49 protein-coding genes (1 of these 49 cut by a window edge) are annotated in these 57,671 nt (G+C 57.8%); 15 read left to right on the forward strand and 34 right to left on the reverse strand.

Annotated features, from left to right (window positions below):
- From ACXADZ_RS11940 to ACXADZ_RS11950, 3 genes are all read right to left on the reverse strand, one after another.
- Positions 1-441: the 5' portion of a gamma-glutamyl-gamma-aminobutyrate hydrolase family protein gene (locus ACXADZ_RS11940; RefSeq protein ID WP_171184935.1), read on the reverse strand. The gene continues 336 nt to the left of window position 1, outside the view; the window shows 441 of its 777 coding nt (coding positions 1-441); its start codon is at positions 439-441; the stop codon falls past the left edge of the window.
- 219 nt (positions 442-660) lie between these two features.
- A complete protein-coding gene (locus tag ACXADZ_RS11945; protein ID WP_475196593.1) occupies positions 661-1,086 on the reverse strand; it encodes a GlcG/HbpS family heme-binding protein in 426 nt (141 codons plus the stop codon).
- Between the two features lie 78 nt (positions 1,087-1,164).
- Positions 1,165-3,300, reverse strand: a complete 2,136-nt coding sequence (locus ACXADZ_RS11950; RefSeq protein ID WP_475196596.1) for a malate synthase G — start codon at positions 3,298-3,300, stop codon at positions 1,165-1,167.
- A gap of 209 nt (positions 3,301-3,509) precedes the next feature.
- Here ACXADZ_RS11950 and pepN point away from each other — a divergent pair, with 209 nt between their 5' ends.
- The 7 genes from pepN to ACXADZ_RS11985 all read left to right on the forward strand — a co-directional run bounded on the left by pepN (position 3,510) and on the right by ACXADZ_RS11985 (position 12,779).
- The gene (pepN, locus tag ACXADZ_RS11955; RefSeq protein WP_475196599.1) at positions 3,510-6,062 is read left to right on the forward strand and encodes an aminopeptidase N; all 2,553 of its coding nucleotides are present in this window, start codon (positions 3,510-3,512) and stop codon (positions 6,060-6,062) included.
- The gene (locus ACXADZ_RS11960; RefSeq protein ID WP_475196602.1) at positions 6,059-6,487 is read left to right on the forward strand and encodes a hypothetical protein; all 429 of its coding nucleotides are present in this window, start codon (positions 6,059-6,061) and stop codon (positions 6,485-6,487) included. Before pepN ends, ACXADZ_RS11960 begins: the two co-directional genes overlap by 4 nt.
- 129 nt (positions 6,488-6,616) lie before the next feature.
- Positions 6,617-7,876, forward strand: a complete 1,260-nt coding sequence (locus ACXADZ_RS11965) for a hypothetical protein (protein ID WP_475196604.1) — start codon at positions 6,617-6,619, stop codon at positions 7,874-7,876.
- Between the two features lie 81 nt (positions 7,877-7,957).
- A complete protein-coding gene (gene gatB / locus ACXADZ_RS11970) occupies positions 7,958-9,469 on the forward strand; it encodes an Asp-tRNA(Asn)/Glu-tRNA(Gln) amidotransferase subunit GatB (protein ID WP_475196606.1) in 1,512 nt (503 codons plus the stop codon).
- A gap of 147 nt (positions 9,470-9,616) precedes the next feature.
- The gene (gene pepT / locus ACXADZ_RS11975) at positions 9,617-10,873 is read left to right on the forward strand and encodes a peptidase T (protein ID WP_475196609.1); all 1,257 of its coding nucleotides are present in this window, start codon (positions 9,617-9,619) and stop codon (positions 10,871-10,873) included.
- Positions 10,874-10,953: 80 nt separating this feature from the next.
- The gene (locus tag ACXADZ_RS11980; protein WP_475196611.1) at positions 10,954-11,373 is read left to right on the forward strand and encodes a DUF4177 domain-containing protein; all 420 of its coding nucleotides are present in this window, start codon (positions 10,954-10,956) and stop codon (positions 11,371-11,373) included.
- Positions 11,374-11,702: 329 nt separating this feature from the next.
- Positions 11,703-12,779: a PLP-dependent cysteine synthase family protein gene (locus tag ACXADZ_RS11985; protein WP_475196612.1), complete on the forward strand. Its 1,077-nt coding sequence runs from the start codon at positions 11,703-11,705 to the stop codon at positions 12,777-12,779.
- Between the two features lie 11 nt (positions 12,780-12,790).
- On the opposite strand, the gene ACXADZ_RS11990 is transcribed toward ACXADZ_RS11985, so the two are convergent.
- Complete coding sequence (locus ACXADZ_RS11990) at positions 12,791-13,045, reverse strand: BolA family protein (protein ID WP_171184953.1); 255 nt, start codon at positions 13,043-13,045, stop codon at positions 12,791-12,793.
- A 108-nt stretch (positions 13,046-13,153) separates the two neighbouring features.
- Here ACXADZ_RS11990 and ACXADZ_RS11995 point away from each other — a divergent pair, with 108 nt between their 5' ends.
- Together ACXADZ_RS11995 and ACXADZ_RS12000 are read left to right on the forward strand one after the other, a co-directional pair.
- Positions 13,154-13,780, forward strand: a complete 627-nt coding sequence (locus ACXADZ_RS11995; RefSeq protein ID WP_171092268.1) for a J domain-containing protein — start codon at positions 13,154-13,156, stop codon at positions 13,778-13,780.
- A 151-nt stretch (positions 13,781-13,931) separates the two neighbouring features.
- Entirely contained in the window at positions 13,932-14,480 is a 549-nt protein-coding gene (locus ACXADZ_RS12000; RefSeq protein WP_475196619.1) for an NYN domain-containing protein, read from the forward strand.
- Between the two features lie 231 nt (positions 14,481-14,711).
- On the opposite strand, the gene ACXADZ_RS12005 is transcribed toward ACXADZ_RS12000, so the two are convergent.
- Positions 14,712-16,538, reverse strand: a complete 1,827-nt coding sequence (locus tag ACXADZ_RS12005) for a Hint domain-containing protein (RefSeq protein ID WP_475196622.1) — start codon at positions 16,536-16,538, stop codon at positions 14,712-14,714.
- A gap of 398 nt (positions 16,539-16,936) precedes the next feature.
- On the opposite strand from ACXADZ_RS12005, the gene cobS reads away from it, so the two are divergent.
- From cobS to ACXADZ_RS12030, 5 genes are all read left to right on the forward strand, one after another.
- Positions 16,937-17,923, forward strand: coding sequence for a cobaltochelatase subunit CobS (cobS, locus tag ACXADZ_RS12010; protein WP_171092274.1), 987 nt, complete (start codon positions 16,937-16,939; stop codon positions 17,921-17,923).
- Between the two features lie 123 nt (positions 17,924-18,046).
- Complete coding sequence (gene cobT, locus ACXADZ_RS12015) at positions 18,047-19,924, forward strand: cobaltochelatase subunit CobT (RefSeq protein WP_171092276.1); 1,878 nt, start codon at positions 18,047-18,049, stop codon at positions 19,922-19,924.
- A 136-nt stretch (positions 19,925-20,060) separates the two neighbouring features.
- Positions 20,061-21,851 (forward strand): aminopeptidase P family protein, encoded by a 1,791-nt coding sequence (locus ACXADZ_RS12020; protein WP_475196626.1) that lies wholly within the window; start codon positions 20,061-20,063, stop codon positions 21,849-21,851.
- Positions 21,852-21,914: 63 nt separating this feature from the next.
- A complete protein-coding gene (locus tag ACXADZ_RS12025; protein ID WP_171092280.1) occupies positions 21,915-22,256 on the forward strand; it encodes a DUF427 domain-containing protein in 342 nt (113 codons plus the stop codon).
- 176 nt (positions 22,257-22,432) lie between these two features.
- Entirely contained in the window at positions 22,433-23,800 is a 1,368-nt protein-coding gene (locus tag ACXADZ_RS12030; RefSeq protein ID WP_171184962.1) for a DUF3179 domain-containing protein, read from the forward strand.
- Positions 23,801-23,803: 3 nt separating this feature from the next.
- On the opposite strand, the gene ACXADZ_RS12035 is transcribed toward ACXADZ_RS12030, so the two are convergent.
- The 19 genes from ACXADZ_RS12035 to ACXADZ_RS12125 form a co-directional block, all read right to left on the reverse strand.
- Positions 23,804-25,489: a chloride channel protein gene (locus tag ACXADZ_RS12035; RefSeq protein ID WP_475196631.1), complete on the reverse strand. Its 1,686-nt coding sequence runs from the start codon at positions 25,487-25,489 to the stop codon at positions 23,804-23,806.
- A 100-nt stretch (positions 25,490-25,589) separates the two neighbouring features.
- Positions 25,590-27,239 carry a DNA repair protein RecN gene (gene recN / locus ACXADZ_RS12040; protein WP_475196632.1) on the reverse strand — a complete coding sequence of 550 codons (1,650 nt, stop codon included), beginning with the start codon at positions 27,237-27,239 and terminating at the stop codon, positions 25,590-25,592.
- Positions 27,240-27,275: 36 nt separating this feature from the next.
- Positions 27,276-28,139, reverse strand: a complete 864-nt coding sequence (locus ACXADZ_RS12045) for an outer membrane protein assembly factor BamD (RefSeq protein WP_171092288.1) — start codon at positions 28,137-28,139, stop codon at positions 27,276-27,278.
- A gap of 126 nt (positions 28,140-28,265) precedes the next feature.
- A complete protein-coding gene (lpxC, locus tag ACXADZ_RS12050) occupies positions 28,266-29,186 on the reverse strand; it encodes a UDP-3-O-acyl-N-acetylglucosamine deacetylase (RefSeq protein WP_171092291.1) in 921 nt (306 codons plus the stop codon).
- A gap of 213 nt (positions 29,187-29,399) precedes the next feature.
- On the reverse strand, positions 29,400-31,004 hold the full coding sequence (gene ftsZ, locus ACXADZ_RS12055; RefSeq protein ID WP_475196635.1) for a cell division protein FtsZ: 1,605 nt from the start codon (positions 31,002-31,004) through the stop codon (positions 29,400-29,402).
- Positions 31,005-31,350: 346 nt separating this feature from the next.
- Positions 31,351-31,770: a hypothetical protein gene (locus ACXADZ_RS12060; protein ID WP_171092295.1), complete on the reverse strand. Its 420-nt coding sequence runs from the start codon at positions 31,768-31,770 to the stop codon at positions 31,351-31,353.
- Complete coding sequence (gene ftsA, locus ACXADZ_RS12065; RefSeq protein ID WP_171092297.1) at positions 31,757-33,091, reverse strand: cell division protein FtsA; 1,335 nt, start codon at positions 33,089-33,091, stop codon at positions 31,757-31,759. Before ftsA ends, ACXADZ_RS12060 begins: the two co-directional genes overlap by 14 nt.
- 8 nt (positions 33,092-33,099) lie before the next feature.
- Positions 33,100-34,107, reverse strand: coding sequence for a cell division protein FtsQ/DivIB (locus ACXADZ_RS12070; protein ID WP_475196637.1), 1,008 nt, complete (start codon positions 34,105-34,107; stop codon positions 33,100-33,102).
- Positions 34,095-35,012, reverse strand: a complete 918-nt coding sequence (locus tag ACXADZ_RS12075) for a D-alanine--D-alanine ligase (RefSeq protein ID WP_171092301.1) — start codon at positions 35,010-35,012, stop codon at positions 34,095-34,097. Before ACXADZ_RS12075 ends, ACXADZ_RS12070 begins: the two co-directional genes overlap by 13 nt.
- Before the next feature lie 109 nt (positions 35,013-35,121).
- Complete coding sequence (gene murB, locus ACXADZ_RS12080; protein ID WP_475196641.1) at positions 35,122-36,048, reverse strand: UDP-N-acetylmuramate dehydrogenase; 927 nt, start codon at positions 36,046-36,048, stop codon at positions 35,122-35,124.
- Positions 36,045-36,338, reverse strand: a complete 294-nt coding sequence (locus tag ACXADZ_RS12085; protein WP_475196643.1) for a hypothetical protein — start codon at positions 36,336-36,338, stop codon at positions 36,045-36,047. Before ACXADZ_RS12085 ends, murB begins: the two co-directional genes overlap by 4 nt.
- 21 nt (positions 36,339-36,359) lie before the next feature.
- Positions 36,360-36,626: a DUF2484 family protein gene (locus tag ACXADZ_RS12090; protein ID WP_475196645.1), complete on the reverse strand. Its 267-nt coding sequence runs from the start codon at positions 36,624-36,626 to the stop codon at positions 36,360-36,362.
- The gene (locus ACXADZ_RS12095) at positions 36,623-36,871 is read right to left on the reverse strand and encodes a DUF2484 family protein (protein ID WP_171092309.1); all 249 of its coding nucleotides are present in this window, start codon (positions 36,869-36,871) and stop codon (positions 36,623-36,625) included. The genes ACXADZ_RS12090 and ACXADZ_RS12095 overlap by 4 nt, the downstream gene beginning before the upstream one ends.
- A 75-nt stretch (positions 36,872-36,946) precedes the next feature.
- Positions 36,947-38,356, reverse strand: a complete 1,410-nt coding sequence (murC, locus tag ACXADZ_RS12100; RefSeq protein WP_475196650.1) for a UDP-N-acetylmuramate--L-alanine ligase — start codon at positions 38,354-38,356, stop codon at positions 36,947-36,949.
- Positions 38,353-39,450, reverse strand: coding sequence for a UDP-N-acetylglucosamine--N-acetylmuramyl-(pentapeptide) pyrophosphoryl-undecaprenol N-acetylglucosamine transferase (locus tag ACXADZ_RS12105; RefSeq protein ID WP_475196652.1), 1,098 nt, complete (start codon positions 39,448-39,450; stop codon positions 38,353-38,355). Before ACXADZ_RS12105 ends, murC begins: the two co-directional genes overlap by 4 nt.
- Positions 39,450-40,613 (reverse strand): putative lipid II flippase FtsW, encoded by a 1,164-nt coding sequence (ftsW, locus tag ACXADZ_RS12110; RefSeq protein ID WP_171092315.1) that lies wholly within the window; start codon positions 40,611-40,613, stop codon positions 39,450-39,452. Before ftsW ends, ACXADZ_RS12105 begins: the two co-directional genes overlap by 1 nt.
- A gap of 136 nt (positions 40,614-40,749) precedes the next feature.
- Positions 40,750-42,327, reverse strand: coding sequence for a S8 family serine peptidase (locus ACXADZ_RS12115; RefSeq protein ID WP_475196654.1), 1,578 nt, complete (start codon positions 42,325-42,327; stop codon positions 40,750-40,752).
- Positions 42,328-42,345: 18 nt separating this feature from the next.
- Positions 42,346-43,482 (reverse strand): phosphatase PAP2 family protein, encoded by a 1,137-nt coding sequence (locus ACXADZ_RS12120; protein ID WP_475196656.1) that lies wholly within the window; start codon positions 43,480-43,482, stop codon positions 42,346-42,348.
- A 21-nt stretch (positions 43,483-43,503) separates the two neighbouring features.
- Complete coding sequence (locus ACXADZ_RS12125; RefSeq protein WP_475196658.1) at positions 43,504-45,327, reverse strand: adenylate/guanylate cyclase domain-containing protein; 1,824 nt, start codon at positions 45,325-45,327, stop codon at positions 43,504-43,506.
- 832 nt (positions 45,328-46,159) lie between these two features.
- Between ACXADZ_RS12125 and ACXADZ_RS12130 the strand changes: the two genes are divergently transcribed.
- Positions 46,160-47,341, forward strand: a complete 1,182-nt coding sequence (locus ACXADZ_RS12130; protein WP_475196661.1) for a BaiN/RdsA family NAD(P)/FAD-dependent oxidoreductase — start codon at positions 46,160-46,162, stop codon at positions 47,339-47,341.
- On the opposite strand, the gene ACXADZ_RS12135 is transcribed toward ACXADZ_RS12130, so the two are convergent.
- The 10 genes from ACXADZ_RS12135 to mraZ all read right to left on the reverse strand — a co-directional run bounded on the left by ACXADZ_RS12135 (position 47,338) and on the right by mraZ (position 57,429).
- Positions 47,338-47,712: a glycine zipper family protein gene (locus ACXADZ_RS12135; protein ID WP_171092324.1), complete on the reverse strand. Its 375-nt coding sequence runs from the start codon at positions 47,710-47,712 to the stop codon at positions 47,338-47,340. The two genes, ACXADZ_RS12130 and ACXADZ_RS12135, sit on opposite strands and share 4 nt — an antisense overlap.
- Positions 47,713-47,811: 99 nt before the next feature.
- Positions 47,812-49,209 carry a UDP-N-acetylmuramoyl-L-alanine--D-glutamate ligase gene (gene murD, locus ACXADZ_RS12140; protein ID WP_475196663.1) on the reverse strand — a complete coding sequence of 466 codons (1,398 nt, stop codon included), beginning with the start codon at positions 49,207-49,209 and terminating at the stop codon, positions 47,812-47,814.
- Positions 49,206-49,751 carry an AAA family ATPase gene (locus ACXADZ_RS12145; RefSeq protein ID WP_475196664.1) on the reverse strand — a complete coding sequence of 182 codons (546 nt, stop codon included), beginning with the start codon at positions 49,749-49,751 and terminating at the stop codon, positions 49,206-49,208. Before ACXADZ_RS12145 ends, murD begins: the two co-directional genes overlap by 4 nt.
- Positions 49,748-50,830, reverse strand: coding sequence for a phospho-N-acetylmuramoyl-pentapeptide-transferase (gene mraY / locus ACXADZ_RS12150; protein ID WP_171092330.1), 1,083 nt, complete (start codon positions 50,828-50,830; stop codon positions 49,748-49,750). Before mraY ends, ACXADZ_RS12145 begins: the two co-directional genes overlap by 4 nt.
- A gap of 36 nt (positions 50,831-50,866) precedes the next feature.
- Positions 50,867-52,261: a UDP-N-acetylmuramoyl-tripeptide--D-alanyl-D-alanine ligase gene (locus ACXADZ_RS12155; protein WP_475196668.1), complete on the reverse strand. Its 1,395-nt coding sequence runs from the start codon at positions 52,259-52,261 to the stop codon at positions 50,867-50,869.
- Positions 52,258-53,757: a UDP-N-acetylmuramoyl-L-alanyl-D-glutamate--2,6-diaminopimelate ligase gene (locus ACXADZ_RS12160; RefSeq protein ID WP_475196670.1), complete on the reverse strand. Its 1,500-nt coding sequence runs from the start codon at positions 53,755-53,757 to the stop codon at positions 52,258-52,260. The genes ACXADZ_RS12155 and ACXADZ_RS12160 overlap by 4 nt, the downstream gene beginning before the upstream one ends.
- A gap of 22 nt (positions 53,758-53,779) precedes the next feature.
- Positions 53,780-55,567 (reverse strand): peptidoglycan D,D-transpeptidase FtsI family protein, encoded by a 1,788-nt coding sequence (locus ACXADZ_RS12165; RefSeq protein WP_475196673.1) that lies wholly within the window; start codon positions 55,565-55,567, stop codon positions 53,780-53,782.
- Positions 55,564-55,932: a cell division protein FtsL gene (gene ftsL / locus ACXADZ_RS12170; protein WP_171092339.1), complete on the reverse strand. Its 369-nt coding sequence runs from the start codon at positions 55,930-55,932 to the stop codon at positions 55,564-55,566. Before ftsL ends, ACXADZ_RS12165 begins: the two co-directional genes overlap by 4 nt.
- On the reverse strand, positions 55,929-56,921 hold the full coding sequence (gene rsmH, locus ACXADZ_RS12175) for a 16S rRNA (cytosine(1402)-N(4))-methyltransferase RsmH (protein ID WP_475196674.1): 993 nt from the start codon (positions 56,919-56,921) through the stop codon (positions 55,929-55,931). The genes ftsL and rsmH overlap by 4 nt, the downstream gene beginning before the upstream one ends.
- A gap of 4 nt (positions 56,922-56,925) precedes the next feature.
- Entirely contained in the window at positions 56,926-57,429 is a 504-nt protein-coding gene (gene mraZ, locus ACXADZ_RS12180) for a division/cell wall cluster transcriptional repressor MraZ (protein WP_475196678.1), read from the reverse strand.
- Between the last annotated feature and the right edge of the window lie 242 nt (positions 57,430-57,671).

A 57,671-nucleotide genomic window follows, 5' to 3' on the forward strand; every position in this document is an offset into this window, starting at 1 on the left:
CGTACCGTCGGGCGGCATCCGATGATTCATCCGGCCCGGTAGATCGCGAATTTCGGGATACAGTGTTCCACCCATCGCCACGTTGACCTCCTGAAACCCGCGGCAAATGCCCATAAAGGGCTGCCCACGTTCCACACAGGCCCGAACCAGTGGCAGGGTGATGGCGTCGCGTGCCCGGTCGAACTCTCCATGCGCTTCGGTTTCGGGTTCGCCGTATTCTTCTGGATGAACATTAGGGCGTCCGCCGGTCAGCAGAAAGCCGTCGCATACCGACAGCAACTCATCAACCGTCACATAGCGCGGGTCCGCAGGGATCAGCAGCGGCAGACATCCCGACACATTGGCAACCGCGTCCGAGTTCATCGTCCCACCCGCATGTGTCGGGTATTGGTCATTCATGAGATACGAGTTGCCGATGATACCGACGACAGGACGAGACATTCCGCTTTCCTTGTTGTTCCATTGCTTAACATGGAAGCTAGCGGCAGCCTCTCAGACGTGCAAGAATACACGCCCTGCATGACAGCGCAGGGACGTGTTCAGGGGTGCACAATACAATCCCTCAAAAGACATTTTGTATGGAATTATTTCCCGAGAAAATCTATCAACCGGGAAATAATTCCAAAGTTTTGGCATTGGCAGGACAAACCAAGCGGAGACTTAAATCTCACCAATCAAACCGGCAGCCTCAATTCCAGCCGTTGCGGCAATCGCATCATTGTCCGAAGTGTCACCTGTTACTCCGACAGCCCCGATGACAGCGCCTTTTCGGTCGCGTAACAGAACACCACCTGGAACCGGCACAACCTGCCCGCCATAGACGCCATTCACTGCGGCCATGAAATAGGCCTGCGCCTCGGCGCGTTGCATCTGCGCGGTCCCGGCCATGCCCAACATGACCGAGCCGTAGGCCTTGCCATGCGCAATCGCGAAACGACCCGGGGCGGCACCGTCTTCACGTTCGAAGGCGATAACATGACCGCCCGCGTCCAGAACCACAGCGGACAGAGGCTTCAACTCCATCTCGCGCCCCTTCTCGAGAGCCTTACGAATGATGGTGCGCGCCTTGCGCAAAGAAATAGCCATCCCTGATCCCTTTCATTTGGATAAAATCTTCTTTGGAAAACAAGGGGTAGACATACCCCTTGCCCCGACCCGAACCGCTTACGCCTGGCTTGCCTTCAACTCCAGACGACGGGCGTGCAGAACCGGCTCGGTATAGCCCGAAGGCTGCACCCGCCCCTTGAACACCAGATCGCAGGCTGCCTGAAAGGCGATGCCGTCAAAGCTTGGCGCCATAGGCGTATAGCTGGGGTCGCTGTCGTTCTGACGATCCACAACAGCCGCCATTTTCTGCATCGCGGCCATGACCTGCGCTTCGTCCACGACGCCATGGTGCAGCCAATTGGCCAGGGCCTGAGACGAAATCCGGCAGGTTGCGCGGTCTTCCATGAGGCCGATGTCGTTGATGTCCGGCACCTTTGAGCAACCCACGCCCTGATCGACCCAGCGCACGACATAACCCAGAATGCCCTGCGCGTTGTTTTCCACCTCGCGGGTGATTTCATCGTCGCTCAAATTCCGACCTCCCAGCAGCGGAATGGTCAGCAGGTCATCTAGCTTACCGCGCGCGCCTCCGGCGGCCAGTTCATCCTGTCGGGCCAGCACATCAACCTTGTGATAATGCGTCGCGTGCAGTGTCGCGGCGGTCGGCGACGGCACCCAGGCGCAGGTTGCGCCAGACATCGGGTGGCCGATCTTGGCGTCCAGCATGTCGCCCATGCGATCCGGCATCGCCCACATGCCCTTGCCGATCTGCGCCTTGCCTTTCAGGCCGCAGGCCAGACCGATGTCGACATTGCGGTCCTCGTAGGACGCGATCCAAGGCGTGTTCTTGATATCGCCTTTTGGCAGCATCGGACCGGCTTCCATCGAGGTATGAATCTCATCCCCGGTCCGGTCCAAAAACCCGGTATTGATAAAGGCAACTCGTGACTTCGCTGCCCGAATGCACTCCTTCAGGTTGGCCGAGGTGCGCCTTTCCTCGTCCATAATGCCCAGCTTTACGGTATTGCGGGGCAAGCCAAGAATATCTTCGACCATGTCAAAAATTTCGACCGAGAACGCAACTTCCTCGGGCCCGTGCATCTTGGGCTTTACGACGTAGACCGAACCTTCGACCGAGTTACCGCCTTCGCGCTTCATATCGTGCATGGCGATCAACGTAGTGCAGAGGGCATCCATCAGCCCTTCACCAATCTCGCGCCCTTCGGCATCCAGCACAGCCGGGTTGGTCATCAGGTGACCTACGTTACGTACCAACATCAGCGACCGGCCTTTCAGCGTGGCCTGATCGCCCGACGGCGTGGTGAAACTCAGGTCGTCCGCAAGCTTACGGGTAAAGGTTGTGCCGCCCTTCGTGACTTCTTCGGTCAGGTCACCCTTCATCAGACCCAGCCAGTTGCCGTATGCGACAACTTTGTCGGCGGCATCAACACAAGCCACCGAGTCCTCGCAATCCATAATCGTCGACAGCGCTGACTCGAGCCGGACGTCCGCGATGCCAGCAGGATCGGTTGCGCCAATGGTACTGGAAGGATCGATCATGATCTGGATGTGCAGGCCATTGTTCTTCAGCAGCACGAATTCCGGTTTGTCCGCCGCACCACCAAACCCGGCAAATTGCGCGGGGTCGCCCAGCGCAGGAACCAATCCTCGGTCCTTCACTGTAAGGCTGGAAACGTCCGCCCAAGACCCGGACGCCAGTGGTACAACGTCGTCCAGAAAGGCTTTGGCCCATGCGATCACACGCGCCCCACGCGCGGCATCATAGCCACCGCCCGCTGGCAAATCACCCATAGCGTCAGTTCCATAAAGCGCGTCGTAAAGACTGCCCCAACGGGCATTGGCAGCATTCAAGGCAAAACGGGCATTGGTGATCGGCACAACAAGTTGGGGACCGGGGGTAAGGGCAATCTCGGGATCCACGTTTGCCGTCTCGATCTGAAACCCATCCCCTTCCGGGACCAGATAACCGATCTCTTTCAGGAAAGTCTGGTATTCGGCAGGATCAATCTCCTGCCCCTTGCGGGCCATATGCCAGCCGTCGATACGGCTTTGAATTTCAGACCGTTTCGCAAGAAGGTCGCGATTCTTCGGCCCCAACTCGTTCACCAATCGCGCCAGGCCCGCCCAAAACTGCTGCGCAGACACACCGGTTCCCGGCAGTGCTTGCGTCTCGATAAATTCTGCCAAAATCGGATCGATCTGCAGCCCGTTCAGGGTGTGTCTGCCAGTCATGTTCCCGCTCTCCCGCGATTGTGTGCCACTGTATGCTCAGGTGCATTTAGGGGGAAAGTTTCCGATAGGCAACTTTTGTCGAGGGATTAGCAGTATTCGGTCCTTCAAAAAGCTGCCTTAAAATCAGCAAGCGAATGACGCAGGCCAGTTGCAGCCCCTGTACGAAGCCCCTAACGTCGCGCCAAACCAGTACGGATACGAGGCCCAAGATGCGCGACGCTGCCCCCACAACAATTTACCTGAAGGACTACACGCCGTTCGGTTATTTGGTGGATAGCGTGCACCTGACCTTCGACCTTGCCGACCACGCCACCCGGGTCACATCGCGTGTCGCCTTTCGCCCGAATCCTGATGCCACGGACCGGACATTCTTTCTGCATGGGGAAGACCTGACGCTGATCCGCGCTGCAATCGACGGTGCCGAGATCGCGCCGGATGTAACCGAAAAGGGCCTGACCGCTGCCGTACCGGATGCGCCCTTCATCTGGGAGGCCGAGGTCGAGATCGACCCCGGCAATAACACCGAGCTGGAAGGGCTTTACATGTCAAACGGAATGTACTGCACGCAATGCGAGGCAGAGGGGTTTCGCAAGATCACCTACTACCCCGACCGCCCGGACGTGATGTCCACCTTCACCGCGCGCATCAATGGCGACCTTCCCGTACTGCTGTCCAACGGCAACCCGTCGGGCAAGGGCGACGGCTGGGCCGAATGGACCGACCCATGGCCAAAACCGGCCTATCTGTTTGCACTGGTTGCAGGCGACCTAATCGCCCATCACAACCAATTCACCACCAAGTCGGGCCGCGACGTGGAATTGAACCTGTGGGTTCGTCCCGGCGATGAAGGCAAATGCGCCTTTGGCATGGAAGCCTTGAAAAAGTCGATGAAATGGGACGAAGACGTCTATGGCCGCGAATACGATCTCGATGTGTTCAACATCGTCGCCGTGGACGATTTCAACATGGGAGCGATGGAAAACAAGGGTCTGAACATCTTCAACTCCTCGGCTGTTCTGGCAAGCCCCGAAACCTCGACCGATGCGAATTTCGAACGCATCGAAGCGATCATCGCACATGAGTATTTCCACAATTGGACCGGCAACCGCATCACCTGCCGCGACTGGTTTCAGCTGTGTCTGAAAGAAGGACTGACGGTATTCCGCGATGCGCAGTTCACATCCGACATGCGCTCGGCCCCTGTGAAACGCATTCACGACGCCATAGACCTGCGCGCGCGCCAGTTCCCCGAAGACAACGGCCCCCTGTCACACCCGGTACGGCCCGAGAGCTTTCAGGAGATCAACAACTTCTACACCGCGACCGTCTATGAGAAAGGTGCTGAAGTAATCGGAATGTTGAAACGTTTGGTCGGGGATGACGCCTATGCCAAAGCGCTGGACCTGTATTTTGAGCGCCACGACGGCCAGGCCTGTACCATCGAGGATTGGATCAAGGTTTTTGAAGACACCACAGGCCGCGACCTGACCCAATTCAAACGCTGGTACAGCCAATCGGGCACGCCACGCGTCACCGTTTCGGAAGACTGGGCGGACGGCATTTATACCCTGACGTTGAAACAGCGCACTGAGCCGACGCCGGGGCAAAATGAAAAGCAACCTCAAGTGATCCCGGTTGCCGTGGGCCTGTTAGGTGCAAATGGGGATGAGGTCCGCCCGACCGAAGTGTTGGAACTGACCGAAGCTGAGCAAAGCTTTCAATTCACCGGGCTGGCCGCGAAACCCACACCGTCGATCCTGCGTGATTTCTCAGCGCCGGTTATTCTTGAGCATGACGTCAGCAACACCGAGCGGGCGTTTCTGCTAGCCCACGACACCGACCCCTTCAACCGTTGGCAGGCTGGGCGGTCTCTGGCGCAGGACACTTTGCTGCGAATGATCCTGGATGATGCCGCGCCGGATGCCGATTACCTTGATGGGTTGCTGGCCGTGTTGCGTGACGGAGAATTGGACCCGGCCTACCGGGCCCTAATGCTTGGGCTGCCGACGCAATCCGAGCTGGCGGCAACCTTGTACGAGCGCGGCCAGACCCCTGATCCGATGGTGATCTGGTCCGCGGTAGAGACACTGCGGCAGGCCACGGCCCAGCACGTACAGGATCTGTTGCCCCGGCTGCACAGCGAAGCCTTGGTGGATGGCCCCTATGCGCCGGACGCTGCGCAATCCGGCAAGCGCGCCCTTGGTAGCGCCGCGCTGGCGCTGACCACCCGACTGGACGGCGGGGCAATGGCGGCTGAGGCGTATGACAACGCTGATAACATGACCCTGCAATTGACTGCCCTGTCTTGTCTGTTGCGCGCGCGCAAAGGAGAAACAGAACTCGCTGCGTTCTACGACCAGTGGCAGCATGACCGACTGGTTATGGATAAATGGTTTGGCCTGCAGGTGACAATGGCCGCACCCGAGGCGACACCCGGCGTGGCACAATCTCTGACACAACATGCCGACTTCAACTGGAAGAACCCCAACCGGTTCCGCGCCGTCATGGGCGCGCTGGCGATGAATCATGCCGGGTTCCATCAGCCTGACGGGGCTGGCTATGCCCTGCTGGCTGATTGGCTGATCCGACTGGATCCAGTGAATCCGCAAACCACTGCACGCATGTGTTCGGCATTTCAAACGTGGAAACGGTATGATGCCGACCGTCAGGACCTGATGCGTGCGCAGCTTTCTCGCATTGCTGGAACCCCGAACTTGTCGCGTGACACCAGTGAAATGGTATCGCGTATCCTTGGCGCATGACTGAATTCACATTCGCCCGCCAGAACCGAAACACGCGAACATTGGTCATTCTGGCTGCGGTCTATTCCGGTTTGATGGCTCTGGTCGTCCTGTTCGATGCCGCCTGGTGGATCGTATGGCTGCTGGCATTGGGCACCCTACCAGCTGTGTGGGACGTGATCCAGAATACGCGCGCCGGCGTGCAGATCGATGCGGCCGCCATACGCTGGTTTACCGGCAAGCGCCAGGCAGAGGTCCTGCTGCAGGACATTGATTTTTTCCGGTTTGACACGCGGTGGGACTTGTCGGTACGCGTTTCCATCGTTCTGCATTCGGGCAAACGAATCCGTTTACCCGATGAGTCGCTTCCGCGGCATCGAGACCTTGAACCGGTCCTGACACAGGCCGGGTTCCGTGTTGAGCGCCATCATTTTACTGTTTTCTGAAACACTGAGCCTCTGACCGGTAAATTGGACACAAAAACCGAAAACTGCTAAGCATTTAACTTGATCTGAGCCCAATATCTCGCCAGATTTGAAAGACGTTAAGTGTTTTTACAGTTTTTGAGTTTCGCCATGTTTCGGTCGTTTCGGGCAATGTTTGCCCAACCCTCAGCCTCATCCGCTCCTGCCGCACCAGAATTGTGCGCGACGAAGTCTGCGTTGGCGGCTGCCTTGCCTGAACAAGGACAGCTCAACATTCCTGTTGTGCAAACGGGCAATGAAAACCTGATTGGGCATTCCACAATCGAACATGGCCGCTATTTGGCCAGGCAGGATCGTTGGGCCGATCTGTCCAAGGAAATGCGAACCGCAGATCAGGATCGCGCTGCCGTGTCGGACGGGATGCCAATTGCCGATCTTCTGGCGTTTGGGGCAAGATCGGATGTGGTTCTGGCTGCGGAACACGCACTGACGGACGGCAAAGCCATTTCGGATTACGACCTGTTGGGAGGCATATCTGAGCTTGAAGGCGAAATGGCGAACAATCCTGATGACCCAATGATCGCCGCCGTTGTCGCCCTTGCCCATATCGATCTGGCTTGGGCGTGGCGCGGTACGGCGTCGGACACGGCGCTGCCGCCCTTGCACCGTTCTCGCTGTGCTGCACATTTTGACCGGGCCGCGTCGATCTTGCCCAAATGCCGGACTGATGCCCCGGACAGCCCGCTGATTGCTGCGGCAGGCTGTGCGCTTTTGGCCGGTCAACGCCGCGCCAACGCGCGGGTGTCTGATGAATACGAGCGCCTGATCACGCTTGATCCACGCAACCAACGGCACATGCGCGCCATGGGCAGCCATCTGTTGCCCCGGTGGTTCGGAAGCTACGAAGAGCTGGAATTGCAAGCGATGCGTACAGCGGCTCGGACCCAAGATGTCTGGGGTGCTGGCGGCTACACTTGGGTTCAGTTCGACGCCATTGCGTTGGATGAAGAAGCCTGTGCGCGGGTCGATACCGAGTATTTCCTGGACGGTTTACGCGACATCGTGCGACTGCGGCCCGATCAGCAAATGATCAACATGCTGTCGGCCTATTGTGCAATCACCATCCAGAACGGACGAGGCCAGAACGAACAAGCCGACCAGTTCCGCGCACAAATGCGCGATACAGCGAACTGGCTGATCCGCGACCACCTGACCGAGTTGCACCCATTGATCTGGGCCCACGCGACAGCAGGCTTCAACAACTCGGTGCGCATCAACTCGCCCGAGCGGTTTGCCGCACGGGGCCAGCGGGATGCCTTGCGGGCGATCTCGGATCTGTTCCGGGACGAATTGCGTAGCGGTATGGATGTGACCTTCACACCAACGGGCCTACAGTTTTCCCAGAACTGAACACGTCAGGATTCCCCCTTGCCCCTAGGCCCTGCCGGGCCTAATACGCAGGCTTAGACTTCTGCGGAAATGAGGCGCGCCATGCTCGATCTGACATACGAAATGCCCAAACCCAAGACCATTGCCGGGGCCAAGCACGACTGGGAACTGGTGATCGGGATGGAGGTGCACGCTCAGGTCTCGTCCAATGCCAAGCTGTTCTCGGGTGCGTCGACCCAATTCGGGGCCGAGCCGAACTCGAACGTGGCTTTCGTGGACGCGGCGATGCCGGGGATGCTGCCGGTGATCAACGAATACTGCGTTGAGCAAGCTGTGCGCACAGGGCTGGGCCTGAAAGCGGATATAAACCTGAAATCGGCGTTCGACCGTAAGAACTATTTCTACCCTGACCTGCCGCAGGGCTACCAGATTTCGCAGCTGTACCACCCTATCGTGGGCGAAGGCGAAGTGCTGGTTGAGATGGGTGACGGCACCGCACGCATGGTTCGCATCGAACGCATCCACATGGAGCAGGACGCGGGTAAATCGATCCACGACATGGACCCGCATATGTCCTTCGTCGACCTGAACCGGACCGGCGTCTGCCTGATGGAGATCGTCAGCCGCCCCGATATTCGCGGGCCGGAAGAGGCTGCCGCCTATATCTCCAAGCTGCGCCAGATCATGCGTTATCTGGGCACCTGCGACGGCAACATGCAGAACGGCAACCTTCGGGCGGACGTCAACGTCTCGATCTGTTTGCCGGGTGCGTATGAGAAGTATCAGGAAACGCAGGATTTCTCACATTTGGGCACGCGCTGTGAGATCAAGAACATGAACTCGATGCGGTTCATCCAGCAGGCGATTGAAGTCGAAGCCCGCCGCCAGATCGCCATCGTCGAAGGGGGTGGTGAGGTCGAACAGGAAACCCGCCTGTATGACCCGGACAAGGGTGAGACCCGCTCGATGCGGTCCAAGGAAGAGGCGCATGATTATCGTTACTTCCCCGACCCTGATCTGCTGCCGCTGGAAATCGAGCAAGCGTGGGTCGATAACATCGCCGCGAAGCTGCCTGAACTGCCCGACGAGAAAAAAGCACGTTTTATCAGCGCATTTGGCCTGACCGACTATGACGCATCGGTTCTGACCGCCGAGGTGGAATTTGCCGCGTATTTCGAAGACGTCGCCAAGGGTCGCAACGGCAAACTGGCTGCGAACTGGGTGATCAACGAACTGTTCGGCCGTCTTAAAAAAGAAGACCACGACATCACCGACTCGCCGGTTTCCCCGGCACAGTTGGGTGGGATCATCGATCTGATCTCGTCGGATGCCATTTCGGGCAAGATCGCAAAGGATCTGTTCGAGATCGTCTACACCGAAGGCGGCGACCCGGCGCAGATCGTTGAAGACCGTGGCATGAAGCAGGTGACTGATACCGGCGCCATCGAAGCTGCTCTGGATGAAATCATCGCTGCCAACCCGGCACAGGTTGAAAAGGCCAAAGTGAACCCGAAACTGGCGGGTTGGTTCGTGGGCCAGGTCATGAAGGCGACCGGAGGCAAGGCGAACCCGAAGGCCGTGAACGAATTGGTCAGCAAAAAGCTGGGCTCGTAACCCGATTGATGTGTACAGGTCTGCCAACGGCTACGGTTGGACTTGTATACATCGTATTCTCACGAAATCTTAAGACTTGGGGTCAAGCCATCGGCTTGACTTCCCCCTGTTCGCGTCCTTTCTTCGCCTCCAGAAAGGTGAGGTATCATGCAGAACAGATTTGATCAGGAACTCGAAGACCGGCTGGTGCGGTATGCGGCCATCGACAGTCAGAGCGACGAGACTTCCCCCACAGTCCCCAGCACGCAAATCCAGTTCGACATGCTGAACCTGTTGCGCGACGAGCTGGCCCAGATCGGCGCGCAGGATATCGAGGTCACAGGCGACAGCGTGGTGGTTGCGACCATTCCCGGAACCGCTCCGGGGCCGACAGTGGGCTTTTTGGCGCATGTGGATACCGCCCCTCAGTTCAATGCTACTGGCGTCAAGCCACGGGTGATCAAGAGATACAATGGCGGTGATATCTCATTCCCAGACGATCCTGATCTGGTTCTATCACCGGAAGAAAACCCCTATCTGGCCGAGAAAATTGGCCATGACCTGATCACCGCTTCAGGCACAACCCTGCTGGGTGCGGATGACAAGGCGGGCGTGTCGATCCTGATGACCATGGCGCGGCACCTGATCGAAAACCCGGATATTCCGCACGGACCGATCCGCATCGGGTTTACCCCGGATGAAGAGATCGGGCGCGGTGTAACCGAACAGCTACCCAAGGATCTAGGCGCGGATTTCGCCTATACGCTGGACGGTCAGGAAGTCGGTGAAATCGAGTACGAGAGCTTTTCAGCCGACCGTGCGGTGATCAAGATCGAAGGCGTTTCGATCCATCCCGGTTTGGCGAAAGACAAAATGGTGAACGCAGCACATCTGGCGTCCAAGATCGTTCAGACGCTGCCTCAGGCCACCATGACCCCGGAAACCACAGATGGGCGCGAGGGATTCATCCATGTCACCGACATGAATGGCGGCTCGTCCGAGATGGAGATCAAACTGATCCTGCGTGATTTCGAAATGGACGCACTGGAAGCCCAGCGCAACATCGTGCGTCAGGTGTGTGCCGCCGTACAGGCCACCGAACCGCGCGCGACCATCACCTGCGAGATCAGCCATCAGTATCGCAACATGCGCTATTGGCTGGAAAACGACATGACGCCGGTCGATCTGGCCCGGGATGCCTGCCGCGAGTTGGGGATCGAACCTCTGTCCGTCCCGATCCGTGGCGGCACCGACGGGTCGCGCCTGACCGAGTTCGGCACCCCTTGCCCCAACCTGTTCACTGGGATGCAATGCATTCACGGACCGATGGAATGGATCTCAGTACAGGACATGGCACTGGCGACTGAGCTGTGCCTTTCGGTTGTGACCAAGTCGGCACAGGCAGGCGGCAATCATCAGGGCTGAATTCCGCTGGTTGGGCAACGGCTCTTTCCCTCGGGGATCAGCGTGTTAGTTTGGCGCGAACAGGTGTTTAGGAACAGTTGATGCAGCGCTACGAATACAAGGTGATCCCCGCCCCACAAAAAGGTGTCAAAGCCAAAGGGGTGAAAACACCCGAGGGCCGCTTTGCGGTCTCGGTTGAACAGGTCCTGAACCAGATGGGTCAGGACGGTTGGGAATACCAACGCGCCGAGCTGCTACCCAGCGAGGAACGCGCGGGCCTGACCGGATCGACAACGAACTGGCGCAACGTGCTGGTGTTTCGGCGCGTGGTGGAAGAAAAAGTTGACGCATCCGAAATCGGCACAGCACCCGATATGGACAGCACCCCTTTGGCCCAGCCGGTTCCGGGACCTGATGAGGTGCAAGCGCCGAAACCGATTGCGGCCGAGACAGACGAACCGCCGTTGTCGTTGAAACGGTCTGATGAAGTATCCGAGGCCGATGACGCTTCAAAATCTTAGTCTATGTCGAAGGGTTGGGTATCTGAGTCAGGGCACTAGACCACCTGCTGTTTTGAGTTAAATCCAACATCCTTAGTCATTTGCCACGCTTTCAACACAGGTTGCCCGGCGGAACCCGCGTTCAGGCTTGTCCCGTGCGGGTTCCAGCGCACTCCGGTTGCAAATGACCGGAACAGACGCCTGTCTATGCGTGATCTCGTCCGAAAAAGAACAAAAGCGTCAAAAGACTGGCGGCGACTTGAACACAAGCGTTACACGCCATTTGAAAAAGGGATACGCACCCCGCAAATCTGTGGCATGCTAACACGGCAACCGGGAGGGACATCAAAATGGCTATTCGGCAGACGCAAGGGCGGGCACGCCTTTATGACAGCATTCTGGACACCGTGGGCGACACTCCTTGCATCCGGGTCAATCGGATCGCGCCAGATCATGTGACCGTCTATGTGAAGTTCGAAGCGTTCAATCCCGCCGGTTCGGTCAAGGACAGGCTGGCGCTGAATATCATCGAAGCGGCGGAACGGGATGGGCGGTTGAAACCCGGTCAGACCGTTGTCGAGGCGACATCTGGCAATACCGGGATAGGACTGGCCATGGTTTGCGCCGCAAAGGGCTATCCGCTGGTTGTCACGATGGCTGAAAGTTTCTCGGTCGAGCGGCGCAAGTTGATGCGGTTTTTGGGGGCCAAGGTCGTTCTGACCCCCAAGGCGCAAAAAGGGTTTGGCATGTACACCAAGGCCAAGGAACTGGCCGAGGAAAACGGGTGGTTTCTGGCCAGCCAGTTCGAAACTTCTGCCAATGCCGATATTCACGAAAACACGACCGCGCGGGAGGTTCTTGCCGATTTCGAAGGTCAGCGGCTGGACTACTGGGTGACCGGATACGGGACCGGTGGAACGGTTTCAGGTGTCTCGCGCGCCTTGCGGAAGGAACGGCCGGAGACAAAGATCATCCTGACCGAACCAGCCAATGCAGCCATCGTGTCATCGGGGTACACCAACACCCGCAACGGGGATCATCAGCCGACCGAGAGCCACCCGAATTTCGAACCGCACCCGATTCAGGGGTGGACGCCGGACTTTATTCCATGGGTCCTGCAGGAAGCCATAGACAATAAGTATTACGACGAACTGATCCCCGTACCCGGACCCGAAGGGATCGCGTGGTCGCGCCGACTTGCCTCGGAAGAAGGTATTTTCACCGGAATCTCGGGCGGGTCGACCTTTGCCGTCGCGATGAAGATGGCCGAATCCGCACCGGAAGGATCCGTTTTTCTGGTCATGCTGCCGGACACTGGCGAGCGTTATTTGTCGACCCCTTTGTTCGAAGGTATCGAGGACGACATGACAGAAGAAGAATATGCAATATCAGCTTCAACACCTTCGGCGCAGATGAGCGCAGACTGACGTCCTAGCGTTCAGGTATCGATATCCAAGGCCAGCGCATGAATGCGGGGCACGATATCGCCCAAAGCTTTGTGAACCGCGCGATGGCGGGCGACACGAGATTGCCCTTCAAAAGCGGCGGCGCGAATGCGGACGTTGAAGTGGCTTTCACCACCTTCCTGAAAACCCGCGTGGCCGCGGTGGCTTTCGCTGTCGTCGATCACCTCAAGCTCGCGCGGGTCAAAGGCAGCTTGCAGGCAGGTTCGGATCTCGTCGGTCACGCTCATTTTTTCGCTCAGCGGCAAAAATTTTACCGCCCCCCTCTTCTACTTTCGGCTGCTTAGATTAAACTGCTGCCTCCGAGTCGAAAAGATGCGTTCGTGAGGATTGAGAGCATGACGAAGTCAGACCCCTTCGGATTTGATATGTCCGTTTCCAGCGCCAAGAAAAAGAACCCGCGCGGGCGCCGGGGCATGTCAGGCGCGTCCGAGACGTCGGTCCGGATCTGTGATCATGAGGGCTGCAACGAGCCGGGCAAGTTCCGCGCCCCCAAGGCACCGGATGTGCTGGATGATTTCTTCTGGTTCTGCCAGCAGCATGTGCGCGAATACAATCAGAAATGGAACTTCTTCGACGGCACCACAGAGGCCGAGTTAAACGCGCAGCGGTCGAAAGACAAAGTGTGGGAACGCGAAACAAAACCGATGGGCGACCCCGAGGCGCGCGCCTGGGCCCGCTTGGGCATTGAGGACCCGCATCAGGTTCTGGGTGCCAACAGCACGCAAAACAAAGGCCGCACCTCGGGTGGTGGTGGCCGTCGCCTGCCCCCCACCGAACGCCGCGCCATCGAGATTCTGGAAGCCAATGACAGCTGGTCCAAGGCCGAAGTGCGCAAGGCCTACAAGAAACTGATTAAGGTTTTGCACCCGGACATGAATGGCGGTGATCGCAGCCAGGAAGAGCAGCTACAAGAGGTCGTCTGGGCCTGGGATCAGATCAAGGACAGCCGGAATTTTAAGTAAACCCGCACCCAGCGCTTTATGCCCGAAGCTTATGATTGGTAAAGAACACAGTCGAAAATGATTGTGCGCAAGCTTACTGGAAACCCGTTCCCATTCCCGCAATAGTGGCGGAGTTTGAACAGGAAACCTCCAAGGAGCGACCTCAGTGCGTATGCCATTTCTTCTGCTCCTCCTCTCACTGGGTGGCTTCTTTGCTGCCCCGTTATTGCCAGCCGAATACAACGGCGTGCAGGTGCTGAGCTTGCTGTGCATAGCTGTCAGCCTGATCTGGGGCCTGCGCGCCTGGCGCAAATGGCGTGTAGCCAATACTTGGGTCATTGTGGACGGATCCAACGTGATCCATTGGAAAAACGGCGACCCGGACCTCGGCACCTTGCAACTGGTCCTTGCAGCCCTGAAACGGGCCGGTTTCAGACCCGGCGTCGTTTTCGATGCGAATGTTGGCTACAAGATCGACGGCAAGTTCATGAATGATCAGGCGCTGAGCCGGGCTTTGAACCTTCGGACAAAGCAGGTCATGGTTGCCCCCAAGGGCACGCCCGCGGATCCCTTGATTTTGCAGGCATCGCGGGACAGCAAGGCACGCATTGTTACAAACGACAGGTTCAAGGACTGGGTTGATGAGTTTCCGGATGTGGTGAGATCGGATCGCCTCGTGAAGGGTGGTTTTCGGAAAGGTGAGCTCTGGTTTTCGCTATAGGCCAAGAACCCCAAAGACCGTAGACGGCAGACGCCACTTTTGTGTTTTCGAAAGTTGGGGGCGCAACTCAAAAAAACTGTCTGAATTCACCAAGGTAGGGACACGTCCCTCAAAAGAAACCAATTCTGCCGGCTTATAGGAATACATCTCGCTACAACCGACAGTCCCTATCGATCCCGCAATCTTAGCCGCAGGTTTTTTTGTGATCAGGTTTTACAAGCAAAGCCCGTTTCACCGCCCAAAATCAAGAACACGGCCCTCGAAAGCACGCAGAATAGGTCGGACGGTGGACATTTCGGTAGCTTCGTTCGGCATGTCGGGAAAAAGTTCCATCAATTCTTGTTCCACCGGGTGGGCAGGTATCTCCCTTCGAGACAAATCCAAGAAATAGCTTTCCGTCCAGATACCGCACGAAGAAACAATTTCATGCCGGTCGAACAAAATATGATAGTAATCTACAGTGTCCCAGTTTGTTTCCCTGTAGATCGTGTCCCCGTTACACAGGAATTTTGCGGCGACAAGGCATTCTTCCAGTCCAAACAGAAGTTCAGCGCGCCACCCGCTCAGCAAAACACGATGCTCGGGAGAAACGCGAAGCACTTCTTCGTTACCAAGCGCGTCCTTCGAAATCACTATGGGCGCATATTTCCCTTTCGCCGCAACGGAAACCCGACCGATCCAGCGGATAGCTTGAAATCCGTTATCTAGTGTTTCTATCCAATCACCTACGGCCAAGTCTTCGACCCGTATTTGCCCTTGCTTCGATTTGATACGTGTCCCTTCTACAAAACATGGAATGATCGGAGGTGTCAGAACCGTTCCGACATTGAAGTTTTCATTGTTGAATGGCGTGTTGTTGTCCTGCGACCCATCGCCATTGGTATCCAGATCCGGCCGCGAGCGATCAATCACTGGATTCAGTGGGTTACCATTCGAATCAATAAACTTTTCATCCAATGAAAACGCGAGCGTTCCTTTAATGTCGGAACCCGGAGGCTCTAGCGCATTTGGAAGTTCCACGTCATCTGCTGTTGTAAAAAACGAGTCCCCTTGTTCTTTGGTCCCGCTATCAGCCCCTCCGGTCTCCTTTACCTTCGAACCGGGGTTCACAATCAGGTCATAGGATACTCCGTCGCGAATGACTGTAATTCTTGTGAAGATGACTTGGTCGTAGTCAAATTCACCATCCAAAGCACCCGATTGTATATCGCTGCTCACGATATCTATTTCGATCACATCCGTTGGAAGGAAGGTAAACGACGATTGCAGCCTTGTGCTGCTTCCGGTGTCGTCTATCGCATCAACAAAGGCCACCTGATCGCCAGTAAAATAAAGCGTTGTAACGTCCTGAGCTGCAGAGATGGGCGTGGGTAAGCCTGAGAACCCGCCGGTGTCATACGTAAATCCACCCCCCGGGTTTTGATTGCCACCACCGTCGAGTGTATCCCAGTTGTTAGGATCTCCAACGAGACCAACAAGTTGATCGCGTAAAACTTCCGGAGACTCAGTGTAGGTGTTGTTGTTTAAAGCCGTCGTTGGATTGAAGATCATAAAGTCTTCATCTCCGCCGATCGTGATCGCCCCGTTAGAGGCGTCTAGCCCCGTTCCACTTAAGTTTGGCCCGCCGGGGGCGCCCGCATCTTCATTTGAAATGACAGAAATGAAACCGTTTGGGTCCGGATCAATCGTCGTTCCGTTATAGGAACCTTGAACCGCCCAGAACTGTTCATCACTACGGGAAAGCGCTCCTCCTCCGCGAAGGTAGCTAACAGACCCAATGGGTGCACCGCCGGGTGAGGTGCCTTGTACAATGTCGGCGTCAGGACCACCCTGACCGCGTGGCGTCATGTCAATTGTAACAACTTGGCCGGGCGGAATGTCAGACGTCACGGTCCATTCAATAACTTGCTCGCCGGGGACAAACGCAGTCCCGTTCCATTCTGTGTCCGTGAAGTAAATGACTTCGCCGGCGGATATCGTGGTCGAAGTGATAAACGCAACGTCATTGTTGTCAGCGTCCCAACCAACAAAAACGATATCTCCAGCGTTTAACGCCAAAGTGCGCCTCCAGAAAACATATACACATCTTAATTACACAATAATATCCTAGCGGGCTTGAAGTCCTGTTCAAGTTTATCCTTGGAAGTGTTGCTTTTCGGTGATTTCAAGATGCGAAGCCCGCTAGTTCACGGCCAAGCTTAGTCCTCAGCGAAACAAGCCAGATCACTCAGTAACATAAAGCAAATCACATACACCAGAACGTATCGACCCCTACGAATTTTTGCGCCTGTTTCACTAGTGCTGTTTTGTCTGATGAGTACCAATAGAGCCAGTTTGAAAGAAAAACCTGCTCACCGATCCTAGCGCACCTCTTTCCCTTGCCCTTGCCCGCAATATGTTGCACCACACACGGGTTCAGACCCGGCAAGGCGGGCCAAAGGATAAGGACAAGACGAATGGCTGACGGATCGATCGACGTAAACGCAAAACCAACCGAAGATATCTCGGTCCGCGACGTATTCGGCATTGATACGGAAATGAAGGTCAAAGGCTTTGCCGAGGCCACTGACCGTGTGCCGGCCATCGACCCGACCTATAAATTCGATCCTGAAACCACGCTGGCCATTCTGGCGGGTTTTGCCCACAACCGTCGTGTGATGATCCAGGGCTATCACGGTACGGGTAAGTCGACTCACATTGAACAGGTTGCGGCGCGACTGAACTGGCCTGCGGTACGCGTGAACTTGGACAGCCATATCAGCCGGATCGACCTGATCGGTAAGGACGCGATCAAGCTGCGCGATGGCAAGCAGGTCACTGAGTTCCACGAAGGCATCCTGCCCTGGGCGCTGCGTAACCCGGTCGCCATCGTGTTCGACGAATATGACGCGGGCCGCGCGGACGTGATGTTCGTAATCCAGCGTGTTCTTGAGCATGACGGCAAACTGACCCTGCTGGACCAGAACGAGATCATCACACCGAACCCGAACTTCCGCCTGTTTGCCACCGCCAACACGGTTGGTCTGGGCGACACCACGGGTCTGTACCACGGCACGCAGCAGATCAACCAGGCACAGATGGACCGCTGGTCTTTGGTCTCGACCCTGAACTACCTCAGCCACGATGCCGAAACGATGATCGTGCTGTCGAAAGCGCCACATTACAACACCGCCGACGGCCGCAAGACCGTCAGTCAGATGGTCACTGTGGCCGACCTGACCCGGACTGCCTTCATGAATGGCGATTTGTCGACCGTCATGAGCCCCCGTACGGTGATCAACTGGGCTCAGAACGCCGAGATTTTCCGCGATGTCGGGTATGCTTTCCGCCTCTCTTTCCTGAACAAATGTGACGAGTTGGAGCGTCAGACCGTTGCCGAGTTCTATCAACGCTGCTTCGACGAAGAGCTGCCGGAAAGCGCGGCGAGTGTGAGCTTAGGGTAATACGCCGAATTGCGCCCGTTTGCGGGCGCAAAGCCTCCGGCGGAGGTATTTTTAGCCAGATGAAGGCGGATCCTGTTTCCCTGTTGATGGAAATCGGGGCTGCAATGTGAAAGGCTTGGGGACATGGCACAGAAGAACGACAACCCTGCTGATCCGTTCAAGAAGGCTCTGGCCGAGGCAACCAAGGTCATGGCCGATGACCCTGAGTTGTCGGTAACCTATACGGTTGATCCTTCGGGCATGTCAGGCGAGTCGATGCGTTTGCCTCAGGTTTCGCGCAGGATGACGCGCGAAGAGGTGCTTCTGGCGCGCGGTACTGCCGATGCTCTGGCCTTGCAACGCAAATACCACGACGATGCCACTCATGCACGCTATGCCCCTCCGGGGGATATGGCGCGGGACCTCTATGAAGCTATGGAGACCGCTCGCTGCGAAGCGATGGGCGCGCGGGATATGCCCGGCACTGCCAGCAATATTGACGTCAAGATCGGGCATGAGGCGATCCGGCGTGGCTATGACCAATGCAAACAGCCTGCCGATGCACCTCTGGCCGTGGCAGCAGGCTATCTGATCCGGCATCTGGCCACCGGGCGCGATTTGCCGCCTGCGGCCGAGAACATCATGAACCTGTGGCGCGGCTTCATCGAGGAACAGGCCGGAGGCACGCTGGAGAATCTGGACGAAATTCTCTCGGATCAGGCCGAGTTTGCCAAATTTGCCCGTCAGGTGATCAAGGATCTGGGGTATGGCGATCAGCTTGGGGATGACCCCGATGAGCTGGACGATGAGCAGGAAGATCAGGCCGAGGAAGACGCCGAGGAACAGCCCGACCCAGACAGCACCGGTCAGGATGATCAGGACGAGCAGGACGCAGACGCCACCCCTGAACAAAGCCAGGAAGAGCAACAGGATCAATCTCAGGCACAGGTCTCGATGGATGAGATGGCTGAGGATGAGCTGGGTGACGAGGCGGAGATGCCTGAAGGTGAGGCCCCGATGGAGCCACCTGCCCCGCCGCCAGCATCCGAGGCTGACCCGGATTACAAAGTCTATCTTGATACCCATGACGAAGAAATCGCCGCCGAGGACCTGGCGGAACCTGCCGAGCTGGAACGGCTGCGTGCCTATCTGGATCAGCAGCTGGAGCCGTTGAAGGGGGCCGTGAGCCGCCTGGCCAACAAGCTACAGCGTCGACTGCAGGCACAACAGAACCGCAGTTGGGAGTTCGACCGTGAAGAAGGTATTCTGGATGCCGGTCGTCTGGCGCGTGTGGTGGCAAATCCAACCACACCATTGAGCTTCAAGGTCGAGAAGGATACCGAATTCCGCGATACAGTGGTCACACTGCTACTGGACAATTCCGGCTCGATGCGGGGACGTCCGATTTCGATCGCGGCCATCTGTGCGGATGTTCTGGCGCGGACGCTGGAACGCTGCAATGTGAAGGTCGAGATTCTGGGTTTTACCACGCGGGCGTGGAAAGGTGGTCAGGCGCGCGAGGCTTGGCTGAACGATGGCCGCCCGCAGCAGCCGGGGCGTCTGAACGATCTGCGCCATATCATTTATAAGGGTGCCGATGCGCCCTGGCGTCGAGCGCGCCCCAATCTGGGCCTGATGATGAAAGAGGGGCTTCTGAAGGAAAACATCGACGGTGAGGCCTTGGAATGGGCGCATCGTAGGATGCTGGCGCGGCGCGAGGCGCGCAAGATCCTTATGGTCATTTCGGATGGTGCTCCGGTCGATGATTCCACGCTGAGCGTGAATCCGGCCAACTATCTGGAAAAACACCTTCGCGATGTGATCGCCATGGTCGAAAAGCGCAAGATGGTGGAACTGTTGGCCATCGGGATCGGCCACGACGTAACCCGGTATTATGACCGTGCCGTGACCATCACCGATGTGGAACAGCTGGCAGGTGCAATGACCGAACAGTTGGCGGCTTTGTTCGACAGTGATCCGCGCGCACGGGCCCGGGTGATGGGGATGCGAAAGGCCAGCTAAGGCTGGCCTTGCCTCCGGCGGGAGTATTTTTGAAAAGTTGAAGTCTGGGATCGGCTTTTGTTCGGATCATACTGATCTGGACATTTGGTCCACTGCGCCTCAGGGTCTGCCGGTACCACAGTGAATGAGGCCCTTCATGTTCCAATCCTTTCAAGTGACTGCCCGCCCGGAACAAGGCCCACCAAGGTTGACCGCGCTGCGAGCGGAAATGGCGCAAGCGGGTTTGGATGGGTTTCTGATACCACGCGCGGACGCCCATCAAGGGGAATATGTGGCCCCACGTGATGAACGTTTGGCCTGGTTGACTGGTTTTACAGGCTCGGCCGGGTTTTGCGCCGCCTTGCCTGATGTCGCCGGGGTCTTCATTGACGGGCGCTATCGTACGCAGGTTAAGGCACAGGTTGCCGATGACTTCACGCCAGTGCCCTGGCCCGAGGTCAGCCTGAGCGCGTGGCTGAAAGAGCAGCTGCCCAACGGGGGCAAGGTGGGGTTTGATCCTTGGCTGCACGCTGCAGGTCAGATTTCCGATTTGATACGTGACCTGGACGGTACCGGCATCGAACCCGTGAGATGTGAGAACCTTGTTGACCGGATCTGGGCGGATCAACCTGCACCACCCATGAACCCGGTCAAGGTGCATTCGATTGAATTTGCCGGGGAGTCGTCGGACAGCAAAATTACGCGTCTGGCCAAAGATTTGCAGCGGAATGGGAATAGTGCTGCGGTCCTCACCCTGCCGGATTCGATAATGTGGCTGTTGAATATTCGCGGATCTGACATTGCCTATAACCCGGTCGCACATGGTTTTGCGATTTTACATGCAGATGGCAGGGTCGACCTGTTCATGACAGCCGACAAGCTGGTCGAAGTCAGGGATCATCTGGGTTCAAATGTGACCGTGCATGACCCGCAGACTTTCCTCGACACGGTCGGCGCACTGGAGGGACCAGTTCAAGTGGACATTGGCACCCTGCCCCAGATCGTAGCGGATGTGTTGGGGACCGCGATGACTGAAGGTGGCGATCCTTGTGCCCTGCCCAAAGCCTGCAAAAACCCTGCCGAAATCGCGGGCAGCGCCGAAGCGCATTTGCGTGATGCAGTGGCCGTGATCGAGACCCTCTGCTGGCTGGACGGGCAGGTACCCGCCAGTTTGACCGAGACTAAAGTGGTCACGCGCTTGGAAGAGAACCGGCGCAAGGACAATGCGCTTCAGGATATCTCGTTCGACACCATCGCAGGGACCGGGCCAAACGGTGCGATCATGCATTATCGCGTGACCGAAGAAACCGACAGCCGCTTGGAAGACGGTCACATTCTGGTTCTGGACAGCGGCGGGCAATATCTGGACGGTACAACCGATATCACACGAACCATTGCCATCGGCGAAGTTGGCGATGAAGAGAAAACGTGTTTCACACGTGTCCTGAAAGGCATGATAGCCATGTCGATGTTGCGCTGGCCTGCAGGGCTTGCAGGTCGTGACATCGAATGCGTGGCGCGAACGCCGCTTTGGGCCGCAGGGCAAGACTTCAATCATGGGGTCGGCCACGGGGTCGGAGCTTATCTGAGTGTTCACGAAGGGCCGCAGCGCCTGTCAAGGGTAAGCCATGTGCCGTTACAACCAGGAATGATCCTGTCAAACGAGCCTGGATACTATCGTGAAGGCGCTTTTGGCATCCGCATTGAAAACCTTGTCGTAGTGGAAGAGGCCCCCGCCCTGCCCGGCAGCGACGCAGAGCGTGCAATGCTGAACTGGCAGACCCTGACTTTCGTACCGATTGACCGCAGGCTGATCCTGGTCGATATGTTGACACCCGACGAACGTGACTGGCTGAATGCCTACCACCGCGACGTTGCGGAAAAGATCCGCCCAAGGCTGGGACGTGACGCGCAACTGTGGTTGGATGCCGCAACTGCGCCGGTCTGACACCGGGCTGTTACATAGAACGGGCAGAGGAGAGGCCCGAATACGAGGAAGGAAGGAATAGGAATGACCGAGATCACGATCCAAAAAGCGCCGGGCAAATGGAGTGTCCGCTCGGGCGGTGCGATCCTGGGCGAGACAAACAACGCCCTGGAACTGCACGAAGGCGACAAGGATCCGGTGATCTACTTCCCGCGCAACGACATCGCGATGGCCTTTTTGGACCGTACCGACAAAGTAACCCATTGCCCCGGCAAGGGCGACGCAACGCATTTTTCCATCGTCAACAAATCATCCGTGACCGAAAATGCAGTCTGGAGCTATGAGAACCCAATCCCGGACGTGGCTGAGATCAAAGATCATCTGGCATTTTATCCTGTGGAATCAGTGAAGGTAGAGCAGATTTAGTCTCTGCTTAGCGATCTTTGTTGCGCATTCAAACGGGCCGGAAGGCCCGTTTTTTGTGACGATTGTAAAGATTCTGGAAGCGAAAGCGCTCTCTATTTCCTACCCTCACGCAGCTGTGGAATGCATGTGAGCGGCAATTGCGGCACACTTACCTGAGGGTATCACCGGAGGCTTCCATGTTGATTTCACGTCGCGGTTTTGCAGGGATGATCGGGGCTGGTGCGCTTGCCCCAAGCGCGCTTTGGGCACAGCAGGATCCAGTGCTTGAAGCTTTGCGTAGCACGCTGGAGGGGCGACGTACCGCGTTTGAGGCGCAGATGGCGTACCTCAAGGATCGTGGGCAGCCGGATGTTGTTCCTGGGTTGTTGACCGCGATGCGTTATGCCGACCGTCGGCGAGACGAGATCGTCGAGGTGATGGAGGCTCTGACCGGGCAGCGCTATGGCAATGACTGGTTCGAGTGGATGCTGTGGCAGGAGCGGAACCCGCAGATTACCCCTCATCCGTCGCTTATCCCGTTCAAGCGCGAGGTTCTGCTGCGGATCGACCCGAACTTCGACGTGTTCCTGCAACCCGAATACCTGCAACGCGACCTGATGAGGATCCGTTTGGAAGAAATCGCATGGGGCGGAGTGCATAAGGACGGTATTCCGTCTTTGGACAACCCAACTCTGATTTCACCTTCGAATGCCGGATATCTTAAAGGCGATGATCTGGTCTTCGGCGTAGCAATCGACGGGGACGAGCGTGCCTATCCGTTGCGGATCATGGGTTGGCACGAGATGTTCAATGACGTGATCGGCGGAGTACCCGTGGCGCTGGCCTATTGCACGCTTTGCGGGTCCGGCATTCTTTTTGAAACGCAAGTGGCGGGGCGGCGAAAACCGTTCATTTTTGGCTCGTCAGGGTTCCTTTATCGCTCGAACAAGCTGATGTTTGACCGCGAGACACATTCGCTTTGGAACCAATACACCGGCAAACCTGTTGTGGGTTCATTGGTGAATAGCGGCATCACGTTGAAACAGCGCCCGGTTGTGATCACTACGTGGGACAGTTGGAAAACCTCGCACCCAAAGACGCGCGTCTTGTCTCTGAATACCGGGCATCGGCGCAATTATGGGTCGGGTGTCGTCTATAGAGACTACTTCGCCTCAAGCGAGTTGATGTTCCCGGCTGTGGTGGATCAGTCCAGACATCGGCAGAAAGATTACATCTTTGCCGTGCGCCAGTTCGGAGCCGCGCGCGCATGGCCGCTGGATGCATTCAAGCACAAGCCGGTGATAAACGACGCCATCGCCCAAACGCCACTGGTTCTGATCGGGGACCCAAAGGAACGCAGCGTACGCGCCTATGAGCGCAAAGGTCATACATTCAAGGCCACGCAAACAGGTTTGCAGGATGGCAGAGGTCAAAGCTGGACCGTGACCGAAGACGCGTTGATCGGAACGGATGGCACACGCTTGTCTCGGGTTGCGGGCCACATCTCTTATTGGTTTGCGTGGGACAATTACCTGGGAGATGCAGCCAGCGTCTACGGTGGTTGAGGATCAGGAATGTTCCTCGGCCGCGGTGGCGGCAAGCGCCCTGTTGTAGGCCTTGAGCGCATCAATGTGGTAAAGCGCACCTACCGGTGTTTCAGTTCCATCGGCATCCAGAATAACTACCGGAATACAAGGGATGTCCGCCCGGTCGAAATAGGGCATGGCGGCTTCCAGTGTGGCGCTGGCCTGAATGCACAGGCCCTGCTCGATCAGTCCTTGCGCTTCTTCCTTGGTGATCGAACGCGGGTCACCGATTGGGCGCATCACGGCCCCGGCGCGCAGCATGGCCAACAGATATGCCTGCGGCCCGGCCGCCAGATGGACATCCCGCCGTTCCAGTTGGGTCAGGAAGAAGGACCGATCCACAAGACGCGAGGCCAGCGCAGTGGACATAGAAACCGTCACCATCACCGCAAGACCGATCTGCCAATCCCCGGTCAGTTCAAAGACAATCAGTGTGGTCGAAATAGGTGCACCCAGCACCGCGGCAGCCACAGCACCCATTCCGGCAAAGGCATAAAGCGTGTGTGTTCCGGACACGTCCGGCAACAGACCGGTGGCGATCAGTCCAAAGGCCAGCCCGGTCAGCGCGCCCACCATAAGTGAGGGAGAAAACACACCACCGCCCATTCGCCCGCCCATGGTGATGGCAACGGCAACCGTTTTGGTCACGGCAAACAGGATGGCCGTTGTCAGCACCAGATCACCCGTCAGAGCACGGATTGTGGTCTCGTATCCCACGCCGATGATATGCGGGAACCAGATCGCCATCAGCCCCAGCATCGCGCCAGAGACCGCCGGGCGCAGCCACCCCGGTATGGACAGACGGCTTTGGATATGACTGCCGATATCCTCGGCAAAGAAGATCGATCGCATCAGCAGCAGGGCAACAAAACCACAGATCAGACCGAGGATCAGGAAAGCCGGAAGTTCGACATAGAATTGCAGCGACCCCGGCGTATCCAAGGTGAATTCGGTAACATCGCCGTATTCCAGCCGGTTTATCACCGTTCCCGCGACCGAGGCGATAACGATCGGCGCAAAGGCATGAACGGCGAAGTGACGCAGCACGACCTCGAGCGCGAACAAGGCCCCCGCGATAGGCGCGTTAAAGCTGGCCGATACGGCGGCGGCAACGGCACATCCCAATAGGTCACGTCCCGTGATCCCGTCCGCATGGATGCGGTTGCTGACCCAAGTGGAAATCACTCCGGCCATATGCACTACAGGCCCTTCCCGGCCCGTTGACCCGCCCGAACTGAGCGTGATCAGAGAAGCAAAAAACGACGCGATCCCGGCCTTGACCTCAACCCGGCCGTCCGTCACGGCGGCGCCTTCGATTACATCGGCCACAGACCGTACACGCCCGTCATTGGTGAACCGGTTCAGGATGACGCCCACAAGCAGGCCGCCGACGATGGGAATGATCAGAACCATGAACCACGGCAACTTCTCGGCATGGCTGTGCAGCAGCAGGATATCATCCGAGTCGTAAAGGTAAGCCTGCAGGGAACGGATGGCTTTGCGGAAGCCAAGCGCCATGAACCCTGCCGCGATACCGATGGCCAGTGCGATGAACCAAAACTGGATCTGGCTCGGCCCCCGGCGCAGCATCACCCGCCACGCATCCTTAATCGCGGCCAGAGCCTGATTGAACTGGTTGCGCAGAACGGTGCGGGTCGATTGGGTCATTGGCCCTCGGGGATCATCTCTTAACCCTTAGTAAGCCACGGAGCGCCCATATAAAAGTGAGATAGCGACAGTGTGAGCACTGATTCACGCCACAGGCATATCAGGCTTGCAGCAGGGCCCGGGCAGCAGCGCGTGCTTCCTCGGTGATTGTATCACCTGCCACCATTCGCGCGATCTCATCCACACGGTCCGGTTCCGCCAAGGGAATTACGGTGGACAGGGTTTGTCCCTTTGTCACCTGTTTCTGCACACGCCAGTGATGCGCGGCACGGGCGGCAACCTGAGGCGAATGGGTGACAACAAGAACCTGACCGCCCTGCGCCAGTGACGCCAGCCTGCGCCCAACTGCATCAGCTGTGGCACCGCCAACGCCTCGGTCAATTTCGTCAAAGATCATCGTGCGCGCGCTGTCATCGCCAGTAAGACAGACCTTGAGCGCCAGCAAAAAACGACTGAGTTCACCGCCCGATGCAATCTTGTTCAAAGGACCGGCCGGAGCGCCGGGATTGGTCGCCACGGTGAACGCCACTGCGTCAGTACCTTCAGGGCCCGGCTCTGCCAAAGTGAGCTCGGTTTGGAACACTGCGCGTTCCATCTTGAGCGGGGCCAGTTCAGTCATGACGGCAGCATCAAGCCGCCCAGCAGCCGCCTTGCGGGCTGCGCTCAGCTCGGCAGCGGCGGAGTCATAAGCGTTCTGCGCCGCGTTCACGGCTGTACGTTTATCCGCCAGATCGGCGTCACCCGCCTCCAACCGATTCAACCGGTCGCGCAGAGTGTCGGCAAATGTTCCCAGATCATCCGGTGATACATCATGCTTTCGCGCTTGAGCACGGATGGCAAACAGGCGTTCTTCGGCCTGTTCCAGTTCTGCGGGGTTGAAGTCCAGCGCCTGAAGGCAGGCATTCACGCCGTCCTGCGCCTCGCCCAGTTCGATCATCGCCCGCCCAAGCGCGGCAATCGGTTCTTCCAATTGACCACCTGCGTTGTCTGACACGCCTTCCAACCAGCGGATCGCGTCAGACATTGCACCTTCAGCCCCATCCCCGGATAACAGCGCGAAAGCGCGGGCGACATCATCCCGGATGCGTTCGGCCCCTTGCATCATGCGGCGGCGGGCATCCAGTTCGGCATCCTCGCCCGGTTGCGGATCAAGCTGGTCCAGTTCGGCCACAGCGTGGCGCAGGAATTCTTCTTCGCTGCGGACAGCCTCCAGTGCGGCCTCGGTTTCGGCCAGGGCTTTACGCGCACGGGACATCTCGGAACAGGCCGCACGCACTTTGGCCAAATGCCCCGATACATCAGCGAAATCGTCCAGCATCGCCCGATGCCCGCGCGGGTTCAGCAACCCGCGATCGTCATGCTGGCCATGTAGTTCGATCAGGGTTTCGGACAATGCGCGCAGCACTTCGCCCGAGCACCGCCGATCATTGACCCAGGCGGTCTTACGCCCCTCAGCAGTGTTGACCCGACGCAGGATCAGTTCTTCGCCGCCCGGCAAGCCGGCTTCAGACAGAATTGCATGAGCGGGATGGTCGGTGGAGAGTTCAAACTCGGCGACGACCTCGCCCTGTGCTGCACCCTGCCGCACCAATTCGGCCCGTCCGCGCCAGCCCAACACAAACCCTAGCGAATCCAGAAGGATCGATTTGCCAGCCCCTGTTTCCCCGGTCAAAGCGTTCAAACCCGGTTGGAAGGTCAGTTCCAACCGGTCGATGATGAGCATGTCGCGGATATCTAGGGCGCGCAGCATCGGGTCTTTAGCGTCCCAAGCCAGAAGCCATGGCGATTACAACCATTCACCCTTGATGGTCTGACGATAGATCGTGCTGAGCCAGTTGTTGCCACGGCTCTTGAGATCAAGACCGCGCGACGTCAGCAACTTGTAGGCATCGTCATACCATTCCGAGGACTGATAGTTATAACCAAGGATAGCACCGGCGGTCTGCGCTTCGTCCAACAGGCCAAGGGACAAATAAGCCTCGACCAGACGATAGAGCGCTTCAGCGGTGTGAGATGTCGTCTGGAAATCTTCAACAACAACGCGGAATCGATTGATCGCTGCGATGTAGTGATCCTGACGCAGGTAATAGCGCCCGATTTCCATCTCTTTGCCTGCCAGATGGTCAAAGGCGAGGTCGAATTTCAAAACCGCCGAGGTGGCATATTCGCTGTCGGGATACACCTCGATCACGGTGCGCAGCGATTGCAGCGCCTGAAAGGTCAGGCCCTGATCGCGCCCGACCTCATCGATCTGATCATAGTAGCTGAGCGCCAGCAGGTATTGCGCGTAAGCAGCATCTTCATCCGTGGGGTAGAAGTCGATATATCGCTGCGCCGCAGCCCGGCTTTCTTCATAGTTCTTGTCCGAGTGGAACGAAAACGCCTGCATGATCAGCGCACGTTTGGCCCAATCGGAATAAGGATACAGGCGTTCAACTTCCGAGAAATACCAAGCCGCATCGTCCGAGCGATTCTGCGACAGTTCGTATTCACCACGGGTGTAGATCTGTTCCGGCGTGAACCCTTCAAGGTTCTGGCTCCGGTCAGCGCCTTTGTTGCCGAAAAGGCCGCCTCCGTTACCACACGCTGTCAAAACTGCTGTCAGAAAAATCGCGCCTGCGAGTCTGACTGCCGCTTTGCTGCCAACCATACCGCCCATCCTTGTCGTCTTACTTAATGGGGTTCGCCCCGAATTGAGCCATGGTCTAGCACAGAAAATTCCGGTGCAAAACGCCTTATGCAACATCTGGCGCAAATGTCGTCAGAGTTGATCTGATCAGGCGACTTCCGGAATTTCGTTTACAATCAGCCCCTGCCCCGGCAGACGTGCGGCCTGCTGCGGCGTACACAGCACCGGACGCACCGCACCGGGTGTTTCGAACAGGTTGCGCAGAAGGGTGTTGGTCAGAGAATGGCCCGATTTGTTACCTGTGAAGTGACCCAGAATCGGTCCACCCGCCAGATAGAGATCGCCCAGAGCATCCAGCATCTTGTGACGCACAGCTTCGTCGGCGCGGCGGAAACCGCCGGGCGTCAGCACCTCGTCGCCCTGAACAACAACGGCATTGTCCAGCGTACCGCCCAAGGCCAGCCCGTTGGCACGCATGGCTTCGACATCCGTGCGACGGCAGAATGTACGGCAATCGCTGAGTTCGCGCGCAAAGGAACCGTTGCGCATATCCAGCGTCTTGGTCTGGCTGCCGATTGCGCTGTCTTCGAAATCAATGTGGAAGTCGATGATCAAACCGTCGGCAGGAACGATACTGGCATCCGCGCCTTCGCGCGATGCAGTCACGGGCTTCAGAACCTCATAGGCCAGAACCGGGCTGGCTTGACGGCGCACGCCTTTTGCCATGATACCGCGCACGAAGTCGATCGAAGACCCGTCCATGATCGGCACTTCGGGACCATCAATCTCGATCAGCGCATTGTGTACACCACATCCGGCCAATGCGGCCATGATATGTTCGATGGTTGAGACCGAGACGCCTGAGTCATTCACCAGACGGGTGCAGAGCGGGGTACGCTCAACCGCATGGTAGATGGCGGGGATCATTGCATCGCCCAGATGAATATCCGTACGTTTGAACCAAATCCCATGCCCCGCTGCAGCAGGCTTGAGAACCATGGTTGCGGGTTGGCCGCCATGCAGTCCAACGCCTTTGAACGTGACCGGAGATTTGAGCGTATGTTGCAAAATGGGCCTCGGTGAGCAGTGTCCAGCCTGCGAGGGCTGTGTTGGACACTCAGTTAAGGAAGCCTGCGTCAAGGCTCAACTCACTCTTTGTAACCGAATGAAACATGTATGTAACAGATCGGCAAAACCCTGCTTACATATTCGTAAACTATTATTTCTAAACGATAAAGGGCCGCTAAGAAGCGGCCCTGTGAGTGGATTTTGTTACCGCGATCAGTTGGCTTGACGGCGCAGGAAGGCAGGAATTTCGATACGATCCTGCTCGGGATCGGCCTCATCCTGGACCGGCGCGGTGGCCTCGGACTGGCGCAGAACCGGTTGCTGACGTGGTGCTTGCGCCGGTGTATCCGCAGCGTGACCGGTCATCCGATCGATCAGACGATTGAAGCCAAAACGCGACCGCTCTTCAGGTTCGGGCTGCGAAACGGCCTCGGTCTGGCGCGGTGCAGCCGGACGCTGAGGCGCGGACGGAACCTTTTGTACAGCCGCCTGCAGACGCTGCAGCGCTTCGGGCGACGGTGTCCCCGCCGCATGGCTGCGAGGGGCGACAAAGCTTTCGGGCGCGGGTTCGACGTGTTCGGGTTGCGGCTCAAAGTCCGCGACGCGCGGCTGGTACGCCGGAGGCGGCAGATCATCCTCTTCCCGCTCGTCTCGCGGCTGGAACTGCGGTTGCGCAGGCTCTTCCGCTGCCTCAAACAGCGAAGGTTCACGAGGCTCTTCCATCTGAGGCGCGGCTTCTACCATTTCGGCTGCAACAGGTGCGTCTTCCTGAATGTGCTCTTCCGCCGAAACGGTGCGTGTCAGTGGCTCGGACATTGACCGACGCGCAACAGGTACATCCACAGGTTTTTCGCTGGCGTCGATACCGGTCGCAACGACCGATACACGCATGCCGCCTTCCATGGCTGTGTCCAGCGTCGACCCGACGATGATGTTTGCTTCGGGGTCCACTTCTTCGCGAATGCGGTTGGCCGCTTCGTCCAGTTCGAACAGAGTCAGGTCGTGGCTGCCGGTGATGTTGATCAACACGCCCTTCGCGCCTTTGAGGCTGATTTCGTCCAGCAGCGGGTTGGCAATGGCTTTTTCTGCCGCTTGAACCGCACGATCTTCGCCGGTTGCCTCGCCGGTTCCCATCATCGCCTTGCCCATCTCGTCCATTACGGCACGAACGTCGGCAAAATCGAGGTTGATCAAGCCCGGGCGAACCATCAGGTCCGTAACACCCTTAACGCCTTGATACAGCACGTCGTCTGCCATCGAGAACGCCTCCGTAAAGGTGGTTTTTTCGTTGGCCAGACGGAACAGGTTCTGGTTCGGAATGATAATCAGCGTGTCGACAACCTTTTGCAGTGCTTCAACGCCGTCTTCGGCCTGACGCATCCGCTTGGCGCCTTCGAATTGGAAAGGCTTAGTGACGACACCCACCGTCAGCACACCCAATTCACGGGCGGCTTGCGCGATGATCGGTGCAGCGCCGGTGCCGGTGCCGCCGCCCATACCGGCGGTGATAAAGCACATATGCGCGCCTGCCAGATGATCGACGATCTGCTCGATGCTTTCTTCGGCGGCTGCCGCGCCAACGGTTGGACGAGCCCCTGCGCCCAGACCTTCGGTGACCTTCACGCCCAACTGCACGCGTGCCGAAGACTGGCTTTGCTGCAGCGCCTGCGCGTCGGTGTTGGCGACCACAAAGTCGACGCCGTCCAGCTGTTTCTCAATCATATTATTGACGGCGTTCCCGCCTGCACCGCCAACGCCAAATACTGTAATCCGAGGCTTCAGTTCGTCGTGCCCGGGCATCGAAAGATTCAATGTCATGCTCTGTCCGCCTGTATTTATGTCCCGCCAAAGCGGTGTTTTTCTTACCTATCCTTGGTCGATTCTAGCTGGATGATGCGAAAAGGTCACGTCAAAAATCGCGTTTTGCCACAAAATATGGAGGAATTAAGGCAGTAACCGGCGGCATTTCGCAGGCACTGCCAGATATAGCGGAAACATCGGCGACCATAACAAGACACCCATCACCCCGCGAAGAAATCCCCTCCTTCACGCTCTGACAGACTACCTTCTACATTGCGGAAAACTGCTCAGGTCCTGCCGCGAGGCCTCTGACGGGCCCTGTGGATATTTTGAGGGATAAATCTGCGCGCCGCAACCGGAAACTTCAACTGGTCGGGGCATTTGGACAGTTCAGGCTGCTTTCCGTGATACTACGCACTTCCTGAATTTCTCCGTCTGCAAATGAAGCCAGCCTCACCATCAGGCGGCCTTCGTGCAAAAACGGCCACCAGCAAACCGGGATTCCGTCCGGGTCGTTGTCATAAAGAAAGCAGATCTGACCGTTTGGCGTCGTGATTTGCCCATAAACACATCCCCGGCCCTCTTCCCGCCAAACCGAGACGCGACGGTTCAGAAATTGCTCTGTCCCGACCAGATCGCCACTGCGAATCTCGTAAAACGTAAGCGTCTTGCCGACCGCAGCGTCCAGAAACGCGTCTGGCGTGATCATACTCTGCGCCGTGGCCCAGCCCGGCAACAGGGCAGCGCCCAGCGCGGCCCAGCGCAAGTGCTTACCAGTTATCACGGAACCACCGCACTGCGCGTTTGAACGGGCGCGCAGCATAGGTGTCGACCGGGATCTCGAAATCCCACCATTCATCCTGAGGATGGGCCGCAAACAGGCTGAGACCCACGGCAGAGGAAAACGCAGGGCCCGTCGCCGATTGCGGCAGGCCATGCACACGCAACGGGCGTCCCAGACGCACGCGCTGCCCCAGAATGCGGGTGGCAAGCCCGTCTAGCCCCATGATCTGGCTGCCGCCCCCTGTCAGAACGATTTGTTGGCTTGGCATATGTTCGAACCCAGCGGCGTCAAGACGCACGCGGACCTCTTCCAGAATCTCTTCGACGCGCGGGCGCATGATGCCGATAAGCTCGGCCCGGCTGACGGTGCGTCGGTCATGTTCCCAGTCGCCAGTGTCGCCACCAATATCGATCATATCCCGGTCATCGGCCCCGGTTGCGTGCACGCCACCATTAAAGGTTTTAATCCGCTCGGCCACAGCCGCAGGCACACCCAGACCCATCGAGATGTCGCTGGTTACGTGATCGCCGCCCATTCCGACGCAATCCGCGTAGATCATGTGCTTCTTCATGAAGATCGACACGCTGGTGGTGCCACCACCCATGTCGATACAGGCTGCGCCCAGCTCCTGCTCATCTTCGACCAAAGCGGAGATACCCGACACATAGGCCGAGTTGGCAATACCTGCGAGCTCAAGATCACAACGCTTGATACAACGCACGATATTCTGGATCGCCATCGCGTCCACGGTCAACATATGCATGTCGACCGCGAGGCTTTGACCCATCTGGCCGCGGGGATCGATCAGACCCGATCGGTTATCGAGCGCAAAGTTCACCGGCTGCGCATGCAACACCTCGCGCCCCTCACCGTAATCTGGCACGTCGCAGGCGTTCAGAACACGGCCGACCTCGGCCTCGGTCACAAGCTGACCATCTAGGTCGACTTGCGCATCCAACCCATAAGAGCGCGGATTGGCCCCCGAGAAGCAGGCGATCACATGATCGACGCGCATATCAGCCATCTTCTGCGCCGCTTGCAGCGCGGTACGGATGGCACGTTCGGTTTCCTGCATGGCGGTGACTTCGCCAAATTGTACACCGCGCGAGCGCGTGGTTGCCGCGCCAATGACGCGGAACCCGGTCTGGCCAGCCATCGAACCGATGGTGTTGTCTTCACTCAGCCGACCCGTGCCGTCAAAACGCAAAACAAGGCAGGCGATCTTTGAGCTACCCACATCCAGAATGGCAATCACACCGCGTTGCAATGCCTGCCGCCGCATCTGACGCATAGCGCGTTGGGACTGATAAAGATCGGTCATCATGGTCGTTACTGCCCGTTACTCACGTTCACTCTTGTATTCCACCAGTCTTCGCTGGCGGCTTTGCTCATTCGGATGGTTGGACGCTGGCCAAGGCGCATATCGACTACGGCCACATCACGTTCCAGAAGGTCCTGCACTTCGTTGACAGCCAGCACGCGTTCGAGCGCACGCACCGGGCGGGTGGTCGGCAACATGATGCGCTGGCCACGGTCCAGAACCAGATCCCAGCGCCGCTCGCCTACGCGCACCAGCCCACGCACGCGGTTGCCCAGGCTGCGCGAGGTTTGAAAGATCTCAAGCGCTTCAGCGACATGAGCGTCCGCGCCCTTGCCGGCAATCAAAGGCAGGTCTGAATGGTCCTTACGCGAAGGAGTCTCTTTGACGTGGGCTCCGGTATCATCCAACAATTCCAGCCCATCGCGGGTGCGCCAGACGATCGCTGGCTGACGCTCAACTACATCCACCTGCAGGATACCGCCCGGACGGATGCGCACGGTTGCTGATTTCACCGGGTCCAGGCCAGTTATCGTATCGCGCATGTGTTCGACATCCAGGTCCCATGAACTGATCGGGAAATCCAGAGGCACGACCTCGCGGATGTCCTCGGACAAGCTGGTGCCACCCCCATCAATGGCCATCAGATTGACCATGAACTCAGGACGTTCCTGAATCGAAGTGCGGATATCGGCCACAAAGGCCGTGACAGAATCGCGCCGCTCTGGCGAGGCGAAGTAAAGCCCAACGGCCGCAGCAACAGCACAGATCGGCAAACCGACTTTGACACCCATGCGGATGCCCGGCGTGAGCATCCAGCGCTGAAGCCTGTAGCTCAGGCGCGACGGTGCCGGATCGCTGCGGCGTGCGGTGCGGGAAAACACCCGCGCCCCGCGCAGGCGCAAAATCGGCTCTGCTTCGTGCGTTTCCGTGTCTGCCGATGCGAAATCGGCATCCGGCCCCGCAAGGGGTTTGGATCGATGGATTTCCAGTGAACGGCTGGCGGTCAACGGTCGCATGAGGCGTCCTCCACCATCCAGGCGCAAAGCTGGCCAAATGTCATACCCAGATGGGCGGCCTGTTCCGGGGCCAGCGACGTGGGCGTCATTCCGGGTTGCGTGTTGGTCTCCAGCAGAAACAGACCATCAGCGCCCATGCTGTCATCCCAGCGGAAATCGGTACGGCTGACGCCCCTGCACCCCAACGCATCATGCGCGCGCACGGCGTAATCCATGCAACGATCGAAAATGTCTTGCGGAACGTCAGCGGGCAGAACATGCCAAGATCCGCCGGGTTTGTACTTGGCGTCGTAGTCGTACCAGCCATCATCCGTCATGATCTCGGTCACGGTCAGGGGTCGGTCCCCCATCACAGTCACGGTCAGCTCGCGCCCGGCCACGTATTTCTCGACCATGACCTGATCGGGCATCGCCTCATCCAGCTGCGGCGGACCATTGGCGTTTTCGTGCACGATGTAGATACCGACGCTGGAACCCTCATTATTGGGCTTGGCCACATAGGGCGGCTCCATCACGTGGACTTCGATGACTTCGACCTTTGGCACGATCACGCTGGGCACGATCGGCAAGCCCTCGGCCTGGTACACTTCTTTGCTGCGCTGCTTATCCATCGCGAGAGCCGAGGCCAAAACGCCGGAATGGGTGTAGGGAATCCGCATCCACTCCAGCAGACCCTGCACACAACCATCTTCACCCCAGCGTCCATGCAGGGCGTTGAAAGCCACATCCGGTTTGATGTCCAAAAGGCGCGCATAAAGGTCGGGACCTGCGTCCAGTTCGACCACTTCAAAGCCTTCTCCCACAAGGGCGGCTGCGCATTCGCGCCCAGAGCTGAGAGACACCTCGCGTTCCGCCGAGGGTCCACCCATCAATACCGCCACTTTGGGGTTTGTCCTGCTCGACATTCCCAACGTGCGCCTCAATGTCCCCGGACCTTATGTGGTGGTCCGTACTGCGTTTATGCCTTTGATCCGTCGCCTGAATTAGCCTGTTATTGGTCTGACGGTTGGGGCTTTATTCTTTCAGCGGATCACCGACCCGCATGATTTCCCACTCTAGCGTGATGCCGCTTGTTTCGTAAACCTTTTTTCGCACTTCTTCGCCCAGACCTTCCAGGTCAGCGGCAGTGGCCGCGCCGGTATTGATCAGGAAATTCGAGTGTTTGGGGCTCATCTGTGCACCACCCAGCGTCGCGCCACGCATTCCGGCGTCATCGATCACTTTCCACGCCTTGAGATCATGCACGTCATCCGCCAGCCCCGTCGACGAAAACCCGGCCGGATTGCGGAAAGTTGACCCGGCGCTGCGATCTTTAGTGGGCTGGGTTTCATCACGCTTTTTCAGTTGCGCTTCCATACGGGCATGAAGCTCTGCCGGGTCGCCAGAGGGCCCTTGAAACGTCGCCGAAATCAACACGGAGCCTTCAGGCAGATCGGACTGGCGATAGCGGAAGTTCAGGTCTTCGGGGGTCAGGTCAAGCAATTCACCCCGTCGGGTGACAATAGTCGCTTTACGCAAGACATCCGCCGTGTAGCTGCCATAACAGCCCGCGTTCATCCGAACTGCCCCGCCAACAGAACCGGGTATGGTACGCAAAAAGGTCAGATCGACCCCGGCATCCGCTGCTTTACGCGCCACATGGGCGTCCAATGCCGCCGCGCCTGCGGTGACCGTGTTACCCTCGATCTCGATCCCGTTGAAACCGCGTCCCAAGCGGATCACCACAGCGCGCAAGCCACCGTCACGCACGATCAGGTTTGAACCGACACCCATTGGGAAAACCGGAACATCCGACGGAAGACCACGCAAAAACGTTTGCAGGTCCTCGACGTCGGCGGGTTGGAATAAGTAGTCTGCGGGGCCACCAACGCGCAGCCATGTCAGATCGTTCAGCGGTCGGGCCAGGGTCAGACGACCCCGAACTTCGGGCAGATTGCTCATGTGGTTGACTTTTTCGCCAGGCTGCGCCCGCCAACACCACCCACGATAGCAGCAAGCAGGAACGGCAGGACCGATCCAGTCAGCCAGATGAAGGGACCAAATGCCTGCTCCTCCTCGCCCGTGCTGACGCCCGCAAGCAAAACGATCAGCGCCAACGCAACTGCCGAGGTCAGGCTGATGAGCCAAAACAATCCTCTGACACCAATCCAGAGCCCGGCAATAAGCCCGGCAACTCCGCCAAGTATCAAAGAAATGAGTGGCAAATAGGCGAATGTGGCAATATCGACCATGTGGCCTCCTGAATATGGCCGTTACTTGTTGGCCGTCTTCATGCCCTGCATTTTCGCTTTTGTCCAACGGCTCAGGCAAATCACCGGCCAGCGCAGCATCGACATGCCCATACCCAGCACCAACAGGCCGATCCACGGACCGTGCTGATATGTGACATAACCTAGAATCGGGATTCCCACGACAATCAGGATATAAGCACGTGTCCAGTGGTTATCGTTGCTGGGAACCATCGCAAGGATATTGGCGGACAACCCCCAAAGAGCGGCCAGAGCAAGGGACCAACTCATTCCGCCACCTCTCGGCCCGTCCATTTACGCCAGAAAAAGCGGATCGGATTGCGGAACATCGAAACAAAGCCGCCAAAAGCGAGAGCAGACCAAACCCAGCCATGGTCATATCCCAACCAAACGATCAAAACCGGCGCACAAATCAAAAGGACAATCCCCGGTGGGAATTGCAGCCGCATTGGCATCATCGCCACAACAGTGGCACAGATTACCCAGAGGGCTGAAAAGATCACGGAAAAATCCATTTCCCCCTCCGAAGGATGGTGATGGCGGGTAGCAGGTCAATACATCCTATGGTTGCGCATCAACGACCCGGAATGTCAAACGGCTTGTTTTCTCATCAGTCTCTCTGGCAGACCATTGGCCCATGCACTGATGGTCCCTGCCCCCAGGCAGACGACCATGTCCCCTGGACGGGCTTGTTCCCGAACCAGACGTTCAAGATCGTTTTCGTCCAACAGCGCACGGGCATGGCGGTGGCCGTGGCGGATAAGCCCTTGCACCAGATCATCGCGGCTGGCCCCTTCAATCGGGTCCTCCCCGGCCGCAAACACTTCGGCGATGGCAACCACGTCCGCATCGTTGAAACAAGTGCAGAAATCATCAAACAAGTTGGAAAGACGTGAATAGCGGTGAGGTTGGTGGACAGCGATGACACGACCTTCGGTTGCTTGGCGCGCAGCCTTGAGGACAGCAGCGATTTCGACCGGGTGATGGCCGTAGTCATCGATGATGGTAACCCCATCGACCTCCCCGACCTTGGTGAAGCGACGATTGACGCCGCCAAAATTTGCCAGGGCCTCGCGGATCTCATTCGCTTTCATACCCAAATGGCGGGCAACCGCCACCGCAGACAGCGCGTTCGAGACGTTGTGGTCCCCAGGCATCGGCAGGGTGCAACCTTCGATCACTTTATCTTCGTATTGCAGGTGAATGTCGAAATGCGCAACGCCGCCTTTGTAGGTCAGATTCTCGGCCCGCACGTCAGCCTGTGCATTAAAGCCGTAGGTGCGTACACGGCGGTCCGTGATGCGCCCGACCAAAGCCTGCACCTCGGCATGATCCGTGCAGCAAACGGCCAGACCATAGAAAGGCAGGTTCGAGACGAATTCGTGGAACCCATCACGCAATTTGTCGAAATCCCCCCAATGCTCCATATGCTCAGGGTCGATATTGGTAACGATTGCGATGGTCGCGGGCAGACGATTGAACGAGCCGTCGGATTCATCCGCCTCAACCACCATCCATTCGCCCTGCCCCATGCGCGCATTCGAGCCATAGGCGTGGATGATGCCGCCATTGATCACGGTCGGGTCAAACTCACCCGCCACCATTAGCTCAGCCATCATCGTGGTCGTGGTGGTCTTGCCGTGCGTGCCCGCAATCGCGATGTTCGAGCGCAGGCGCATCAACTCGGCCAGCATGTCAGCACGCCGGACAACGGGCAGTCCTTGGGCGCGTGCCTCATCCAGTTCCGGGTTGCCGGGTTTGATTGCAGTCGAAACAACCACGACGGCGGCGTTTTCAAGGTTTTCAGCCCGCTGCCCGACGAAGATTTCAGCCCCCAAACCCGCCAGCCGGTCAGTGATTTTCGATGCCTTCAGGTCCGAGCCCTGCACCCGATACCCCAGATTCAAAAGCACCTCGGCGATCCCGGACATCCCGATCCCTCCGATCCCTACAAAGTGGATCGGTCCTACGTCTTGCGGCAGTTTGGTTGCAGGATTCATGCGGTCTCCTTCTGCGCCAGTTGTTCGACAAGATGCACCAAACGCTCGGTCGCGTCGGGGGCACCGGTCGAAAGGGCGGCATGGGCCATTTTCTGTGCGGCTTCGGGGTTGGTCAGAACCGTGGTGATTTGCTGCGTCAAGGCGCGAACGTCAAGCGCATTTTCAGGGATCATGATCGCACCGCCCGCCTGTACCAAGCCACGCGCATTGGCGGTTTGGTGGTCTCCGGCAGCGGCGGCAAAGGGGATCAGGATCGAGGGTCGCCCGATGACCGAGATATCGGCCACGCTGGATGCACCCGAACGCGAAATGACCAATTGGGCGTCCGACATGCGACGGGGCACGTCCGCGAAAAAGGTCTGAACTTCGGCGCGGATGCCATGATCATTGTAAAACGCTGTGACTCGTGCACTGTCCTCATCCCGGGCCTGATGTGAAACGCGGATGTGGTTGCGGATGTTTTCAGGCAAGGCGGCAATGGCCTCGGGCACCACGTCGCTGAGGATACGCGCACCTTGTGAGCCGCCCATGACCAAAATCGACATCGGATAATCGCCGGGTGGAATGTATCCCGCGGCGGCGCGGCCCAGAACGGCGGCGCGCACCGGATTGCCTGTGTGGACGCCCTGTGCCCCCTCGGGCAGATCGGTTGGCCAGACACCGCATGCAACCTGTGCAACGCGAGTGGCGAACAGCTTGTTCACACGGCCCAACACACCGTTCTGTTCATGGATCATGCGCGGGATTTTCAGCAGCGTTGCCGCGCCCAGCGCAGGGATCGACGGATACCCGCCAAACCCGACAACCACGTCGGGCTTATTACGCATCATCTGGAACGCCATGCTGGTCACGCCGCCCACGATCTTGGGGCCGACCAGCGCCTTGGCTGCTAAACCGCCGCGCGCAAAGGTGGCCGAGGACACCTCGGTAATCTCGGTCGCATCCGGGAAGGCGCCGGTATAGCGCGCACCGCGTGCATCGGTGGACAAGCGCACGCGCCAACCTTTGTGAAGCAAAGCCTCGGCCAGGGCCTGAGCGGGGAACATATGCCCCCCGGTTCCGCCAGCCGCAATTAACAGGTAAGGGTTCCCCATTATCCTCGTCCGCGCAGAATATCACCAAGCTCGCCCTGTGGACGGGTTCGGGTAAAGGCCAGCAACATGCCGATGGCAATGCCGCCCGCGATCAGCGACGACCCGCCATAGCTGACGAAAGGCAACGTCATGCCCTTGGCGGGCAACAGGCGCACGGCGACGCCCATGTTGATCATCGCCTGAACGCCGAACATACAGGCCAATCCGGTGCCTGCCAGACGTATGAACATGTCCCGTTCGCGCATCAGCCGCAGCAACGAGCGCACGACAATCAACGCATAGAGCGCGATGATGATCAGCACCAGGATCAGGCCGTATTCCTCGGCCGCGACAGCAATGATGAAATCGGTATGGGCATCAGGCAGGGACCATTTCACTTGCCCTTCCCCGACACCAACGCCGAACAACCCGCCTTCGCGAATGGCGTTGGTGGCATAGCCAAGCTGGGTGGTCGGATCGACCTCTTGATTCAAGAAGCCATCGATGCGGCGGGCAAAGTGTTCGGAGTTTGAATAGGCAAACATACCAGCCAAAACGACCGCGCCTGCCATGCCGACGAGCAAAAGCATCGGGGCCCCTGCCACGAAATACATCACGCCCCAGCCGAACAGGATCAGGCAGGCCTGACCGAAATCGGGCTGCATCACCAACATCCCGACGATCGACATGCACAGCGCGAAGGACCAGATACGCCCAGGAGGGCCATTGATCTCTTGCGAGGCCGCCAGCAACCATGCGGCCACGACAATGAAACCGGGCTTCAAGAACTCGGACGGTTGCAGAGAGGCAAAGCCCAGCGAATACCAGCGGACAGCACCTTTGCCAAAGTCGGTTCCGAAGACCGGAAGGAAGACCAGCGCTACAAATGACGCCAGAAAACCAAGAACGGCCAAGCGCCGCACCAGCGTCGGTGACATCATCGATGTCAGCAGCATCGCGATTAGCGCCAATCCGCCGAAGATGGCCTGACGCTCGACATAATGGAAAGGATCGAACCCGTTGCGCCCGGCCAGCGGCGGCGATGAGGCCAAACCCAACAACAGACCGATGGTGAAAAGGATCAACACGCAGGACATCGTCCAGCGATCAATTGTACGCCACCACTTTGGTAGAATCGGTTCTCCGCGCTGGTCCTGGACCGCGCCATACACCATCTCAGTCATGAGATACCGCCACTCTCTGCCTCGTTAACGTCCCGTTTTCGGGATCTGTTCAAGAGTCTACATGTAATTTGGTGTTTGGGCTAGTGGAATGAGGGCCAAACCAGATTTTCAGCCCCATGCTGTTTCGTTCGAATGATCAGACCAGCGCCAGCAACTTCGCAACGTCCAGAAGACCCGCTTTTCCAAAAAGCTCATCCTTGGAAGGCATGACCGGATTACCGGCGGCATCCTTTTTCCCGTTCACGTCGTCCACCTGAAGCTCATTGACTGCGGCGGGCAACCAATACCAATGCGCAACACTGTGTCGCGTGGGGCTTGCATTCAGCCCCTCGAACAGGTCCTTGATGTCCTTTCCGGACAAATTGGCCGCAGATTTTCGCTGCATCAAGGCAATCGCCCCGGCGACCAGAGCACAAGCGCCAGACGTGCCGCCAAACTCTGTGTACAGCCCAGCCGGATCGTCTCCTGCTTTTGCCCGAGCAGCGACCGGCCCCGCAAGCGTTCCTTCGACATAACCACGAGGTCCCGGCACATCGAGAGTGACAAGCCGCTGAGGTGAATAGCTAAGGTAAGGTATTTTTTCCGTGCAAGATCCCGGTTTCTTGTGCAAGTCGGGATCTACGTGAAAATCGCCAGCAGAAGCGGCTTGCCGGTCAAGGCGGATCTGGTTCCGGTTATACACCTCTCCGTCATCCGAAGGGGCTACAACGGTCAGGTCGTCGTCGGACGAATAGTTTGAATAGCCAGACCGAAATGCCTGATAACTCACGGCACCTACAGAAATGACACCGTTATCCGTGTCGGACGACAAGCTGGCGGGGTAGATCAACTTGCTTCTACCATCATTTCCCGCAGCGCAAACCACAGGGATTTTTTTGCTGACCCATGTGATGACCTTGCTCAGAAGAGCCCAGTCCGCGCTGATGCCAAGTGCATCCTGTGACGGCTCACCTAGTTTGGTTTCGTGAATCCGCGTCTTTTCGTCGTCATCCAGATCAGGATACCCCGGCCAATGGTTCGGGTCCGCAACATCCCTTGGGAAAAGGATCACTTCGACATCCTTCGAAAAGGCATAAAGGAACGCTGCAATCAGTTCTCGCGGACTGGGAGAGATTGAGGTGGTGATTGGCAGGACTTTGCTCAGCGGGTCGACACCGAAATAGGTTGCGATGTTGCCCGCGTTACCGAACTGATCAGCCGCATAGGAGGTGCCGCTGGTTAGACCTGCGCAGCTGGTCCCGTGCGCGGCATAGCGGTCATCATAGGCGTGAACATACCGTTTGACACCGCACCCTGACCGGATTTCATCGACGATCTTTTCTTCTGCCGGAGTGAGCGTGCCGATGGTCGAGCCTGCGGGCAAGCCATTCAGCCAAGAAACCTTTTCTTCCCGATGCTTGGCAGCCGCTGGGAACGAGGTCAGCAGATCGTATTTCACCCCATATGGATGGCTGGCAAGATCAATCGCATCGTCCCATAGAATTTGTCCGTCCCCTGTTGGTGCATCCAGATTCGGGTGATAGGGCGCGACCCCCATATCGATCAGAGCGATATGTGCCTTGCTGTCCGGCGGCGGGGTGAAATCCCAAGCCACATCCCCAATCACCGGGCAAATCTCACCGCTTGCCGGAGGGGTCGGTACCGTGATCGCGTTGATCGCGACCAGATGCCAAAGATAGTAGAAACGTTCATAGTTTTCCTGACCGTCGGTCATCTCAAATCCTCCCCTATCTCAACCCAGCCACTCGTCCTGGGCGGCGTCCATTAGCTCGTCCAGAACCTCGGCCATGTAGGCGACTGTCTTGCGGGCCAGTTCCCGCCCTGCCGCCGTGTCGCTGGGATAGTGCAGCCCTGCCCATTCGCGGTTTTCAGCAATGCGCTGTGCCCGATGGAAAAGGGCAATCGTACCAGGATGTTCGGGCAGGATACGCGAAAACATCTCGGCAATTGCGAAGGACTGGAAGGAATGGTTTGAAGGGTAAGCGGCGTGGTATGGCACCGCAATGTAAGGCCGGATCAACGGCTGAATAATGTTCGGGCGCGGTCGGCTGAACCGGTTCTTATAGGTCAGCCCGACCTCATTGGTCAGCTCCAAAAGGATAACCATGAGCGCTCGTGTAGCACCAAAACCACCGTCGTCTTCGATGCCAAGGGGCGACAGGTAGTCATCGATCCCGAAACTGGCCTGCGCAACGATTTCTTCACGGCGCAACGCTTGGTCAGCGTTTTTCAATGCGCCTTGCAGTTTGAGCAGATAGCGCGTCTCTTCAAGACTATCATCCGGCCCAGGAGGCGGAAGCAGATCAATGTTCTCCCAGATCTTGCCTTTGAGCTGATCTGCCAACGGAACGCCGATCTGGCATATATCGCGGATCTCACGCCACCCGAAAGCGGCCTCGCTGCCCTCAAAGGCAAAATCGCTACGGTTCCGATTTCGGTTTCGGTTGCGATTTCTGTTCCGGTTTCTGTTCCGGTTCCGATTTCTGTTCCGGTTTCGGTTGAGCGCAAAGGCCGAGCTTTGGCTGAGCGATAGTGCGGCGACCCCAAAAGCGGATCTGTTCAGAAGTTCGTCCTGAACTGCATCCATAACCTCACCGACTTCGAACAAGCGCAGAACTTCATTGTCGCTAAAGTACTTTCTAATTTCTTCAAGGTGATCAGAGGTGATCAATGTCGGATTGATCTCGCTCAGCGCCTCAATAATGATCAGAGCGTTTTTTCTTTGTGTTGCAAACAACGCGGCTTCAACTGCTGCACGCGGATCCCTCTGACCTTGGCCCAAGCTTGCGAGTTTTAACGCCTTGCAGGAAATCAACTCACCACGTCGCGCAAGCATGCCAAACGCGTTTAGCGTGTCTTTGTAGTCCATACTGTCCCCCTTCCGAAACTCTTAAACTTGTTGTGGCAACCCGATCCGTGACAGGCCGCTTTCCATCAGATGCGCGCTGAACCGGGTCGGCACCGGGAAGCGATCCTGCTGAATGCAGGCCAGTGACATGTCGGGCTCCAGGTTGATCAGCCGCTTCAAAGCCTGCTCCCCCATCTGGCGGTTGCCCGCATGTCCGTAAGCCGCCGCCAGATAGCGCATGACGGTTTTGAACTGCGGCTGAACTTCCATCACGGATTCACCAAATTCGATGGACTTCTCAAAATCGCCATTGACCAGCGATGCAACGCAGGCTGCACCGTCGAACAGATGCCGATACGGGCTGTGACGCCCAACCAATCTGGCCTGCTGCGCAGCTTCCCGCGCCATCGCGGGCCGGTCAGTATAGCAGTAGAGCATGGCAGCCGAATCCCAGCTCATGGCGCGATACGGGCTAAGCTCCAGTGCACGGTCCACCAGATCTTGCGCGACCGAAAACTCGCGGAACACGTAGGAATGCACATGGGCAACTAGACCCAGAACAGTGCCATTATTCGGGTCAGCCTCGACAGCGCGGCGGGCCAGGTCGCGCGCCTGCGCCTCAAGCGTGGCGTCCCAAGTGCCATATCGCTCGCCGACCTTGAACGTGGTCACATAGGCTAGCCAGGCCAGATAGACCGGCTTGGGGTCAAGCTCGTACGCGGCCAGGATGTCGGCTTCCAACTCGTCCAACCCCGGCCCGCTCATCGTCAAAAGATGATGCACAGCCGCGACCGCCGTCTTGGCGGCATGATGCGCAGCCGGATCACGCATATGACGCCCGTTGAGCAGAGCGGTAAGCAATGCATCAGTGGCATAGCTGATAAAGGACGTCAGGCCAGAACAGTTTTGTCCCAGAAAGTCACCCTGATCAGCCACGACGTTCTGGCTCCAGATCACTTTCCGGTCTTCAGACCTCATGGCAGTGGCGGACACTTGCAGCATGTCACCGCAACTCGCAGCCCGGCATTGCAAGAAAAGATCAGGCCCCGTCGTCAAAGGATCGGTCGGGAGCGGAATCTGTGACACCCGGTAATCCTGCACTTCAAGCGCTTCGATCTCGATCAGCGATTTTGACAATTGTTCTGCAACGATGTTGGAGACAAAAGTGGCCGTCTCGGACCCTGCCCCAACATCCGGAGACAACAGACCAACAACAAAATTCGGACGGGGGTGTGCAATCGAAGACGGCAGTGAAACACGGGCAGGCTGGCTTGTTGGTACAGGCATGGGGCCTGCTGCTGATGCCTGTTCAAGCGCACCCTCTATCGTCGCCCTCGACACCGTGAACAGTTCAAGCGAAGCGCCGATATTCTTAAGCTTGGGACGGCCGACAGAGTTAAAGAGAAAGTCGTTTCGCCCGCGCAATGCATTGCGCACAACGCTTGAAACCAGAACTTCGCCGGGCGAACCCACACTTTCGATCCGGGCCGCCGTGTTGACCGCGTCACCAATAATCTGCTGATCGACTTCAAACGTGTCACCCAGATGCACGCCGATGCGATACCCTTTGGCATACCGCTCGGGGCTTTGGGTCAGCACCTCCTGCACCCCCAATGCAGTTTCCACCGCAGCACGCGCGCTTGGGAACACGGCGCACAGGCCGTCACCCGTCAGGCCCGTCACGCAGCCGCGAAAGCTTTGGACCAGTTCACTGGCGCAATTCAGGTCGCGGCGGATGGTGGCAAGAGTTTCAATTTCAGCTTCGCGTACTTCAACTGAATAGTCGCAAGCATCCAAAAACAGAATGGCCCTGAGCTGTGCCTTAGGCAATTCGGTTGGCCTGTATAGATTCAGGTTTAATCCCATGATCGTATTTTAATCCCATGATCGTATCTCTGACTTCTTTAACTAATTGGGATGCACCGCCCCAAGAATGATCAGGCTGCATCCGATGCATGCGTGGCGCTGATCCGAAGGTTGTGCTCGTTTCGGCGCCGTCTTTTTTTTCGCAGGACCGACCCTTGGTCTGGATGGGCTTCAAAAGGCTGTTGTCGGCCTGACAGAGAATTTCGGTTTCTAAAATGTGTTAAGTTCAATCCAATGCACCTTATTGTATGTGTTTTATGAACTCTCGTCGACTTAATTTTGCCTTACACCCTCAAACCGGACTTTTTCTGACGGCTCTGAGGGGGGTGGCAGACTAGTCGAGATCGGCCAGAAAAGACGAATCTTTCCCGCAAAAGGCGTTTAATTGCCGCTCAGACACTGATGGACAGTATTGAGAACGAGCCTCAGAAACCTCAACGCTACTAATGCCTTGCACAACCAACTCCCGTCACAACCGAACAGGAAAACCCAATTGTTGTGTAGTGTTATGCTACCTTCCTGATGCAAACAAAAGGGACAGAAAACGTTCCAAACAAGCGCCTTATCGCTTCGGTAGAACTTACCAGTGTCTCAGCTATAACGAATGTAAAGTTTACCGCCCGCAATTTATTTCGAAGTGACCCAGATGCTCTCGCGGACCCGTTCCCAAGTTGCACAGCGAAGTAGGAACATTTTTGCCTGTTCAACAGCTCGAAAAGCGGCGCGCGTGGTTCTCTGAGAAACGTTTATCCTGCAACGAATTTTAATATCACCAACGGTTGGCAGGGCTTTCTCTCTTGTCATTGCACGGAATCCGCGCCAATGGCGGTGCATGAGGTTCGACACAATCATATTGGGGGCCGGAGCCGCAGGCATGATGTGCGCAGCCCACTGTGGCGGGCGCGTTTTGGTGATTGATCACGCTAAAGCACCGGGCGAAAAGATCCGTATCTCGGGCGGTGGGCGCTGTAATTTCACCAATATGTACGCAAGCCCGAGCAACTTCCTGTCGCAAAACCCGCATTTCTGCAAATCTGCGTTGGCACGTTATTCGCAGTGGGATTTTGTCGATCTGGTTGGGCGTCACAATATCGCCTGGCACGAGAAAACGCTGGGTCAGCTGTTTTGTGATGGGTCATCGAAACAGATTATACAGATGCTGCTGGACGAGATGCGCGATGTAGGAGCAGAGCTGTGGGTGCAAACGTCCCTGCGCGATCTGCGCAAGACCGAAAGCGGGTTTGCATTGGAGGTCGAACGTGACGGGCAACGGCAGCACCTGACCTGCGCGAATTTAGTGCTGGCCACCGGCGGCAAGTCGATCCCGAAAATGGGCGCGACCGGGCTTGCCTATGACATTGCCGGGCAATTCGACTTGCGCGTGACCGACACGCGCGCGGCGCTGGTCCCGTTCACCTTCTCGGATGGTCGGTTCAAGGATTTGTCCGGTGTTTCCTTGCCAGCGCGATTGTCAAACGACCGCACCAGCTTTGACGAAGCGTTGCTGTTCACGCATCGCGGCCTCAGCGGGCCGTCAGTGTTGCAGCTGTCATCCTACTGGTCCGAGGGTGAAGCGATCCGGGTAAATCTGATCCCTGATCTGCCGTTGTTCGATCTGTTGCGGACACAGCGTCAGAGCGGGGGTCGAAAGGCTTTGACGACAGAACTGGTGCGCCATCTGCCCGCCCGGTTGGTGGACTATCTGAGCAAGGTCATTCCTATGTCCGGGAACCTTGCGGATCAGTCAGATGCGAAACTGGCAGATCTGACCGCAGCCCTATCCGCCTGGCAATTGGTACCATCGGGAACCGAAGGGTATCGCACGGCCGAAGTCACGCTGGGTGGGATCGATACCGAAGATTTCTCTTCTAAAACCATGGAGGCCAAGGATGTCCCTGGCCTCTACGCGATTGGCGAAGCGGTGGATGTCACCGGCTGGTTGGGTGGCTACAACTTCCAATGGGCATGGTCGTCAGGCCATGCCGCTGGTGTTGCCATCGCCGCCAAGCATTAACCGACGACGTTATACCCGCGCCCGCGCATACAGTTGCGCACGATCACTTCCTGATTCTGAGTGTTGTTGATCGCGCTTGCACCAGCACCGATCAACGCACCGGCTGCTGCTGCACGGCCTAGATCACTGGCACTGTTGTCGATGATTGCAGTGGTTGCCGCAGCACCGGCCGCGCCGATGGCAGCGGCGCCCGCAGTGTTGCTGTCGAGCGTCGGCTGAGATCGTGCCAGCGCCTGACAATTGGCCAGATCGGACTGATAATTGGGCCCTACCGCCCCGTCGATGATCGGGACATAGTTCGCCCCGCTATTGGCGCAGGCTCCGGCCAGTGCAACGACAGGAAGGGCGAAGAAAATTTTGCGTGCAGACATATCCGCTACCTCTTTGTGAACTGAAGGTGACGCAACCTTACTTCCCACAAAGTGTCAATCTGATTGGGAAAAGTCCAGATCAACCGGCAGAGCGTCGCCTTACGTCAGTCGTTTGCGCACTTGCTCGGTAAAGTCATCGCCGCGTTGCTCGAAATTGTCATATTGATCGAAACTGGCTGCCGCCGGTGCCAGCAACACCGTGTCGCCCTCTTCTGCGTCCTCGATAGCTTGCGCCACTGCTGCCTCCATCGTGGTGCAAACCTGGGCGTCCGCTTCCAGCTGCATCGCAAAACCCGCCGCTTCGCGACCGATTACATAAGCTTTGCGCACCTGATCCGATGCCGTGTTCAGAGCTGCGACACCGCCCTCTTTCTCAAGCCCACCGCAAATCCAACGGATGTTTTTGAACGCGCTCAGCGCCTTCAACGCGCTGTCGACATTGGTCGCCTTCGAATCGTTGACGTAAGTAACCCCACCCGCTTCGGCAATGATCTGGCTGCGGTGCGGCAGGCCCGGATAAGAGTGCAGCGCATCCTCGATCACACGCGGCGCAAGACCCAACGACCGGCAGGCGGCGTAAGCAGCGCAGGCGTTTTGGTGGTTATGGGCACCGGGCAGACCTTTGATCGCGCGCAGGTCGATGGAACCTGCCTGACGCCCCTTGCGGTATTCCGACAAGAAACCTTTGCGTGCAAACACTTGCCACCCCGGACCTGTCAGTTTGCGCGCAACCGAGATGCGGATCACCCGGTCATCCGTTGGCCCTTCGGACAATTGCCCAGCCAGAAATGCGCCTTCGATCTCGTCAATTCCAATGATCGCGCGGTCTGGCCCGCCTTCAGCAAAGAGACGCCGCTTGGCAGCAAAATAGCCGCCCATGCCGCCGTGTCGGTCCAGATGATCGGGTGAGAGGTTGGTGAATACAGCCACGTCGGGAGTCAACGCACGAGCAAGTTCCGTCTGATAGCTGCTGAGTTCCAAAACCACCACCGAACCATCGCCGCCCGGATCAATATCCAGAACCCCGCGTCCGATATTGCCCGCCAATTGCGCCTCGCGCCCGGCTTCGGTCAGGATGTGGTGGATCAACGCCGCCGTGGTGGATTTCCCGTTCGAGCCCGTCACTGCAATCACGCGCGGCGGCGTGTCGTAGTTGTTCCATTCCGACCCCGCGAAGGAACGGAAGAACAGGCCGATGTCGTTGTCCACCGGCACGCCAGCGTCCAAAGCCGCGGAAACGACTGGGTTCGGTTCAGGATAAAGATGCGGAATGCCCGGTGAGACGATCAGCGACGCAACGCCATCAAACGCGCCGTGTTTACGCAGATCGGCGCAGGTGAACCCCTCGCCTTCGGCAGTTTCACGAGCTACCGGGTTATCGTCCCAGCACACAGGCTCAGCCTTGCCAGCACGCAAAGCGCGTGCTGTCGCCAAGCCCGATCGGCCCAGCCCCAGAACTGCAACTTTTTGCCCTGAAAAGCCTTTGACCGGGATCATGCCTTACTTCCTTCGTCTAGCTGTGCCTCAAGCCAATCCGCCCGTTCTTCGACAGGTCGCTTTGGAACAAGGGTGGTCTTGAAACCAAGTTTGGGCAAGCGGTCGCACAAACCCTCATATTCCGCAAGAGCGTCAACAAGATCGTGCTGACGCTGACTGTCTTTCACATAGATTTCAGGCCAGGGCGGAAACAGAAAAATCTGACGGTCATAGTCAAGCCGGACGATCTGGTCTCGCACGGCATTGTCCAGATCAGTGTCAGTACGCTCATACCAGATCAATGCATCCAATGCGGACCGGTCGAATAGAACCAAACCATCCGGGGCTTGGGTCATGTCGTTGAAGGCCGTCTCGATGACTTTCCGACAAAACGCTTCGGGATCTGCCCAGGGCAAGGCGGTTCCCCCGACCTGCTGTTCCGCGATTACGACTCGGCGGCCGGGTTCCGTGACAGTCTCATAGCCGCGCCGCGCCATTTCTTGCAGGAGTGTGGATTTACCGCCTCCTGAACAGCCGGACAGCACAATGCGACGGTTGCTCACCTTACCTTCAGCGTTGCCAGTCCGATCATCGCCAGAATCAGCGAGATGATCCAGAAACGGATGACGATGGTCGGTTCAGCCCAGCCTTTTTTCTCATAATGGTGGTGAATCGGGGCCATCAGGAAGACCCTCTTGCCGGTGCGTTTGAAGTAGAGGACCTGAATGATCACGCTTAGTGCCTCGACCACGAACAAGCCGCCGACCACAGCCAGAACAAGCTCGTGCTTGGTGGCGACGGCAATTGCACCCAGTGCACCACCCAGAGCCAATGAACCGGTGTCACCCATGAAGACCGCCGCGGGTGGCGCGTTGTACCACAAAAAGCCCAAACCGCCGCCGAACAAAGCAGCCGTAAAGATCAGGATTTCACCGGTTCCGGGCACATAGTGCACGTCCAGATACTCGGTAAAGTCCACACGTCCGACCGCATAGGCGATGATCCCAAGGGTTGTTGCGGCAATCATTGCGGGCATGATCGCCAGTCCGTCCAGACCGTCGGTCAGGTTCACCGCATTGGCGGCCCCCACGATTACGACCACCGCAAACGGAATATAGAACAGGCCTAGATTGACCAGAGTGTCTTTAAACACGGGCACCGCCAGTTGGTTCTGCAACGCCTCGGGATGGTGCAAAGATGCCCAGAGCGAGGCCAGAACCGCAATGATGACGCCCAACGCCAGACGCATCTTGCTTGAGACGCCTTTCGTATTTTGCTTGGAGACTTTGGCATAGTCATCCGCAAACCCGATGGCGGCATAGGCCAAAGTCACAAACAACACCATCCAGACATAGGGATTGTCCCAGCGTGCCCAGATCAGGGTCGATGTCACAAGCGCACCAACAATCAGCAACCCGCCCATAGTCGGTGTGCCCGCTTTGGAAAAATGGCCTTCGGGGCCGTCATCGCGGATCGGTTGGCCCTTGCCTTGCTTTCTGCGCAGCACATTGATCAAGGGCTTGCCGAACAGGAAACCAAAGATCAGCGCCGTCAAAAAGGCACCGCCCGCGCGGAAGGTGATGTAGCGGAAGAGGTTCCAGAAGTCCCCGCCATCCGACAGGGCGGTCAACCAATACAGCATGACAATACCTTTCTCACACACGGCGTCTGGGTGCGATCACCCATCAAGCGCGCTCCCTTGCCCCATTTTGCGCAGACCGTCAACAATCGTCGCCAATGCCATGCTGAGTGACCCTTTGGCCAGCACCGTGTCACCATCATTGATCAATGCAGGCAAATGCTCGGCCATCTCGGCGCTGGTTTCGAACCAGAGCCCGCGCTTGTCATCGGGTAGCGCCTTGTGCATGGCCTGCATCAAGGGGCCGATGCAATGCACCTGATTTACTTTCCCCATGGCTGCAACATTCGCCATTTCGGCGTGCATCGCCACTTCCTGCGAGCCCAGTTCCTTCATGTCACCCAAAAACGCGATGCGGCGGGTACCTTGCGACGCAGCCAGCACGTCCAGCGCGGCCTCCATCGAGGTTGGGTTGGCGTTGTAGCTATCGTCCAGCAGTTCGATTTGGCCACCACCGGACAGCGGCAAGCTTTCGCGCACACCGCGCCCCTTGACCGGCGACCACGCTCGCAGTCCCGCGACCGCCTGATCCAGATCGACACCCAGTTCCACGCAGGCCGCCAGAGCCCCAAGCGCGTTCATGGCAAAATGGGTGCCGGCTGAGTTGACGTCAAAGCGGATGGGATAATCGCCGATCACGGCTTGGGCGTTCACGGCGTTGGCCGCTTGCTGTACGTCGGTCAATCGGTAATCCGAGGCCTTGCGGCCGAAATCAACAATTCCCGTCCCGTGGCCCAGCGCGGTTTGGCGCAGAATGTCTGCGTGCTTGATGTCTGCATTTACAATCGCGGCCCCGCCTGGCTCCAACCCTTCAAAGATCGCCGCTTTTTCATGGGCGATGCCTGCGACTGATTCAAAGGCTTCCAAGTGCACCGCAGCCACGGTTGTGACCAGCGCCACATGTGGGCGCGCCTGTTTGGCCAGCGGGGCAATCTCACCCGGGTGATTCATACCGATCTCAATAACGGCGAATTCCGTGTCGCGCGGCATCCGCGCCAAGGTCAGCGGGACGCCCCAATGGTTGTTGTAACTGGCCACGCTGGCATGGGTCTTGCCTTGGGTTTCGAGGATCGTCGCCAGCATTTCCTTGGTCGAGGTCTTGCCGACGCTGCCTGTTACGCCCACCACGCGCGCATCCGTTCGCGCCCGTGCGGCCTGACCCAAGGCTTCAAGTCCAGCCTGAACGTCTTCGACGATTAGCAAAGGTGCGCCGTCCGGCACATCATCGGGTATGCGCGACACCAGTGCAGCGCCCGCCCCCTTTTCCAACGCCTGCGCCACAAAGTCATGTCCGTCCCGCGCAGCTTTCAACGCGACGAACAAGTCTCCGTGCTGAAGGGTGCGGGTGTCAATCGATACTCCATTTGCAACCCAATCACGCGTCGCCTGACCGCCTGTGGCCTCAGCGGCTTCGGATGCTGTCCAGAGTGTCATGCTACCCTCCCGTCAAGCGCGGCCACAGAAATACTGGCCTGTTCAACGTCATCAAAGGGCAGAACCTGATCCCCGACGATCTGGCCGGTTTCGTGCCCCTTACCAGCAATCAGCAGCGCATCGCCCGGTTGCAGCGCGTCGATGCCACGCAGGATGGCTTCGGCACGGTCGCCGACTTCGGTCACACTGGCCTGACCTGCGGCCTCAAGCGCACCTTCCATGACGGCAGCGCGGATAGTGGCCGGGTCTTCGCTGCGTGGGTTATCGTCGGTGACAAACACCACATCAGCATGGTTCGCCGCCGCCTTGCCCATCAGAGGGCGTTTCGTGGCGTCGCGATCCCCACCTGCCCCAACGATGGCGATCAGACGCCCCATGACATGCGGGCGCAGCGCCTTGAGGGCCGTGGCCACCGCGTCGGGCGTATGCGCGTAATCCACAAAAACCGTTGCACCGTTGTCGCGCGTTGCGGCCAGTTGCATCCGTCCCCGTACCGTTGTCAGATGCGGCAGAGTTTCAAAGACCTGCTCGGGGCTGTCGCCAGCGGCGATGACCAACCCACAGGCCAACAGGATATTTTCGGCCTGAAATCCACCAATCAGGTTTAAACGAGTCTGGTAGGTTCGGCCTTGCCACGAAAAGCGCAGGTCCTGTCCTGTGGCGTCAAACCGCTGATTGATCAAGCACAAGTCAGCATCGCCAAGACCAACGGTCAACACCGATTGGCCCCGGGATTTTGCGATCCGCTGGACCTGCGCCCCCTTAGGGTCACTCAGATTGATCACCGCTGTACCGTCTTGCGGCAACACACGGTCGAACAACCCAGCCTTGGCGGCAAAATACGCCTCGAAGGTTTCGTGATAGTCCAGATGGTCTTGTGTGAAGTTGGAAAACCCTGCGGCAGTCAGGTGCACGCCATCCAGGCGACGTTGCTCCAGGCCGTGGGACGACGCTTCCATCGCGGCATGGGTCACACCATTTTCAGCCGCCTCTGCCAGACAGCAATGCAGGGTGATTGGTTCAGGGGTGGTGTGCGCCAACGGTGCGGTCCATGCGCCCTCAACCCCGGTGGTTCCAAGATTGACAGCAGCGTGATCCAATTCAGACCAAATCTGGCGCACAAAGGTGGCGACAGATGTTTTTCCATTGGTTCCCGTGACGGCGACGATAGTTTTTGGTTGTGCTCCAAACCACAACGCAGCCGCCCCGGCCAGCGCCTGACGCGGGTCTTCAACCACAATCAGTGCCACGTCTGATGCAGAAAGCTCGACCTCGGCGATCTGAGCCCCTTCGGCATCAGTCAGGATCGCGGATGCCCCCATGCGCAGGGCAAACTGAATGAACTCTCCGCCATGCACCCTCGTACCGGGAAGGGCCGCAAACAGAAAGCCGTCTTTCACCTCACGGCTGTCAACAGCCAGACCTGTGATGTCAGGGTTTGCGCCCCCGCGTGCGGTCAGGGCCAGTTGGTTGAGTTTCTTTGTCTTTGTGCCCATGACCCACCTCTTACCGGACAGCCTAGTTTGAGGTCAGCGTTATAGCAGCGCCCGCCTCAGGCTCAAGCCGAGGACGCAGGCCCAGCAAGGGTGCGACGCGACCAATAAGTTCGGCGGCGACCGGCACAGCCGTCCAGCCCGCAGTGCGGCGCTTTTCGCCATATGCCAGGATCGAAGGTTCGTCCAATGTGACGATCAGAACGTATTTCGGATCATAGGCCGGAAAGATCGTCGCGAAGGTCGCAATAACCTTGTCATCGTAGTACCCGCCGCGCGGCTTTGGTTTATCCGCTGTGCCCGTTTTACCAGCCACGTCATAGCCTTTGACCTCGGCAAAGCTGGCGGTGCCATCTGTCACCACTTTGCGCAGCATATTCTGAGCCTGACGCGCCGTGCTGTCCGACATGACCCGAGGGCCGTATTGCGGACCATTTTTTCTTAGAATAGTCGGGCTGACATAATGCCCGCCATTTGCAATGGCCGCGTACCCGGCCGCCAGATGCATCGGGCTTGTTGACAGACCATGACCGTAGGAAATGGTCACAGTGCTCAGTTCACCCCATTTCTTGGGCTTGAGCGGTACGCCACCTTTGGCTTCAACAATTTCAAACGGCGTTGGATCGAACATGCCCAACGTGTTCAGGAAATCCTGCTGCCGCTGCGCACCGATCTGCAACGCCAGCCGGCCCGTACCCCTGTTCGAGCTGTGTACGATCACATCAGCAACGCTGATCTTGCCGTAATTCTTGCCGTTGAACTCTCCGATCGGAAAACGACCGATCTTCATCGGACCTGACGTGTCAATGATCGTATTTGAATTCACTAGCCCCAGTTGGACGGCCTGCGCTGCAGTAAAAATCTTGAAGACCGAGCCCAGTTCGTACACGCCTTGCACATAGCGGTTGAAGAGCGGGCTGTCCGATGGATCAAACCCCGAGGTCGGCGGGCGCGGACGGTCATTTGGATCAAACGACGGCAGAGACGCGGCTGATACAACCTCACCTGTGTGCACGTTCATCAAGACCGCCGAGGCTCCCTTGGCATTCATGATCTTCATGCCGCCATAGAGCACCTGTTCCACAGCCGCCTGAATGGTCAGGTCCAGCGACAATTGCAGCGGCTTGTTGCCGTTGGCCGGGTCGCGCAGATAGTCGTCGAACTGTTTCTCGACACCTGCAACACCGATAACTTCCGCAGCGCTGACACCTTCGCGACCAAAGCCGGACCCGCCCAGAATATGCGCGGCAAGCTTGCCGTTGGGATAAAGGCGCATTTCGCGTGGTCCAAACAGAATGCCGGGATCCCCGATGTCGTGTACGGCCTGTTTCTGTTCGGGTGAGATTCGTTTCTTGATCCACAGGAACTTACGCTTGCCCGTGAAGTCCTTGACCAGACGCTCTTTGTCCAGATCCGGGAAGATTGCCACCAACTGATCTGCTGCGGCGATCGGGTCGATCATCAGGGGCGGTTGCGCGTAGACCGAATAAGTGTCCAGATTGGTCGCCAGGATGCGCCCTTCGCGGTCAACGATATTGGCACGCTGCATGGCAATGGCCGCACCCGGCGCGCTTGCCACTGGCTCCTGCGCTTCGGATGTGGCCAGCATACCCATGCGGACCCCGACAACCGAGAAGGCGCAAAAGAAGAACAGCCCCAGCACCAACAGACGCCCTTCTGCACGGGCGCGGGCGCGGTCTTTCATATCCTCGTGGCGTTTACGGATGTTTTCCCGTTCAATCGCCTTTGGGTTTTCACCTCGGGCGCGGGCATCAAGAATTCGGGCCAGAGGGCGAAGCGGCGTGCGTGTCATGGAATCTGCACCTCGCCCAACGCCTGAATGTCGGTGATGGCCTGCAACTCAATCGGATCAACGATGGGCAGATCGGGGTCCTCGGCATAGGCAATCTGATCGGCACGCCCAAACTGTTCTGCCCGCAGCGGCAACAGACCCAGACGCTCAAAATTCAAATCTGCCAATTCGCGCAGTCGGTCAGGACGATTCAGGTAAGCCCATTCCGCGTTCAGAACTGCCAGCCGAACCTGTGCCATGCCAATCTCGCGCTGGAGTTTCTGCGTTTCCTTCACCACCTGCTGGGTGCGGTAGTTTTCCTGATAGGCCCACAGCGCCAACCCAAAAACGGACAAAGCGGTCAACACATACAAAATACTCTTCATTTTGCCCTTCCCCCCAGTTGCGGCATCCCTATGGCACGGGCCTCAATTTCCCCTGCCGGTGCCTCAGTTCGGATTGCCACGCGCAATTTGGCCGAGCGCGCGCGCGGGTTTTCCTGCAATTCCAGCTCATCCGGGCCTACGGCCTTACGGGTCTTCAGCGTGAATTGCGGCTGATCCTGTTCGATTTCAGGCGCGTATCGGTTTGCACGCCCTGTCTTGCCCGCGCGGGACTGGAAGAACCGCTTGACCATTCGATCCTCGATGGAATGGAAAGTCACGACAGCCAGTTGCCCGCCAGGTTTCAACGCGCGTTCCGCAGCCATCAAACCCTGAAACAGCTCTTCATATTCCGCGTTTACCGCGATCCGCAGACCCTGAAAGCTGCGCGTCGCGGGGTGCGATTGGCCCGGTTTCGGACGCGGCAAGCAGGACTCTATGATCTCGGCCAGGCGCAAGGTTGTCGTGATCGGTTCTTCAGCCCGTGCCTTGACAATTGCTTTGGCAATCCGACGGCTGGCACGTTCTTCGCCATAGTGGAACAGAATATCCGCCAATTGAGCCTCGGCCGCTTCATTCACCAGATCGGCGGCGCTTTCGCCTTCCTGACTTATGCGCATGTCCAAAGGGCCGTCCTTCATGAAGGAAAAACCGCGCTCGGCCTGATCCAGCTGCATCGAAGACACTCCAAGATCCAGAACAACGCCGTCCAGATCCTGTGCGTATTCGTCCATCCGTGAGAACACACCGGGCTGCATCACCAACCGGTCGCCGTACTCTCCTGCCCAATCAGCGGCCATATCAAAGGCCAGCGGATCACGGTCGACGCCAATCACCTTGTCTGCCCCTGCCTCCAGCAACCCGCGCGTATATCCGCCTGCCCCAAAGGTGCCGTCCAACCAAACACCCGACACCGGAGACACTGCGGCCAACAGAGGGCGCAGCAGAACAGGGATATGGGGTTTATCGGAGGGAGGGACAGCGCCGGACATGCCGTCACGCGTCCCCGACGCCATCGAGATAGACCATCGGGTCGAAATCGTCGGGCAGATCGTCCATCCACTCTTCGGCCTTGGCCAGCTCCTCGACCTCATAGGTCTCGGGCTTCCAGATCTGGAAAGTGTCACCGGCGGCGATAAAGAAGGCCTCATTTTCAAGGTCGATCTTGTTGCGCAGCTTGGCGGGCAAGACCAGACGACCGGTCTCATCGACATTGGTCGGGAAAGACTGACCGTGGAACATGCGTTGCAGCATCTTGCGTTCCATCGAGCCACGCGGCAACGCGTCAATCTTGGCGTCGACCTCGTCAATCGCCTGCATGGTATAGCACTCAAGGTATTTGCGGCGGTGGTCGCCATAGACAATCACAAGCTCAGGATTGCCACCGGGCTGCCAGTTGGGATCGGATGCTTCAAGCACACGGCGAAACGAGGCCGGGATCGAGACCCTGCCCTTCGTGTCCACCTTATGGTGGCTTTCACCTCTAAACCTGCGCGCCAAGACGACTGTCCCTTTCGCTTGCGCCCCACCTCAAATTCACGTTCCCCCCGGAAGAAAAACGGCGGGTTGATCTGCTGCCACTGATCAACCCGCCGCATTGACCCGCTTTGCGGGATGTCCAGCTGCACGCGCCACCTGGGGGGATGTCTGCTCGCCCGCGCGCCGGATCTCTTGGTTGATGAAAGCGAGATGCCTGTATGAAACCTGATTTGTATTTTTGGTTCGGGGTCGTTTGGCGCCCC

The organism is Ruegeria sp. ABM4_193, assembly GCF_056158705.1.

Bases quoted from the DNA above. Each gene is read 5' to 3' on its own strand.
- ACXADZ_RS11945 (WP_475196593.1), bottom strand. From the start codon at position 1,086: ATGGCTATTTCTTTGCGCAAGGCGCGCACCATCATTCGTAAGGCTCTC.
- ACXADZ_RS11950 (WP_475196596.1), bottom strand. From the start codon at position 3,300: ATGACTGGCAGACACACCCTGAACGGGCTGCAGATCGATCCGATTTTG.
- pepN (WP_475196599.1), top strand. From the start codon at position 3,510: ATGCGCGACGCTGCCCCCACAACAATTTACCTGAAGGACTACACGCCG.
- ACXADZ_RS11960 (WP_475196602.1), top strand. From the start codon at position 6,059: ATGACTGAATTCACATTCGCCCGCCAGAACCGAAACACGCGAACATTG.
- ACXADZ_RS11965 (WP_475196604.1), top strand. From the start codon at position 6,617: ATGTTTCGGTCGTTTCGGGCAATGTTTGCCCAACCCTCAGCCTCATCC.
- gatB (WP_475196606.1), top strand. From the start codon at position 7,958: ATGCTCGATCTGACATACGAAATGCCCAAACCCAAGACCATTGCCGGG.
- pepT (WP_475196609.1), top strand. From the start codon at position 9,617: ATGCAGAACAGATTTGATCAGGAACTCGAAGACCGGCTGGTGCGGTAT.
- ACXADZ_RS11980 (WP_475196611.1), top strand. From the start codon at position 10,954: ATGCAGCGCTACGAATACAAGGTGATCCCCGCCCCACAAAAAGGTGTC.
- ACXADZ_RS11985 (WP_475196612.1), top strand. From the start codon at position 11,703: ATGGCTATTCGGCAGACGCAAGGGCGGGCACGCCTTTATGACAGCATT.
- ACXADZ_RS11990 (WP_171184953.1), bottom strand. From the start codon at position 13,045: ATGAGCGTGACCGACGAGATCCGAACCTGCCTGCAAGCTGCCTTTGAC.
- ACXADZ_RS11995 (WP_171092268.1), top strand. From the start codon at position 13,154: ATGACGAAGTCAGACCCCTTCGGATTTGATATGTCCGTTTCCAGCGCC.
- ACXADZ_RS12000 (WP_475196619.1), top strand. From the start codon at position 13,932: ATGCCATTTCTTCTGCTCCTCCTCTCACTGGGTGGCTTCTTTGCTGCC.
- cobS (WP_171092274.1), top strand. From the start codon at position 16,937: ATGGCTGACGGATCGATCGACGTAAACGCAAAACCAACCGAAGATATC.
- cobT (WP_171092276.1), top strand. From the start codon at position 18,047: ATGGCACAGAAGAACGACAACCCTGCTGATCCGTTCAAGAAGGCTCTG.
- ACXADZ_RS12020 (WP_475196626.1), top strand. From the start codon at position 20,061: ATGTTCCAATCCTTTCAAGTGACTGCCCGCCCGGAACAAGGCCCACCA.
- ACXADZ_RS12025 (WP_171092280.1), top strand. From the start codon at position 21,915: ATGACCGAGATCACGATCCAAAAAGCGCCGGGCAAATGGAGTGTCCGC.
- ACXADZ_RS12030 (WP_171184962.1), top strand. From the start codon at position 22,433: ATGTTGATTTCACGTCGCGGTTTTGCAGGGATGATCGGGGCTGGTGCG.
- ACXADZ_RS12035 (WP_475196631.1), bottom strand. From the start codon at position 25,489: ATGACCCAATCGACCCGCACCGTTCTGCGCAACCAGTTCAATCAGGCT.
- recN (WP_475196632.1), bottom strand. From the start codon at position 27,239: ATGCTGCGCGCCCTAGATATCCGCGACATGCTCATCATCGACCGGTTG.
- ACXADZ_RS12045 (WP_171092288.1), bottom strand. From the start codon at position 28,139: ATGGTTGGCAGCAAAGCGGCAGTCAGACTCGCAGGCGCGATTTTTCTG.
- ftsZ (WP_475196635.1), bottom strand. From the start codon at position 31,004: ATGACATTGAATCTTTCGATGCCCGGGCACGACGAACTGAAGCCTCGG.
- ftsA (WP_171092297.1), bottom strand. From the start codon at position 33,091: ATGACCGATCTTTATCAGTCCCAACGCGCTATGCGTCAGATGCGGCGG.
- ACXADZ_RS12070 (WP_475196637.1), bottom strand. From the start codon at position 34,107: ATGCGACCGTTGACCGCCAGCCGTTCACTGGAAATCCATCGATCCAAA.
- ACXADZ_RS12075 (WP_171092301.1), bottom strand. From the start codon at position 35,012: ATGTCGAGCAGGACAAACCCCAAAGTGGCGGTATTGATGGGTGGACCC.
- murB (WP_475196641.1), bottom strand. From the start codon at position 36,048: ATGAGCAATCTGCCCGAAGTTCGGGGTCGTCTGACCCTGGCCCGACCG.
- ACXADZ_RS12085 (WP_475196643.1), bottom strand. From the start codon at position 36,338: ATGGTCGATATTGCCACATTCGCCTATTTGCCACTCATTTCTTTGATA.
- ACXADZ_RS12090 (WP_475196645.1), bottom strand. From the start codon at position 36,626: ATGAGTTGGTCCCTTGCTCTGGCCGCTCTTTGGGGGTTGTCCGCCAAT.
- ACXADZ_RS12095 (WP_171092309.1), bottom strand. From the start codon at position 36,871: ATGGATTTTTCCGTGATCTTTTCAGCCCTCTGGGTAATCTGTGCCACT.
- murC (WP_475196650.1), bottom strand. From the start codon at position 38,356: ATGAATCCTGCAACCAAACTGCCGCAAGACGTAGGACCGATCCACTTT.
- ACXADZ_RS12105 (WP_475196652.1), bottom strand. From the start codon at position 39,450: ATGGGGAACCCTTACCTGTTAATTGCGGCTGGCGGAACCGGGGGGCAT.
- ftsW (WP_171092315.1), bottom strand. From the start codon at position 40,613: ATGACTGAGATGGTGTATGGCGCGGTCCAGGACCAGCGCGGAGAACCG.
- ACXADZ_RS12115 (WP_475196654.1), bottom strand. From the start codon at position 42,327: ATGACCGACGGTCAGGAAAACTATGAACGTTTCTACTATCTTTGGCAT.
- ACXADZ_RS12120 (WP_475196656.1), bottom strand. From the start codon at position 43,482: ATGGACTACAAAGACACGCTAAACGCGTTTGGCATGCTTGCGCGACGT.
- ACXADZ_RS12125 (WP_475196658.1), bottom strand. From the start codon at position 45,327: ATGGGATTAAACCTGAATCTATACAGGCCAACCGAATTGCCTAAGGCA.
- ACXADZ_RS12130 (WP_475196661.1), top strand. From the start codon at position 46,160: ATGAGGTTCGACACAATCATATTGGGGGCCGGAGCCGCAGGCATGATG.
- ACXADZ_RS12135 (WP_171092324.1), bottom strand. From the start codon at position 47,712: ATGTCTGCACGCAAAATTTTCTTCGCCCTTCCTGTCGTTGCACTGGCC.
- murD (WP_475196663.1), bottom strand. From the start codon at position 49,209: ATGATCCCGGTCAAAGGCTTTTCAGGGCAAAAAGTTGCAGTTCTGGGG.
- mraY (WP_171092330.1), bottom strand. From the start codon at position 50,830: ATGCTGTATTGGTTGACCGCCCTGTCGGATGGCGGGGACTTCTGGAAC.
- ACXADZ_RS12155 (WP_475196668.1), bottom strand. From the start codon at position 52,261: ATGACACTCTGGACAGCATCCGAAGCCGCTGAGGCCACAGGCGGTCAG.
- ACXADZ_RS12160 (WP_475196670.1), bottom strand. From the start codon at position 53,757: ATGGGCACAAAGACAAAGAAACTCAACCAACTGGCCCTGACCGCACGC.
- ACXADZ_RS12165 (WP_475196673.1), bottom strand. From the start codon at position 55,567: ATGACACGCACGCCGCTTCGCCCTCTGGCCCGAATTCTTGATGCCCGC.
- ftsL (WP_171092339.1), bottom strand. From the start codon at position 55,932: ATGAAGAGTATTTTGTATGTGTTGACCGCTTTGTCCGTTTTTGGGTTG.
- rsmH (WP_475196674.1), bottom strand. From the start codon at position 56,921: ATGTCCGGCGCTGTCCCTCCCTCCGATAAACCCCATATCCCTGTTCTG.